Genomic DNA, 43,477 nt, shown 5'->3' with positions numbered 1-43,477 from the left:
GCGGGCGAACCAGATCGCCGATCAGGCGGGCGCCACCGACATGACCGTGCGGGCGCTCGCGGAGAAGACCGGCAAGGTCGATTCCGTGGTGGCGATGATCAAGTCGATCGCCGACCAGACCAATCTCTTGGCGCTGAACGCCACCATCGAGGCGGCGCGTGCGGGGGAGGCTGGCAAAGGCTTTGCCGTGGTGGCCGCCGAGGTAAAGGAATTGGCGGGCCAGACGGCGCGGGCCACCGACGAGATCACCCAGCAGATCCATGCCATCCAGTCGGCGACCGGCGAGGCCGTCTCGGCCATCAGCATGATCACCGGCGCCGTGGAGGAATTGTCACGGCTCACCCTCGCCATCGCGGGTGCGGTGGAGCAGCAGGCGGCCTCGACTCAAGAGATGACCGTGAATATCTCCGGCGTTTCGATGGCGGCTGGGGCGACGGGCAGCCTGGCTGAGAAGGTGCGGGAGATCTCCGAGCGCCTGGCCGTACAGTCCAGCGACCTTGCGACCAGCATGGAGAAATTCACGAAGGCGGCATGAGCTTGCGGCGTCGGAAGATCGCATCATCAGGCGTGGCCAGCTCCGCGCACCACCCTTTGTCGTGATTGGATCCTACCGCAGTCACCATGAAGCCCATTCGGGAGATTGCAGATCCCTACATGCAGTTCGAGGCATGGTGGCGTTACTTGCGGTCGCATGGCTCAGGCAAAGGGCCCCTGGTAGCCCACCGGCATGTCAGCCTCGCCCGCGCCTTCTCCCCGCCCCGATCCCGTCGCCCGCTGGCGGGACGCTCTCGACAACATGTCGCCGCACGCCTCGCTCCTGCAAAGTGGTCCGCGACCAGCGAAAACGATATCGAGTTCTGCGACCAGCTCGGCGCAGTATAATTGGGCATACTCACAGAAATAAGAGCACTCCGAGCAGTATCACTTGGAACGTGAGGAGAACGCTAATGAGCGCTTTAGCATCGCGGTCGACGAGCGCCCAATCCTCATTCCGGTTCCCGGTCACGTGCTAACCGCGTCCGTGCAGCCAGAATAAGTAAACAACAGGCGCCCCTTGGCATCAGTCACAGTAGCAACGCGAGGGCGGTCGAGCTTGCTGCGGTCAACCTCGTAAACAACGATAGCGAGGGCATCAGCCTCATCCGATGCTTCGTAGACTCGCGGTGCCCCAACCGGTACGCCAGCCCTGCCGATTCGGTTGATCCTGACAGTGTATGCCATTCCGCACTCTCAATCCGAGTTGCCCGCGCTGACCAATCGGGGGTTAGGGCCAGCGCGGGCGTTGTCGACGCTACCTGTCCGCAACGGCGACGCAGGAGGCTCGAAAATATATTTTATTTGAGATACTACTTATGTTGTAATTTCAAAAATATTTGTACGTTTTGGGCGTATTGTCTACATATGTAGTGAAATTGATATCGGTATGACTTTAACATCTCTATATCGTGACGACTTATTTCGTGTCGTGATGATTGCCGATGGGTGGTAGCTTGAGCTTAACCCGTTGGAGTTCCTCCCAAGCCTACTCTGCCCCGTCGCCCATTCGGTCGGCGGGGCACTTTTGATCCCGACATGCTTGAACCGCTCAGCACCAATCGTACCATCGAACGCGCCCGTTCTGATGCGCGCGCCTAATCGTAAGCGACCCCAGCGCCACCGTGTTGCGCCCTCTGCGGGGCAGGTCGAGGGGGCCGCGATCCGCGAGAACGGGATCTAGTTTTGCGACCCGTTCGGTGCCGAAGCTCACCGGCTCGGATGGACGGCGGCCGAGCTGTTCGCGATCCACCTGGAGCACGGCATGATCCGGCTCGATGCCTGCGGCTTGCCAATGATTGGAGGCGAGCCCGAGACTACAAGGTGCGATTACTTGCAGAAACCGTCTTATGACGTAACACCGATCTAACATCAGTCTATCGTAGCAACTGTTATCGATTGATGGGATACAGGCGCCGATGACTGGAAGAACCGTTCGCTTCCGCCTGGTATGCGAGGTGGAGCACCATGAGCACAGCTCGCAATCTGTACTCCTTGAGCATGCTTATCCGTAAGCTGGAGAGCATCGCCCCTCTTTCTGATGAGGAGCGCCGGGTTATCCAGCACCTACCGGTGACGACCTATAACCTCGATGCCCGGCAGGACATCGTGCGCGACGGCGACCAGCTTACGCACTGCTGCCTCATCGTCGACGGCTGGGCGTGCCGATACAAGCTGCTCAACGGGGGCAGGCGTCAGATCCTCTCGTTTCACATCCCCGGCGACATCCTGGATCTGCAGAGCCTTCACGTCCCTACGATGGATTGCAGCCTCACCACGTTGACCAAAGCGGTTATAGCCTTCATTCCCCACGAGAGCCTGCGGAAGTTAATGGCGGACTTCCCCAGCATCGCTGCTGTGCTCTGGCGCGACACGCTGATCGATGCTGGCATCTTCCGTGAATGGTTGGTGAGCTTGGGCCGCCGCTCAGCGTTTGAGCACGTCGCGCATCTGTTCTGCGAGCTATACCTGAAGCTACGGGCGGTGGGCTTGGCGGAGAATTACCGTTACCCGATGCCGATCACCCAGGCCGATCTCGCCGACGCGCTCGGGCTCACATCCATACATCTCAACCGTGTGCTGCAGGAGATGCGCGGTCAGACCCTGATCACGCTTCGGAAACGAATGCTCGTAATTGAGGCTTGGGATGAACTTCTTCGGATTTCGGAATTTGACCCGACATACCTGCAGCTGCAGAGGCCCGCAGCGGAAGAGGCGGCCGGCGATACGACCCTTCGCCTAGCCCTTAAGGCGCTGCCTCACCCAGCGCTTGGCGTCCTCAAGAGTGTCGAATAACGGGGCGCGCACGCCCGAAAGCCGACCAAACCCGACCTCCATGTACCAAGCCCCCGGCCGATCGTGATCCGGCGCATCCAGGCGGACCAGAACCGCCACGAGCTTGCCATTGATCATCACCAGCAAGCCAGTCTGATCCGGACTGTGCGTCTCGACGGAGATCGGTTGCAGAATGACCAGGCTCTCGACGTTGTCCCGGTCCACCACCGCTACCCACCCTGGACGCCACTTAGCCACGGCACCTGCCGGCGGCCACTCCAACGCGCGTTCCTGAGGTGGAGGTAATTCGGATTGAAGCCACAATACGCCTTGAGCCGCTCGACGTCGACGATCGTCAGGACCCGATGCTTGAGGTGGATCAGGCCCAGCGCACGCAGTTCCCGCAGGGAGCGGCTGACCTGCACATCCGATAGGCCCATCGTGTCGGCGACATCTGTCTGGGTGAATGGGAAGGCGTAGCTGTTGTCGGTGACTCGTCCCACCGCTTCCAGGCGCAGCAACAGCTCGCAGAACAGATGCGCGATGCGCTGGTTGGCCTGCCGACCCCCGATGTTGACCAGCCACTCCCGCAGCACCGCCCCGTCCACGAGGGCGCACCACATCAGGGCCCGCGTCACCCGCGGATGGTGCGTCGTGATCTCTTCGATGACTTGCCGCGGGATCTCGACCGTTTGGCAGGGCGATATCGTGCTGATGGCGTGGTCCATCTGATCGAGGATGAAGACGTTGAGGTCACAGAAGTCACCCGGCACAAAGAAGGCCATGATCTGACGCTGGCCGTCGGGGAGCATCTTGTAGCGACAGGCGTAGCCGTCGAGGATGAGATGCACGTTGTCGGGGACGTCGCCCTCCTGGATCAGGTCCGTCCGCGCTCCCACCTGCCGCACTCGTGGAACGAGCGTGCCCAACGCCTTGCGGTCGGCGTCGGTGAGTTCCTCGAAGCTCTCAAGCTTACGAATTAGCGCATCTTGCATCGGACCACGGTAGCGATGGGTAATCTCTCACCCTATGTCCGAGTCGGGACCAAATTCTCCGTCATAGGACGACATTTGACGGCTATCATATGGTAAGTTGATGTGGGCATCGCCACAGGTTGCGCCCAGCTTCATCAAGGCTCGCCCCCCTCTGGTATCACCACCACTACGTTCGGGAGAACTTTCGCGGCATTCATACGCCTGACGATCCTATGTCGATGCCAGCCGCCAATTTCCGTCATACGAAGGATCGCGCATCCCCGATGCGTGGCATCCGTTACACGACCGCGCCTTCTGGCTCGGCTTGCACGGCTGAGGGTATTAAGCCCCTGCTGTGAACCGGCGGAGACCTGCGTGCCGCGCTATCATTTCAACGTCTACGATGGAGTGACCCTGCTCGACAAAAAGGGGGTCGAGTTGCCGGAGATCATGTTCGCGCGCCGGGAAGCCATTCGGTACGCAGGCGTGCTTCTTGAGGAAGGCGCGCGGCTTGAGAGCCTTGGCTCCGAATGGCGCATGGAAGTCGCCGATGAGACAGGAGTGATCCTGTTCCGATTAGACTTTTTCGTCACGCCATCAGCGGCCGCAACGCCAGTAGCGGCAGCAAATGACTGACCTCAGGCAGTTGGCGGCTTAGCCTTAGCGATACGCTTCAACGCGGCATCGAAATCGACTTCATCCTCACTCGACCCGGCTCCTTGTGCGGTTTCGATAAACCGGCCGGACCCTAAGCCCGACGCGGTTCCAGGCTCGACGCGAGTTGCGGGAGACGGCTCCTAGCGCGCCCTCTGCCAACGCGAGGTGACCTCCCGAAAAGCAGCATCGCCGTTGGCCTCCGAAGCCCCCTCTGAGCCGAAGGAGCGAACCGACTGGCGCACCACGACGCCGTTGCAGGTGATCGACCAATCGAACCGGCCCGGCTCCTTAACCGATGGTGTGACCTGCAATTTGTGAGGGTTAGGATTGAAGGTGATCATCTCACTTATCTGGGGGGCGTCGGGCCCGTTCGTGAGAGGATAGGCAACCTTTCACCGTACAAATCGCCCTGCCGGTATCTCTCTCGGCTTAATGGGGCAGGTGATCCGCACTCCACTCACCAACAAGCGATAGCGCCACGCGGTAGATCACCGCGCCGGTCCCGTCGCGGACGAAGGCACAGAAGGTCCGCTCATCACCGTTCGGCATCTCGTCGCGAGCGATGTCGGGCAGCGCCGCTTGCGCAGCATCTCGGGCGGCTCCCGCATCGGGGAAATCATAGCCTTCATCGTCGTGCACGAAGGTGTCGCCGTCCGAGGTGTCGATGAAGTAGCGCGGCATGGGCGGGTCTCGATGTGTCTTCTCGACTCGCGCAACCTGGACGCCGGGATATTGTTCGCCCGCATCCAACCTAGGCGGACATCAGGCTACCGGAACATGATGCGGCAGGTGTGAGGCCTGCCGGTGTTGGAGTATGCCAAGAGTTGCGCAGGCCGGTAGCGAGGTCGCCGGGATGTCTGATCCAACCTTCCGCTACCGACCGAGCCCGTATAAAAATTCAGGCGCGTCCCAGAATTGTAGAATAATCTTCCGCAGTACCGCCCCCTCAGAGTCCCGGATGACCTCGGAGACGCCAGAAGGATGCCCTGGCGAGCGCTGCCCGAAACGGGCGAGAGTAGATCCTTCTACAGGTCCTGCGTTTTCACACAGCCTCGACCCGATGCGGTCGCTCTGCCCATAACTCATATTGCCTGAAAGCGGTCGCAGCAGCCCCGCAGCATGGCCACGCCTCAGTGCCCGGTCCGATTGAGCATCGCACCGATCTTCGGAGCGATGCGTTGCGCCACGAGAGCGTAGCCCTCGGCAGTGAGATGCTGTCCGTCTGGCTGTCTCGCCGTATCAGGAACGCCAGCGTAGAAATTCCCGAGAAAGACCGCATGGTGGTGGAAGGCAGCCTCACGCCCCGCTCCCCCGAGCCCGTTGAACACCGCAACCTCGATGCCACGCGCCTGCAGTTGGGTGATAATTGCATCGAGGTTGGCTGCCGATTGCGCTGGATCTACGATGCGGCCGCCCTGACGCCGACCGCCGCGACCGTCATTGCCTCCCGGCTGCAGGATGACCAGCTTCGTCCCATTCGGTACGCTTGCTCCGAGACGATTGAGCATGCCTTCGGAGGTATCCCCACTCACTCCGGCATTGACGACAGAAACATCGATACCCTTTGCGCGAAGAATTCTTTCGAGTTGTGCAGGGTATGCTTCAGCAGTAGTAAGTTTCATCCCCTCGGTGTTGCTGGCGCCAAGCGCGACAATCGTCGCTGACGCGGCCTGTGCGCTACCTGAAATAACTTGTAGTGCAACAAGCGTCGCAAGTATCAGCGAAATAGGGCGGTGACGGCTTCCGGAAATCGACATGTTGCGCTCCTCTGCCAGTAGAAGGCATCAACCGGAGCATCACCGTCAAGCCGATACCGACGCTTGATCGGAGTGCGCCGTCTGAATGCAGAGAGATAGGCTGCAAATTTCTGTGATTGCGATATCAGTTTTGTCCTAGTTGCCATTCGAAACCGGGCCTGCGGAGAACCACTCCTTCCTTAGACGATAGTGCAATCGCCGGGCGGCCCCATCATCGAGGCGCGCCCGGCGGCTTGCGCATCCCGGCCGTGCCACGGCGGATAGAGGCGTACATGCGGTTTGGCCCACGGTCCTGCAAGTGGTCTTGTGGGCCTGTGGGCATGTCCGCACGATGGCCGGGGCAGTTCGTCTTGCGACGATGCGGAGGCGCTACAGACAGGCGGTGTAAGCCGTGCTGAGAACATGCGGACGATTCGGCAAGCGGGCCTGTGGGCAGGCAGACAGTGCCACAGGACGGCCAGCCGACAAGCGGGAGTGCGGACGTGCGGACCATAGCCGTCATCAGCCAGAAAGGCGGCGTCGGGAAATCGACGGTCGCCGTGCATCTCGCCGTCGCCGGTACGCTGGCGGGCTTCCGCACCGCCCTGGTGGATCTCGACCCGCAGGCCACGGCGCGAAAGTGGGGCGACAAGCGTCAGGCGCCGGAGCCAGAAGTCGTGAGCGATCACGCCGAACGGCTCCCGCAGCTTGTCGAAGCGGCGCGGGAGAACGGCGCCGACCTTCTCATCATCGACACGGCGCCGAACGCGGATCGGGCTTCGCTTGCGGCGGCACGGGCGGCCGACCTTATCCTGATCCCCTGCCGGCCGGCGGCGTTCGACCTTGAGGCTATCGAGGCGACGCGGGATCTCGCCACTATCGCCAAGCGCCCCGCCTGGGTGGTCTTGTCCTCGGCGCCGACCCGCAGCGCGATTGTCGAGGAGGCCCGCCGAGGCCTTGAGGAGCAGGGGGCGAAGGTCGCGCCCCAGGTGATCCATCAGCGGGTGGCCTACAGCTACGCGGTAATCGACGGGCGTTCGGCATCCGAATATGAGCCGGATGGAAAAGCAGCCGAGGAAATCGCCTCCCTATTCGCGTGGGCACGCGGGGAGGTGGGCTTGCCCACAAGCACACAGAACGGCAAGAGGACGAGGGGGCAAGCGTGACGAAGCGGCCGAGCCTTTTTGGCGCCAAGGTGGCGCCTGCCAGCGTGGAGCCCGAACCGGTGCCCGTCGCACCGAGCCCGCCGCCGATCCGACCGGAGGAGCCTGCTGCGCCTCGATATCCGAAGGCGACGACGCGCGCCGGTAAGCGGGTGGTGACGGCCTACGTCTCGCCGGAGGCGTTCCGGCAACTCAAGCGCATCGCGGCCGACGAAGATGCCCAAGTGCAAGACCTGCTGACGGAAGGGCTCAACGCGGTCTTTGCCGCGCGCGGGCTCTCGCGGATCGCGTGAGCATCCCCCGTGCGGTTCCCGATGCCGAATTTCCCTTGTGACGTCGAAATCCCCGACGACTGGTGCGCGGGAGTAGCCTTCGAGCCTCGGCGCCCCGGCGAGATCTATCGAACGCCTTCGCCTGCCATTGCCGTTCCCCTGACCCTGATCCAGCCGCCCTACCGGACCCACGCGGTTCCGCATGATTGGCGCGGGTTCAGTCGGGATCGGTTTCTTCATGTGCTGACGCGGATGGCGGCCCGCAACGAGATCGACGCGCTGCGCATGATCGACGTGCCGCAACGAGAGTTCCCCGCCGCAGCCCTACCCGCTCCTTATCTGTGACGGTTTCCACCGCTTCTATGCTGCGGTCGTCCTTGGGTTCGATCATCTGCCGCGTGTGTCAGTGGGCTAGCCGGAGCGTGGGGCATTCGGCAGGTGGTCGCTCCTGCTTGTGGGCAGGTGGTCACGCAGGCTTGCCGTCGATGTTTCAGGCCCTCATGCCCGCTTGCCGTATTGGCCAAGATCCGGCATCTTCTCGAACGCAAGACAAGAGACATTATCTTGCGTCGGAGGTCGCCATGGATGTCGTCGTTACACCAACCGGCTCGGAAGGCACCTCCTGGAGCTTGAAGGATCGTCTCGGCCGACCTCTCGGCGACATCGAGAGATCGGGCCTCGCAACGGGTTTCGAAATCAAGCCAGGGGTAAGCAACAGCCTGCGAGCCGTCCCGGTTTTTCACGCCACGCTCGACGAAGCCATGACGGCTATCGCGCGGCATATGCAGGGTGAGTGTACGTTGGACAGCCAGGATTGGGACTAAGAGGCATGTCTGGGTTGCCGGCCGTCATCGAACCAGTTGCACCTTCGCTGCCATCCCAAGCGGACGACGACGCGCAGATGATCCGGCTGTGGCTGGCGCGGTCGTCCAGCCCGAACACGCGGCGGAACTACGAGCGCGAGGCGGCCCGCTTCCTCGCCCATGTCGGCAGGCCGCTCGGCGCGGTGCGGATGGGCGAGCTGCAGGAATACGTCGCCAGCCGGCCGGGGTCATCGGCAACGGTCGCCCTGACTGCCGCCGCGCTCAAGAGCCTGTTCGCCTTCGCCCAGGAGGTCGGCTTCCTGCGCTTCAACATCGGCGCGGCGGTGAAGGTGCCGCCGATTAAGAACACGCTGGCCGAACGCATCATGGCCGAGGCCGACGCGCTGCTGATGATCCGGCAGGAACCGGCTCTCCGAAACCGGGTGCTGCTGACCGTGCTCTATGGCGGCGGACTGCGCATCTCCGAAGTCTGCGGCCTGCGCTGGCGCGATCTCGCGCCGCGTGACGAGGCGGGGCAGGCTACGGTGTTCGGGAAGGGCGGCAAGACGCGGGTCGTGCTGCTCTCGGCCGCGACGTGGAAGGTGCTTGGCGCCCTGCGGGGCGAGGCGGGGGCTGACGCGCCCGTGTTCCTGTCGCGGAAGGGTGGAACGCTCGATCCGAGCGCAGTCCATCGGATCGTGAAGGCGGCGGCGGCTCGCGCTGGCCTGCCCGTCGAGGTCTCGGCGCATTGGCTCCGACACGCCCACGCCTCTCACGCCCTCGACCGTGGCGCACCCATCCACTTGGTGCAGGCGACCTTGGGGCACGCCTCGGTCGCGACGACAGGGCGGTATCTGCACGCCCGGCCGTCAGAGAGTTCGGCTAAGTTTCTAGGCGTGTAGCGCCGCATCACCGCAGAAGCATACGGGTCTACGTTACTATCAAACTACGGAACTGCGGATCCGGCGAGGGTTCATGGACCAATCGGGCCACCGCGACCCGCGAACCGTCGTCGGGTACATTCGCCGGGGCGAACGCCTTCAAGGGGCACAGAGGGAGCGGGTTTCTGTAGAGGGAGCGCACGCCATGCACGGACCCGATGTCGAGATGGCCGCGAAGGTCATTGCCGAGAACGTCGTCTCGGCCTTCGTGCACGAGCGGGAGGAACCGGGTGGCTTTACCGGGACCGGCAGGGACATGGCGGTCGCCGGCCTGATGCGCGAGCTGCTGGCGGTCATGCCGACCGACGACGGCGACGTGCTCGCGGCGGCCTGCAATCGCTTCCTCGACAGGCTGGCGGCGATGAACATGCCGGGGCCGCGCGTCGAGGCCGTCGATCCCGACGACGGGTCGGTGACGATGGGGCCGGCTTGATTGGCCTGCCAGTATACTGGCTGTTTTGGATCTGGGTGCGTTTGGTACTCAGATAGGCGTCGATAGGTCCCGCCCGAAACGACGAGGTGCCAATGCCGAACTTCTGGATGTACACGAGGCTGGTTTGTCTCGTTATCGCGCTCTTATGTGCGCTGGTGGCGGTCATCAACTGGCGGTTAGCTGCAGCGATCAAGCTCGATTGGCCCGGCGTGTTTGCCGCCCAACCCAAAAAGAGGCCGAGCAACGAAGCGACCTACCAAATGGCCTTCACGGCGCTCTACAAAATGGCAGAGCACAACCGTTATGCGGCAAGGGCTGCCGCAGCAGGCCTTGCATTCTACATCGTCGCCGAAGTGATGCCGGAAATATACTTTCGGCTTCCATAAATCTGGTTACTATAATGATAGCAAAATTAAATTATATCAAGCGTAGCCGACTGCCGTTTACCGTACTAGTAACGGGATCAGATGCAGAAATTGAATAATTGGCCCGTCGCTGCACACCTCTAGGGCCTATTCGTGGAATATTGAGCTGGAACTGGCAGTGGGCAGATAAAGCGCAATTCTATTTTGAAAACATGACACTTCGCGATGGTTTCATGTGTATTATAAATCTTGACCTTGACGAGACTATATGGTCCGAAATCATCAGCCCTCACCCCAACAATCCCTAATCGCCCGCAGGCCGGCGATATGCCGCCCGGCCTCGTCGCATTCTCGGCCGAACAGGTCCGCCCATCCGTCAGCTGCTTCGTCGCCCTCCGGCCCCGGATCGGCGCGCAGCACGTCCGCAAGAAGGGCGAGGCAGATGCGAGCGCGGTTAATGTGGTGGAGCGCGGCCAGCCGCGATGCCTCGGCCCGGTCGGTCAGGCCGGCATCGGCGTAGGGCTGGCGCTCGGTTTCGTCCTCCGGCGGGTCGAAGGTCGCGACAGCGACGAGATTAATCATTGCAGCGGCCCCACCGGGGGCACGTCGCCCGGCTTCACGAAGCGGACGATGATCGGCTGCACGCGGTCGCGGGCGGCCTCGGCTTCGCACTGGCGCTCCCAGGCCGCCACGTCGGGGCAGCCGGTCGGCGGGATGCAGATGCGGAGGGCGAGCCCGCCGACCATGCCGGATTTTGCCTCGACGGCGGCTAGGCGCTTCTCGAACTGTGTCACGGGGTGTTTCCTCCGGGTGCCATGTTCAACCTCGCCTCGACGGCCCGCAGGCGTTCGGCGTGGTCGTTCACCTTCACGGTGTCGAGGAACGAGGCGATCAAGCCGGCCACGGCCTGCCCTTCCTCGGGCGTGATCTCGCCATCCGCCACCGCCGCCAGGACACCGTGATCCACCCCCATTGAAGTGGTCCGCCCTTTGGTATGGCTTTTGAGCCTGGAGGACGGACGACATGGCCAAGCATCCGAAGCCCGAGGAGATCGTCGCCAAGCTACGGCAGGCGGATGTGCTGATCTCGCAGGGCCAGAGCGTCTCTGACGCGATCCGTGCCATCGGCGTGAGTTCAGTGACGTACTACCGGTGACGGCGTGAGTTCGGCGGCCTGAAGACCGATCAGGTGCGCCGAATGAAGGATCTGGAGACTGAGAACCAGCGGCTGCGTAAGGCGATCGCCGACCTCACGCTCGACAAGCTGATCCTGCAGGAGGCATCCCGGGGAAACTTCTGAGCCCCGCGCGCCGACGCGCCTGTGTCGAGCACATCATCGACGTCCTGCACGTCTCCGAGCGCCGCGCCTGTCGGGCCCTCGGTCAGCATCGCTCGACACAGCGCAAGGTCCCGCGGGGCCGTGATGACGAGGAAGCACTAACGGCTGACCTCGTGGCATTGGCCGAACGGTATGGGCGCTATGGCTACCGCAAGATCAGCGCGCTGCTGAAGGCGGCCGGGTGGCTCGTCAACGACAAGCGCGTCGAGCGGATCTGGCGGCGCGAGGGCCTGAAGGTCCCGGTCAAACAGCCCAAGCGGGGGCGGATCTGGGACAACGACGGCTCCTGCCTGCGTCTTCGCCCGGAGTGCCGCAACCACGTCTAGTCGTATGACTTCGTCGAGGCCCGCACGCATGACGGACGCAAGTTCCGGATGCTCAACGTCGTCGATGAGTTCACGCACGAATGCCTGGCCATCCGCGTCGCCCGTAGGCTGAAGGCGATCGACGTGATCGATGTGCTCTCCGACCTGTTCATCCTGCGTGCGGTGCCGGGGCATATTCGTTCGGACAATGGCCCGGAGTTCATCGCCAAGTCGGTGCAGGCTTGGATCACCGGGGTCGGTGCCAAGACGGCCTACATCAGCCCCGGTTCACCGTGGGAGAACGGTTATGTCGAGAGCTTCAACGCTCGCCTGCGGGACGAACTCCTGAATGGCGAGATTTTCTACACGCTCAAGGAGGCACAGATCGTGATCGAGAGCTGGAGACGGCACTACAACGCCGTCCGCCCCCACGCATCGCTCGGATACCGTCCGCCAGCCCCGGAGGTGTTCGTGCCAGCCTTCACCGCTTGGCCGGCTGCGCTCGCCCGACCGGCTGCGTCGACCAAGCTACCCATGGTGGAGCGGCCCACCGCACACTAACTTTACTTATGGACCACCTCGTGGGGGCCGATCAAATTCGCGATTAATCTTTCGTGCGTAAACGGTCAGCTTAGGTAGATCCGCTCGTGAGAACGCTGTGCCTTGGTCCCATCATAGATTGCGGTCACTCCGCTCGGCCAAGGTGTGGATCGCCCTGAGCGTCGTCGCACCCTTCGGCATGCTCGCCGTCTCGGGCTTCATGTTGTTCGATCTCAGGCAGGACGTCTGGGAGCGGGCCGAGCAGACATCCAAGAACCTTCTGCAAGTCTTGGAACGGGACATCGCCCGCAACGTCGAGATGTACGACCTTTCGCTCCAGGCCGCCGTGGATAATTCCAGGGCACCCGGAGTCGCCGAGATTGACCCACAATTGCGCCAACTCATCCTATTCGATCGCGCCGCTACCGCTCGCGACATGGGTGTGATGCTCGTCATCGATGAGCACGGCGATATCGTTGCCGATCTTGATGCCATGCCCCCGCGCAAGGGCAATTATGCGGATCGCGAGTACTTCCAGGTTCACAAAGCTCGCGCGGGGCTCGGCCTCTACGTCGGACGGCCTATCGTCTCGCGTTTGACCGGCGAGCAAATGCTGCCCTTCAGCCGTCGCATCAACAAGTCGGACGGCACCTTTGGCGGCGTTGTTCTAGGCAGCGTGAAACTCTCCTACTTTACCCACCTGTTCCAGCAGATCGACTTGGGTCAAGAAAGTGCGATCAACCTGTATCTTGATGATGGCACGCGCATCATGCGCCACCCCTTTAAAGAGGCGGACATTGGGGTAAACATCGCAGGTAGCTCGGTTTTCCGAGGGTTCCTTAGCGAACACAGCGGTAGCTTCGTTCGCACCTCGGTGCGGGACGGGGTAGAGCGACATTACACCTTCACGCGGATCGGTAGCTTGCCGCTGATCCTGAACGTCGCCATCGCCACGGACGAGATTGAGGCTGAGTGGCGGGTAAAGGCAATCGTGATCGGCAGCGTGGTGTTGGTGCTGGGTAGCCTGACTGTCGCGCTGTCCCTTCTGTTCGGACGTGAGCTTCGCCGTCGTGAAGCCGTCCAAAGCGAACTCGAACGCTTGTCTCAAACGGATGCCCTGACCGGGCTCTCGAATCGCCGGGCTTTCGAGAAGGCAGGTTCTCTCGCATGGGAGCGGGGGCGGCGCGACCATGGCCCTCTATCGTTGCTGATCGTCGATGCCGACCATTTCAAGCGGTTCAATGACCGGTACGGGCATCAGGTCGGAGACGAAGTGCTGAAAGGGCTCGCGCGATGCCTGTCGGCCAGCGTGCATAGACCTCATGATCTTGTTTGCAGGTTAGGGGGCGAGGAGTTCGCTATCCTCATGCCCGACACCGATCAGGCAGGTGCCCTGCGGATCGCAGAAAAAGCTCACGCTGAAATTGCTACACTGTCGATTGGCTCTGCGGGCATCGGCGCTGGCGCGATCACGGTGAGCATCGGACTCGCCGTCGTCATTCCAAGTGATGCAGACAACACGTCGATGATGGCCCTTTATCGCTTCGCGGACGCCGCGCTCTACGAAGCCAAAGCAGGTGGGCGCAATCAAACTCGCTGTGCGAGGTCACAGGGCGTGACAGCGGCCTCGCAGAAGCCTCTGCTGCAGGTCGTAGGGAACGCCTAGCCGGTCGGTATTCAGGTCAGCCTGGCAATTCGATGCGGATCGCTGGTACGACAGGCATCAGCGCTTGACACTCAGCACCGCACCATCCCGCCATGCCGATCCGGCGCGAGCATCGTTTCTTCTACCCCATCGACTGGCCGCAGCTGTCGGCGGTGATCCGCTTCCGGCGGGCCCAGGGTCGCTGCGAGGGCTGCGGTCGTCCGCATGGGCAGACCGTCTGGCACCTTGGGGATGGCCGCTGGTGGGACGCAAAGGCCGCATCCTGGCGCGACGGGAAAGGGCAGGCCGTCTGTCTCGCGGTTGAAGAGGACGACGTTCTTGGGACCGTCCGGACAACACGGGTGGTTCTAGCGGCGGCTCACCGCAACCACGACACGGCCGACAATCGGGACGTGAACCTCATGGCCGTCTGCCAGCGGTGCCACATGAACCACGACCGGCCAGAGCATAAGCGGCGGCGGTGGCGAACCCTGTTTCGGCGGAAGGCTTCAGGCGACCTGTTTAGCGGCCAGTATTGATTTCATCGGATGCGACATTTTGTACACGGACTTCTTCGTCTCTTTCCGCACACAACCATAAGGCGAATTTATTCGCTTTACAGTTTGAGATAGTTTTAATCATTGCTCGATACCTCTGAGGTCAATACGCAATTAAATTGTAGGGACATTATCAGGTGCGTCTCTTCGAGACAGACCTTCGCGCCCTGATGAGCGCGATCGACAGGTCGCGGGCCCGGATCGAGTTCACGCCGGACGGGATCGTCAGGACGGCCAACGCCAACTTCCTCGCCCTGATGGGCTACACCCTCGCGGAAGTGGCGGGCCGCCCCCACACCCTATTCGTGCCCCCCGCCGAGCGCGAGAGCGACGCCTACTGCGCCTTTTGGGACGCTCTGCGCCGGGGCGAGCCACAGACGCGGGAATTCAAGCGGATTGCCAAGGACGGCCGGTCGGTCTGGATCCAGGCCACTTACAATCCCGTGCTCGACAGGACCGGGCGCGTCACGCGCATCGTGAAGCTCGCTTCCGACGTGACCGCGCAGGTCCTGCGCGCCATTGATTATGAGGGCCAGCTCGAAGCCCTGCACCGATCCCAGGCGGTCATCGAGTTTGCCCTCGACGGCACGATCCTCACCGCCAACGGGAATTTCCTGGACGCGGTCGGCTATCGGCTCGACGAGATCCAAGGCCGCCACCACAGCCTGTTCGTGGACTCTACCGAGCAGGCCAGCGCGGAATATCGGAGCTTTTGGGAACGGCTCGGCCGGGGCGAATTCGCCTTCGGCGAGTTCCGGCGCATCGCCAAGGGTCGCCGGGAAATCTGGATCCAAGCGACCTACAACCCCATCCGCGACCGCGACGGCGTCCCGACCAAGGTGGTCAAGTTCGCCACCGATATCACCAATCAGAAGTTGCACGCTGCCGACGCCGCCGGCCAACTTGCCGCCGTCAACCGCTCCCAGGCAGTGATCGAGTTCGCCCCCGACGCCACGGTACTCGACGCCAATACCAATTTCCTCAAGACGGTCGGCTACGCGATCGAGGAGGTGCGCGGGCGCCCGCACGCGATGTTCGTCGAGCCCGGTTACGCGCAGTCCCGGGACTACGCGGCATTCTGGGACAGGCTGCGCGGCGGGGCCTTCGCCACCGGCATGTTCCAGCGCGTCGGCAAGGATGGACGCGCTGTCTGGATCCAGGCGAGCTACAACCCGATCTTCGATCCGGCCGGGCGACTGACCAAGGTCGTCAAGTACGCCACCGACGTCACCGCCAATATGGCGGCGCGCTCCAAGGCCATAGACGCGGCTGAGGAGACCCTAGCTCACGTCCATGCCATTACCGGTTCGGCCGAGAATATGGACGTGGCGGCCCACGCCATATCGGACAGCATGGGACGCTCGAAGGAGGTCGTGGACGACATCCAGGGCCGGGCAGGCGTGGCGGATAGGGCGACCGAGCGGCTGATGACAGCAGCGGGTGCCATGGGCGACGTCGCGACGATCATCGCGGGCATCGCCCAGCAGATCAATCTCCTAGCGCTCAACGCCACCATAGAGGCGGCGCGGGCCGGCGAGGCGGGCCGGGGCTTCGCCGTGGTCGCCACCGAGGTGAAGGCCTTGGCGGGGCAGGCCGCCGCCGCAACTGCCCGGATCGGCGCCGAGGTGGTGGGGATGCAGGCGGTCTCGGCGGAGGTCGCCCGGACCCTCGCCTCGATCACCGCTGCGATTGGCACAATCAGCGCCCATGTCGATGGCGTGAAGGCGTCGACGGATGAGCAGTCGCGCGCGACGGGGGATATTCTCGCCAGCATGCGGCAGGCGGCCCAGGGCGTCTTGACCATTGGCACCAGCCTAGACGACTGGACCGTGGGCATGGAGGAGCGCCGCGCTGAGCGCCGCTCCCGCGTGCTCCTCTCGGCCCATATCCACTTCCCTGGTAGCGCCGGCGTTACCTGTACGATCCGCGATTTGACGGAAGGCGGGGCACGCCTGCACGTGTCCTCCCAGGAGCAGGTTCCGGGCAGCTTCGATCTGGTCATCAAGGCTGACGGGCGTCGCTACGTGTGCGAGGTGCGCCACCGTTCCGGTTCAACGATCAACGTCCAATTTGTAGCCGTCCGAGGGCAGCGGCCGAGTGAGGCGGCGTGACGACGCCGCCGCGCTAGCCGCAGGCGAGCGGGGTGAACGCGGCGGCCGGCGTGCTCGCAGGCGGGAGCGTAGAAGGTCGCTCGACCGTTGCGAGGAGCACTGGACTCAATAACGTCGCTTTGGTTTTGACAATCCAGGGGCCGTGAGCCGGCGCTTGCGGTGTCCAATTCCCTCCGCGACCCCACATTCGACGTATATCAGCTAGGCTCTCTTCGAACCTTGAAACATAAGCGTCGTACGATGCTTCCGTAGCTCATGCCCTTCGACATGGGACGCACGTTGCAGCGCTGATTCCCTATGTCTCGCAAAGGTCTTGGCAACAGCACAAAAAATGCCCGGCACTAGGGCCGGGCAGTTTAGATCCCTTTGCACGGGGACATCGAGACAGGGGCTTTGGAGGATCCCTGTCTCAACCTGAATTAGAAGTCGCGCTGGACGCGGATACGGATCTGCTGGACGCCATCCGAGGTGGCGGTGCGGACCGGGCCACCGGCGTTGATCGACGCGACGCGGGCGGCGGTGTAGGCCGTCGGGTCCTTGTCCTGGTCGATGACGCGGCCGTTCTTCACGCCGTACTGGGTGTAGAAGCCCTCGACGCCGATATCGAGGTCCTTGACCGGCGACCAGATCACGTTGGCGCCGACCACGAACTGGTAGGTGTCGCGGAGAGCCTGGCTGAGCTGGTAGAACCGGGTGCCGGGGGCGCCGACGCCGTTCGTGCCGAAGGTGTTGCCGTTCAGGCCGCTGACGAACTGGGAGAGCTGACCCTGCGCCTGGCGGGCGCCGGCATTGAAGTTCTGCTCGCCGTAGCTGCCGAACACCGCCGAACGCCACTCAGGCGCCCAGTAGTGAAGGTAAGCGGCCGAAACCGTGAAGGCTTCCGAGGTCTGAAGCTGGCCGGTGAAGGGGTTGACTGTCGCGTCGTTGAAGTACTGAGCGAACTTCTGACCCTGCAAGGTGCCGGCGGTCTGCGCCGCGCAGCCCGTGTAGGCGCAGTAGCCGGTGTAGAGCTGAGCGCCTTCGCCGTACGCGCCCTGGAGGTAGAACGCATCGCCCGGAGCGATGAACGGCGCGTTGACCTTCAGGCCACCCTGCACAGCGTAACCGATCACGCTGTTGGTGTGGGCGACGAAGGATTGGCCGGCGACGGCACCGGCCGGCAGCGCGGCCGTGGTGTTGCCGACGTTCAGCTCGTGCGACGCGGCCGAGATCTGGGCCGAACCCCACGGGGCGTCGTAGCGGGCCACGCCGACGAAGTCGGGCAGGCGGTTGCGCTCGATCACGTCGATCGAGGTCGTGCCGGCGATCGCGCCGGCGGCGTTGAAGAAGAAGACCGGAGTCGGCAGGCTGGTGAGACCGAAGTTGCTGACCGAACCGTTGGCGACCGTCGCGGCGGTGCTGAACGGCGAGTAGATCGGCGTGCGGCGGAAGGTCGGATCTTCGATCGAGATCGTGGCCGAGAAGCCGTTGCCGATCGTGGCGGTGTAGGCCAACAGGTTGGTCGAGGCGACGTCCGAACCGCCGGTGGCGGCAGCGAACTCGAAGTCGTGGGCGTAGAAGTCGAAGAACGAGGAGGCGCGACCGGCGGTGAGGCCGGCGAACTGGATGAAGGCCTTGTCCGCGTTCACGTACTGCTGGGCGCGGCCGAACTGGTCGGTGCCGGTGCCCGGGAAGGCGTTGCCCCAACGCTGGTTGGTGCCGGAGGTGCCGCCGCCGTACGAACCGCCGGTGCGCGAGGCGACTTCGAGACGGGTGAAGGCGCGCAGGGTGCCGTAGCCGGTCTGGGTGCGGGCATCGAGGTTGATGCGGAGCAGGCCACGGTAGCCGGCGGTGTCGCCGAGGTTACCGCCGGACTGACGCGAGTACGTCGTCTCGTAGCCGCCCTCGAAACGGGCGCGGCCCGAGAGACGCAGGCAGGTATCGGTGCCCGGGATGTAGAAGAAGCCTGCGCCGTAGGCCGAGCAGACACGGACGTATTCGATCGGGGCGGCCTTCTTGACGGGCAGATCGGCCGCGTGGGCAGCGCCGACGGCGGCAAGGGCCGCAGCCGACCCGAGCAGAGAACTCTTCAGAAGCTTCATTGTTGACCCCAAAGCATCGAGACCCAGACGCGGGCAGTCCGGTTTTCCGGTTCATGCCGCTTCTTGTTCGGCCCACATCTTGTGATGGGCTCCGACGGGTCTCGCTTTGCGATGTCCCGATGCAGCTAGCATCAATGTTGTGAAACGTTTGAGCAATATGGTTCCGGCGGCGTTTCCGAGTTTGGCCACGCCTGTAACTTAACAGCCACGCTTCTGTCGTAGCCGTAATTCTGTTCGTTGTGCCGCCCTCAGATTCATCGAGTGCAGGCTCGGCTCCCATGCCGCCCGCCGGCTCCCGGCAGCCCTTCTCTTTCGTTCAGCGTGAGGCCGGCGCGTCGCCCTCCACAGCACAGCGACGGCCTCATGCGCCTGCCTTCCGCGACCTCACCCACGAAGGCGAAATCAGGACTGCAATCCCGCTTTTCGAGGTTTCCGCCGGTCTCATTTTCCCCGGATTTGAAACTTGAGTAGGCGTGCGGTTCGGGGATTTGCACCCTATGCCGCGACGGATGGGGGTATCCCCAAATTTGGGGGCACCCTTCCGCGCTAGGCGTAACCAGGCCGTCCACTCCGGCGAGGCGATCCGCAGGATGTTCGGCAGGTTGCGAAAGCCGGTGACGCGCCGCTCCTCGACGGTGAGTAGGCCGAGCTTGCGGGCCTCGCGGATCGCGTTCCGTACCGTCGTCTCTGCGATGCCAGCCAGGGCGGCGAGGTGCGGGACGGACAGCCGGCAGTCGCCTCGCCTCGTGGTCTCGGCGGCGATCAATGCGAGCGCGGCTTGCTCGGCCAGAGTGAAGCGCGAGGCCAGAGCGGGAGGAAGCCGGCCGGAGGCGGCCCAACGGCGGCGCCGTTCGAGGCTGGCATCCGTGCGCGGCCGGGAGCCGACGCCCGTCCTCGGCTTGTTCTGGCGATCCTGGGGGGGGCGATCTTGGGGGGTATCCCGGCCGGTATGGGGCTGGGCCGCGAAACCGACATCGGCCGTCACCTTGCGCGCCTCGATCATGGCGGCCAGCGCCTCGGCCTCGCCCTCGGTGATCTGGCCGGCGGCAAAGGCCGTCCAGAGCGCCTTTGCCACGGCCGGCAGCGCGGCGCGCGGCGCATCCTCCGCCTGTCGGCGGATCGCGTCGGCATAGGTGTTCATCCACGGTCCCTCACGGGCCGCGATCCGATCCAGGCACGACTTCCCTGTTGCCGGAATTGCCGTTCCGGCTTGACTCCCGAGGGGGAGCTATGGCTTGTGAGGGGAAGCAACTCCGGCCTCACAGGCCCCAGGTTTTCGACAGCCTCGACCTTGCCGGGTCGGGGCTGTTGTCGTTTCAGGGTCTATCTCGCGGCGATCTCTCCTGATTGGCCGGCGACTCGCCGCAGGGGCGCGGGCCGGACTGCGCATGTCGGCTGGGCGGGACGGTTAAGTCAATCTGAACAGGTGCGGCCGGGCGCTGGCGCGAGGGGTCCAAGCCACGCCATGCCCGGCCGCTTTCCGCCCTGCCAGGGGCGGAACTGAAATCAGGTGTGCTCAGTCAGGAAGCCCAACACAACGCGGACCTGCCGGACATGGGGCGGCTCGGGGATGCCGGGCAGTAGAGCCCCGATCCGCTCATGCACGGCCAGCCAGCGCCGCACGAGGCGCAACAGGGTCGGCCCGTGCGGCTCGCGGCCTCGGCGCTCGGCGCCGCTGTAGAGAGCGGACAAGCGCATATCCAGAAAGCGGACCTCGGCCACGAGGAACAGGAACCGGACGGTCTCGCCCAACGACAGGCGGTGCACGGGGCGGGCGGTAGTGGTGGCGGGGAGCGTCGTCGGCATCACGCCCTCGCTACGAGCGCGAGGATGGCGCAGCCGGCGGCGGCCACGACATTGCCAGCGCCGCCCCACGGCAGGGGCGGGAACACGGCGCGGATCTCCGGCGCCGCGACGGGCTCTGGTTCGGGCGCCGGGATCTCGGGCTCAGGATCCGGCAGGACTGGCGCGGGGGCTTCCTCGCGCGCCTGCGTGCGCGTCCGCGCGATACTGGTTGCGAAACTCCCCAGGTCGCCCAGGCGCACAACCTGTGCGGGTGGCATCGGGGCGGTCCCGGCGTCGTCCGCGCCCTCGATCCGATCCAGGGCGGCGATGATGCGGTCTGCGGCGTCGAGGGCGGTTTGCGCCGCCTCTTCAAGATGAGCGCGCAGGGCGAGGCCGGCGAGCGGCGCCAGGGCCTTCGGTTCGGGCGGGCGCTGGCGGGGCCGGAAGGTGATCACGTTGTCCAAGGTCACGCCTCCACCATCGCCAGAAGCTCGCGGGCGAACGCAACGGTCTCGGCCGGGTCGTCGTTGTCGATGACGCTTACGGCCAGCATGGAGAGGCGGGTTTCGCGGTCGTCGCTACTCTCCGGCGAGCGCCGCCGGGCCTCGTCCTGAGCAGCCGTCGCGACATGGCACATGGCATCGCTCACCCATCGCATGAGCTTGCCCGCCTCGTTGTGTACGGCGGCGCCGGAGGGGTGATCGGACAGGCGGTTGCAGCCCTGCCAAGTCTTGGCGTTTGAGACTTCGCATATGAGGTTCGCGGCCTCACGGATGGCCCATAGTTCCCTCATGGTTGCCCCGGCGAAATCGACCATAGGCACAAGCGCGTTCAGTGGCAGCTTGGCAGGGCCTGGATTGCTCTGCACGGCCTCTGGTTTCGACCCGCGCGCCATGATCGCGGCATGAAGGTCGTAGACGAGCCGGCCGTCCAAGTCATAGGCGTCGCGGGGCTGGCCGGGGCGCTCGGTGCTCACCCAATCCCTCCAAGCGTAGGCGAGAGCCTTAGCCGCGATGTTCTCAGCGGTTGCGGGTAGCTCTGCGGCAGACCTGACGAGGCGGTTCATCGGCGCCACAGCCGCATTGGCTTCCTCGTCGGAATAATCATCACCCATCTTGTCGAGGGTATCGGTCTGGCGGCGAAAGGGGTTGCGCATGGGGATGGCCTCACTGTGTCGGGAATGACGGGGAGGCGCGGCGGGTCTCTCGCCGCGCGGGTGGCGGCGTCAGAGCGTCGGCAGGTAGCCGTAGGCGAACACGCCCCCGGCGATGAGGACGAGGGCGGTCAGGGCCTCGCCCGTGGCGTTGAGGAAGCGCAGGGCGCGGCTGTGCGCGGTGTCGGGACGGACGGCGGCGACCGCCTCCCACGGCTCGATGCTGCCGGGCAGGGTCTCGGCGGGCAGGTTCAGGTAGCGGCCGTCTGCGGCCTGCCGGCGGGCTCCGGTGCGGGCGCTGTCGCTGCGCGGCGGGAGCGGGCGGCTGAAATCGGGAATACGGGCGTGCGTCATCGTTCGGGCTCCTGTCTGGGCTCGTGGGGTGGGGCGGTGGTGAAGGGGATGGCGCCGGTCAGGCCGGCGTTGGGCTCAGCGCGACGGCGCCTTGACGAAGGCGCGGGTGACGGGATCGCGCCAGCGGCGGGTGCGCTCGCACCAGACCGGTGCGGGCTGCGCGGGGGCGAGCGCGCGACGCGGGGCGAGCAGGCCGGCGAGGTCGAACGGCAAGCCGTTCTCGGCGGCGTAGGAGGCGAGGAAGGCGGTCGCGGTGGCGATACCGGCGAGGCCGAAGGCGGCGGCGAGGGCGATCACGCGATCTCTCCCGAGAGGCGGTGCGAGTAAGCTCCGGCGCGCCCTAGAGGCTGCGGGCGTCGAGTTCACCAACGGCGGCGAGCCGGGTGTGAAGCTCCGGCGGAAGGCCGAAGGGTGAACGCCGCTGACGATCCTGCCTGCAAGCTGGTCGCGAATGAGCGGGCGAAGCTGACGGCCACATACCTTAACGGCGTCGCCGTGGCGGTGCTGGCCGTTGGTGGTCTCGCGCCCCTTTTCGCCGCTAGGCCCGTCAATGCGCCGGTCTCGGTCGCAACCGTTGTTGCCACCCTGATTTGTACGACTGTCAGCGGCGTCCTACATCTGTCGGCGCGAACCGTGCTCGGGAGGCTGCGGCCATGAACGCACCGGATCTGTACGTCATCCTATGGGCGCTCTCGGCGCTTGGGCTGGGCCTCGGTGTGATGTGGTTCACCCGGCGCACGAGCCCGTGACAGGGCCGAAGCGAGCGCCATGAACGACGGGTTATTCTGGCTACAGCTTGCGGCGCCCGTGGCCGTGCTCGCGGCCGGTGGCTTCGTCTATTGGTTCACGGCGCGCCAGGACCGGCACGACGCCGCGAACCGGGGGCGGTAAACCTTTGACGGACGTTCAACGCTTGGCTTTGGTCATTGTGCCGGCCGTCCCCGTGGCGTTCGGCTTGAGCCTTGCGTTCTAGGGTCCGTCGAGCAGCCTAACCCTGTCGCGGGTTCTCTTGATCCGCCTGCATACGATGAATTAACGTCCAACCATTGCCGCTTCTTGAGCAATCAGCCGCTTGCCGATTTTAACTGCTAAATACGTTTCATTATTAGAAATCGCGCTCTCGATCTGGTTTACAAGATCGAACATGGTAGGAAGGCTTGCCTTCACATGATTAGCTGCATTGTAAAATTCATTTAGAAGAACATCTTCGTCACCCGACAGATGTATATCTTGGACAATGAGACATAGTTTTCTGCATACAGTGTCAGCGTAATTTTCATCAACGAAATCGGTTTCGCGCAAAAAGCGGCATTGATTTTCGACGAGAATGTAGGAGCTGCGATCTCCTGCGCGGATCATCGCACCATTTATGATAACGCGTTCGTGAGGTTTGAGTGTAATTCGCAGTGCCATCAGGCTTTTCCATTTGAGACGATCTTAAAATTCATAATATCAGTATGTTAACTATCTCCGAATGACCTATGAACTTCGCAGAACGCTTTAAGAATTTTGAAGGTGGCTAGGGCGGACTGATGGATGCCCACCAAGAATGGTGGTCGTCAGATCTAGCAAGGATCGATTATCATGTCCGGCATCACCCTCACCGCCGCCACCCGCCAGAACCTGCTCTCCTTGCAGGATACCGCGTCGCTGACGGCCACGACCCAGAACCGCCTCGCCACCGGCAAGAAGGTCTCCTCGGCCCTCGACAACCCGGTGACGTTCTTCACCTCGCAGTCCCTCGACCAGCGGTCGGGCGATCTGTCGAGCCTGCTCGACGGCATCTCCAACGGCGTGCAGGCGATCCAGGCGGCCAACCAGGGCATCACCTCGATCCAGAAGCTGGTGGACCAGGCCAAGTCGGTCGCCAACCAGGCGCTCTCGACCCAGATCACCACCACCGGTACGGCTACCTCAACCTTCACGACTCCCACCGCTTCAACCACCGTCAACCTGTTCGTGAACGGCTCTGCGACTACCGCCACGATCCCGGCCAACGCCACGATCGACCAGGCGGTCTCGGCGCTCAACACCGCCGTCGGCGCCGGAAGCTTCTCGAAGGACACCACCGGCACCAAGCTCGTCGTAAACGCGAGTTCGGACGTAGAGTTCGCCACCACCACCGACCAGACAGCCCTTGGCTTCACCACGGGCTCCGGTAGCACCACGGCCTACGGCTCCACCAGCGCCGTGGCGCAGAGCAGCGACCTGACGGTTTCCGGCGTCTCGGCTCGTTCCTCTCTGGCGTCGCAGTTCAACAGCCTGCTGACTCAGATCGACCAGCTCGCCGGTGACTCCAGCTACAACGGCACCAACCTGATCGGCGGCAAGGGCACGAACAACAACCTGACGATCAACTTCAACGCTAAGGGTAACTCGAACCTCCAGGTCACGGCGACCGACGAGACATCGAGCGGCCTCGGCCTGAACGCGATCACCAGCAGCTCCATCGCCGGCACCGTCGGCCGGGGCAGCTTCCTGCTCAACGGCGACATCAACACCACGCTGAGCAAGCTGACCACGGCCTCCAACCAGCTGCGGTCGGACTCTTCGAACTTCGGTTCGAACCTGTCGGTTGTGCAGAACCGTCAGGACTTCACCAAGAACCTCGTCAATGTGCTCGACACCGGCTCCGCGAACCTGACGAACGCCGACCTCAACGCCGAGGCGGCCAACTCCCAGGCCCTCTCGACCCGCCAGTCGCTCGGCATCTCGGCCCTCTCGCTGGCGAACACCGCCCAGCAGGGTATCCTCCAGCTCCTGCGCTAATCGCGCTAAGCTCTGGAAACGCGGAAGGGGCCGGGGGAAACCCTGGCCCCTCCTGTTTTAAATGGGCTACGCAGTCCCGCTAAGCTTTTGCAGCCTATCGTGGCGGCCACACGGGTTCGGTCTCCGGCCCCTTCCGCCCGCAGGCCGTGCATCGCAGGTAGAGCCCCACGTCTGGAACCGCCATCGTCAGCGGGAAGCGGTCTAGGGCCACCTGCCCCTCGTGGCGGCATGGCGGGGGACAGATCGCCCGGATGAACCGAACACCGTTCTCGGCCGCGTTCGTCAGATCCATCGGAGGCACCTCGCGCCCCTCCCGGTCGTAGGCCCGGCGCGGATTGCGACGGTAGCGCGGGACGGGATCGCCGTGGCCGCTCGAATAAGCTTGGGCCGGGTAGCGGGGCTCGGTCATCAACGGATCATTAACTCGGCCAGTCCCTACTTCGTCCAGCGACCGGGCTTTCACCCCCACCCGAGCGCCTTCAGAGCAGCGCAGGGCAACCGCGCGGCCTCGATGGCGCAGTCGTTACGAGCTTGAACGACGCCTACATGCCATGACGACGCGCGATAAAGACGGTTGCGAGGTACGGATCGCAGGCGCTTGGACGCTCTTATCTCCGGCCGAAGCCCACTTGAACCACCGTAATGCAGACAAGCGATGCCCGTCCTGCCATGGACGGGTCCGCACCAGCGGAACCTACGGCGTGCTGCGCAACATCTCCGCGTCCCATCATCGGGGACATGATGGTTGCCCAAGAATGCCGAAGTGGTTTGACGGAACGCCAAGCCCGCATCCGAACGCGCTGATCTGACAACGTTTTGCTCGCCCGGTTCGTGGCGTGCTTCGGTGCCGACGCGATCCGAAGCGAGTGCCTCCTCAACGAGCGGATCTACAGATCCGCTCCACCTGGCCCCAGCCGGCGAGGAAAGCCTCGACGCAGAGCGGGTCGAAATGCGAGCCCGCCTGCTCGGCGACGAAGGCACGCGCCCGCTCCAATGGCCAGGCCTTCTTGTAGGGCCGCTCCGAGACCAGGGCGTCGAACACGTCCGCGACAGCCACGATCCGGCCGGAGAGCGGGATCGCATCGCCCCTGAGGCCTTGCGGGTAGCCAGTCCCGTCCCAGCGTTCGTGGTGGCTCTCGGCGATCTCGGCGGCCAGCCGCACAAGATCGGAATTGCTGCCCTCCAGAATGCGGCGCCCGCGCTCGGCATGTTTCTGCATCTCGGCGCGCTCCTCGCCGGAGAGCGGACCATCCTTCAACAGGATCGAATCCGGCACGCCGATCTTGCCGACATCGTGCATGGTGGAGGCGAGCTTCAGCATCCGCAGCGTGGCCGGATCGAAGCCGAGGTTTCCGGCGATGATGCCGACATAGGATGCGACACGGGCGATGTGGTTGCCCGTGTCGGTGTCGCGATGCTCGGCGGCGCGCATGAGGAGGGCGATGATCTCGCGCTCGCGGTCCTCGATCACCGCGACCGCTGCCGCCACCTCGCGCGCGAGCCAGGCGGCACGGTCCTGCTCCTGGCGATGGGCGGCGCTGATCTTCATCAGGTTGGTGATGCGCGCCTGGATCTCCACCGGATCGCAGGGCTTGCCGAGGAAGTCGGTCGCGCCCGCGCGTAGGGCCTGGTGGCGCAGGCTGCGCTGGTCCATGCTCGTCACCATGACGATGGGCACATGCGCGAAGCCCGGCACCGCCCGCGCGGCGGCGATGACGTCGAGGCCGGTCATTTCCGGCATCTCGTAGTCCGTGACGACGACGCCGATCTCTTCGACATTCTCCCGCAGGAAGGCAAGCCCCGCCTTCGGACAGGTGAAGGAGATCGGCTCGCATTCGGCCACGGGCTTCAGCGCCTGCACCATCAGCAGGTTGTTCATCTCGGAGTCGTCGAGGATCAGAGCGAGCATGACCGCACTCCGGTCGAGAGAAGCCGGGTCATTGCGACAGTACCACCCGGCCTCCGATAGGTCCGACGCCTTTAGGCACCGGCACACTGGTGCCATCGTAGTTTGCGTTAAGATAGAGGTTCGGCCCCTCGTACAGGTTGACCTGCTGCGCCACTATGACGGTGTAGGCGGACTGATCCGCTACGAGCTTCTTGGCATCGATCACGACCCGTCCGGAGGGGAGGTAGATCGTGCCCAGCATGGTGCGGGCATTGTCACTGATGATACGGTAGATCCGCATCGGCTTCGTCGCACCGAGCGGTGGAGGCGTCAGTGTGATCGTCGTTCCCAGGTCCAGCGATACTGCACCGGTCGGATCCACCGGTGTGGTGACCCCATGTTCTTCGGTCATCAAAAGGCCGGCCATCATTCCCGTGGTAGGGGCCGCTAGGCTGATGGTGGTCTGTTGATCGAAGACGAGGCCACCCTTGTCGCCCGTGAAGTAGAAGGCGACATCTGTGCCACTCATTGTAGCCTTCTTGTCTACGATCAGCGGACCATCTTTCATCACGTAAGTGCCGGCGCGGAGCGTGACGATAGCTTTTTTCGTGATGTGCAGCCCACCACAATAGGTGCCGGGGTCCAGGGTAGCGTCCTGATCGACCTCGTTCTTGCTGGTATCGCCCTTCTTGTTCGCGGAGATGGGAATGGAGGCGCAGGCGCCGGCGACCGGCATTGGCCTGCTTCCCAAGGGGTCAGCGATGACCGGGCATTCCGTCTGCGGTGGAGGTGAGAAGTTCGCGCGCAGGCCGATATATCCGCCGCTCGAACAGATCGTGTCCGCCTTCGCCATGGAATTGTCGCCGCCGACCATCCCACTGGGGCTAGCCGAGTTCGAGTAGAGCGAGCATCCCAGCGCGGTGACCTGCGCGTTCTTCTGCAGGTTGAAGGCGCCGGGCGCGCCCGGATCAAGGGTGAGCATGCACAGGCGCATCTTGCCGACGACGGTGACCTTGGCCTGGGCGGCCACGGTCTGCGTCCTCAGACCGAAGAGCCGTCCAAAGGTGAGCGACACCCGATCCTCGGCGCGGGCGAACACACTGGTCTTGTCGTCCGCCACGGTGACGGTGATCGCCAGCGGATTGGTCGGTGGTGTGGGTGCATTGGTAAGGATGATCTGCTCGACCGCGCCCCGTACTGATGCAGCGTTGGAGGAAGCGAGCTTCAGCGCGTTGCCGCCGGCCAAGGCGCCCGCATCAACCGCGCCCTGCAACTGTGAGCGACGGGCGACAAGGCGAGCATAGTCGATGCCGCCGCCGACAAGGCCAAAAAGAACGGGCGACGTAAGGGCGAAGATCAGCGCGACGCCACCCCGGCGGTTCTTAGCGAAAGCGAATTTGCCTCCATTCCGCTCACTGATTGGCGCCTGCTCGCAAGTTCCGTCTGCTTTGCTGCTATGCGCCATCTTGCTTCAATCGTGAAGGTGGATCTCAAACACACCTACCGAACAAAGTTATCTGAAATGTTAAGTAAAATCTACAGAAGCTAAGGCACTTCACTTGGCACATGCTGTAAAGTTAAAACGCATTCATAGTATCATACTGTGCTTATTCAGCTGGGAAAAACCTTCGAGCGCAGAGTGCTTTCGGGCATTTCGCATCGGCGGATAAAGCCTAGCCGGATGAGCGACGAGTGCGGTTCGCCGGGCTTCGAGGCGGCCGCGTCGGGCCGACTGAAGCCGCTCACCGGCGGCCACACGCCTCGCGCTGCGGCTACCACCCTCCGGCACGGTGGACGCCAAGGGGGAAAACCGCCCTCGGCTTCGGCAACTGGCTCTGACCTCTTAAGCCTGGCCGCTGCCAGGCACACGCTCGGCCCGCTGCGGCAGAAGCAGGATGCAAGCGAGGATAAAAACGGCGAGCGCCGCAGACGCGGAGAAGCGACTGAGGGCAAGACCGCCGTCCGCAAGCGGCTTGTCCAGGAAGTCGCCAGCTGTCGCCCCGAGTGGCCGGGTCAAGATAAAGGCGGCCCAGAACAGCATCACGCGTGAGGTGTTGGTCGCGTAATAAAGCACCACCGTGACGAGAAGAAGCGTTCCGAACACCAGCGCACCGCCACCATAACCGAGGCCGCCATCATCGGCGAGGAAGTCACCGAGCGCAGTGCCGAGCGTTTGGGAGAAAAGGATCGTCGCCCAATAGAACATTTCGGCCTTCGGCGTCGTCACTGTGCTGGTCGCCACCGAGCCGAGGCTCCAATGCCAGATGCCGAGCGAAGCCATCAGGCAGCAGAACAGCACCATCGACCCTCCCACGTAGCCGATGCCGAGAGACCGGTCTGCAAAATCGGCGAGTGTGGTTCCAACCGTCGTAGTTGCTACGATCACGGCCCAGAACAGGAAAGCATGAAAGCGTTTTGCTTTGATCTGTGCTGCGACCAAAAGGATGAAGATGGCAGCGAAAATCAGCGTGCCGATCAAGTAGCCAAGATTGAGCGACATCGTAACGGCGTCGCCACCTGTCTCGCCTAGGGTCGTGGCCGCGATTTTGATGATCCAGAACCCGAGCGTCACTTCCGGCACCTTGCCGAAGATGGCACCTTTGGTCTCGGGCGCCCTCGCCTTTCCCGCGCTCTGAGGCGTATTCTTGGCGCTATCGATGTGAGATCCAGCCCACGCGATCATGATGTTCTCCGGTTTAGGATCACTACGACATCGCTACACGTATCACGTCGAGCTTGTCGATTGGGGCGGACGGTGCCGAAGTTATTCGCGGTCCACCCAGAGCATGGGACGCTGCGCATCGACTACTGCGGCGTGCTGATGGTGGCAGGGCTCGATCCGCAGTCGGTCGAGGCCACGCGGATCGTGACTACGCGCGGGTCCGCTTACCGGAACAAGGCCGGGCAGGTGTGGGGCGTGCCAGTGTGGGAGTACGCTAGGAGCGGCAAAGGGAAATAGAAGCCGAGGCGAGGCTATGGACGGGGTGCGAACGACGGAGCCACTGATCCCCTTGGCCTACAGGCCGAAGGAAATCGCTATGATGCTCGGCATCAGCCGATCCACGGTCTTCCAACTGATAGCAGACGGGCGTCTGCCCGCCCGCAAATTTGGGGCCGCGACCGTTATTCGCCGCTGCGACTTGGAAGCCTTCCTCGATGAGGCACCGCTCTCGGCCGCGACTGAGGCGGCTCGGAAAGCAGGGATTGGGGGGACGAAGTAGGGCGGCCCCATTGCAGAACCTTGCTAGAATGGGCTCGCAAGGAGGTCACCCCTAAGGCCATTTGCGACAATGGGTTGGGCCCGAAACAGGTTCTAAAGGAAATCACCCCATCCGCTGCCGGGCGGCCCCATCATTGAGGCTCGCCCGGCTCTGCGCATCCCGGTCGTGACCACGGCGGGCGCCGAGTGGATATGTCGGAGCTTACTCACGATCAAGCAAGCTAGTTTACTTGCTATCTCGTATGCTCGCGGTCTCGCTCCCGAGCCTGCCCTATCGCTGGATAGCAAGCTCTCTCGTAAACTCGTTGACAGGATCGCTCGCGGGCCCGATTGCTGCCTAGCTTGATCACTCAACGAGGGGGCAGACGTGCAGGTGATCGCCATCACGGCCAGGAAAGGCGGCGTCGGCAAAACGACGCTCTCCATGCACCTTTCGGTTCTGGCCTCCTCGCCGGAGAGCCCTGCCCTGCTGATCGACACGGACCCGCAACGGTCGTTGGCATGGTGGCACCGCTTGCGGGGGCCCGATGAGCCCCGCCTGATTGAGGCCGACGCGCGCGAACTGCCGGACCTGATCGCGGCGGCCAAGGCCGAAGGGTTCGGCCGGGTCATCGTGGACACGCCCCCGCACGCTGAAGACTCGATCTTGAGCGCAATGCGGTCGGCCGACCTCGTGCTGGTGCCGACGCGGCCCGGCCCCCTCGATCTAGCTGCGGTGGCCTCGACGCTTGATCTGGCACAGCGCGTCGGAAAGGCGCCGCTCGCCGTCATCAATCATGCGCCGGCTAGGACAGGCGCCGCCGAGCCCGCCATCGTGACGGAGGCCCGCGCTGCTCTCGAACACATGGGCGCGACGGTGGCCGTATCGGTGCTGGCGAACCGGGTCGCGATGTCTCACGCGATCCTGACCGGCTCGACGGTCAACGAGCATGAGCCGGACGGGAAGGCTGCGGCCGAGGTCGCTGCGCTCTGGCAGGAAATCGAAACGGCGCTGGCCACCCGAAAGACGACACGATGAGCAAGCCGCCTCGCCCAACCCTCGACAGCCTCGCCAACCGGTTCGCCCGTAAGGACCCGCCCGCGACGCCGACACCTCCTGCGTCTCCCGAGCCGAGCGCCCCGGCGCCGGTTGCTTCAGTTGCGACGGAGACGAGCGCCAAGCCGGCGAGGATGAAGGCGGACCCTCGCGTTCAGATCCTCACCCGGATTGATCCGGCGACGCGCAAGCGGCTCAAGGTCATTGCGGCCGAGCAAGAGCGGACCATTCAGGAAATCTGCGAGGAAGCTATCCGCGATTTCGTGGCGAGGCATAGCAAGTGAACAAGATATCAAGTTAGCTTGATTGGGAGTGTTCTGAATGGCAGGCCAGCCCATGCCGGAGAGCCGCGAGGAAGCTGAATTTCGGATCGCGGAGGCAGTCCGTGCGCATGAACGCGCTCATCGAGCCGAAGCCGGCATGTTCGCGGCAACCTCGACTTTCGCAGTTGAAGCCATCAAGGCGCCCGCTTTGGTGAACGGCGGCTCGGCAGCTGCGATGCTGGCCTTCATCGGGACCGGACGCCAGCCGGTGACGGCCGACACTATCTTTGGTCTCAAACTTTTCGGCGCTGGGCTCTTAGCAGCGGCGCTTGCGACCGGGGCAACCTGGGCCTCACAACGACTGTATTTCAATCAGGTCAGCAAGGCCACGCGGACTTGGCAACATCCTTTTGTGGTTTGGCACGAACCCTCCGGTCGTTGGGCTGGGCGGATACGAGCTATCTCGCTCGCCCTCGTCCTGGCGTCCTACGGGTCCGCCTGTGCTGGTATGTGGTTTGTCTCGTCCGGCCTCGTGCCTCTGTCCGCTAGGTAATCGCATCGCAAGCCGGCGAGATCAGAAGACCGCTTGATTGCCTGCTATCAAATTATCTGGCTTTCTTGCTCCCTAGCCATCACTGACATAACTTACGATAAGTGACATTCTCGAAAGTTTGGACATGTCGGGGCGCGGTAGCAGGGCACCACATCGAGCGAGCGCCGATCCGGTCCCCGCCGTGATCGAGGCGAGCGGCGACGCGCTCCCGGCCGAGGCCGCCGCCATCGTCCGCGCTTATCAGCGGGCCAGCAAGGCGGACGCGACGGTGCGCGCCTACACGGGCGACGCGCGGGTGTTCCAAGATTGGTGCGCCCGGTTCGGGTTCCGGTCGCTGCCGGCCAGCGCGGAGGCGGTCGCCGGCTTCCTCGTCCACGAGGCCGAAGCGGGGCGCTCGGCGTCCACCATCGGCCGGCGGCTCGCGGCAATCCGCTACGCGCACAAGCTGGCGAAGGCGCCCGATCCGACCGACGACGAGGAAGTCCGCGCCACCATGAAGGGCATCCGGCGCCGGGTGGGCGTGGCGCCTCGCCAGAAAGCCGCCGTGACCGCCGACGTGCTGGCCGCGCTGCTCATGCGGACGCCCGACACCCTCACCGGCAAGCGGGACCGCGCCTTGCTCGCGCTCGGCTTTGCGGGCGCCTTCCGCCGGAGCGAGCTTGTCGCCCTCGACGTGGCCGACCTGCACGAGGATCCCGAAGGACTCCGGGTCATGGTTCGCCGGTCGAAAGTCGATCAGGAAGGGAAGGGGTTCGAGAAGGCCATTCCGCATGGCCGGTTTATCCAGCCGGTGAAGCTCGTGCGGGAATGGCTCGATGCGGCGGGCATCACGGATGGGCCGGTGTTCCGGCCGGTCTCGCGCTCGGGACGGGTGCGCCAGGGCGAAGGCGTGCGCCTCACCACCCAAGCGGTTGCGGACATCATCAAGCGGTATTGCACCGCTGCCGGTCTCGATGCCTCGACGTTCGGGGCACACAGCCTGCGGGCCGGGTACATCACGACGGCCGCCGAGCGGGGCGCGGATCTCGCCAGGATCATGGACCAGAGCGGCCACCGGGATCCTCGAACCGTCGTCGGGTACATTCGACGTGCGAACGCATTCAAGGGACACAGCGGGAGCGGGTTCCTATGAAGCTTGGACGAGAGGCTCAATCATGAGCAGTCGCGGCAACTTTTTCGCGGTTGATCGGCGTGCTTGGGCCGCCGTGTGCGGGCTCGGTAGCATCAATGCCGCCGTGTCCTACCTCGTGCTAGCCCGCGGCACTCTCGGCGACATGCGCACCACGGCTTGGTCTGTAAAAGCCATTGAGACACACACGGGTGTGCCCCGGCATCTCGCTCAGGCTGCGATCAAGCGGCTCCTCGGTGCTGGCCTTATCCGTCAGACACGAGGGGGAACGAAACCGCTCTACTACCTCGTGGCGCCGCACGAATTTCCGGTGGCGACGCCGGTCGGGATCACGGGTGACGAGCAGACGCTGCTGCAGATTATCGAGGATGCTGGACGATCTACCTTCGTGCCGAAAACCGCAAAGTATGACAGCGACTGGCCCAACACGACGCCGTTCGAAACCGCATGCAGCCTCATGCGCAAAGGCTACCTGACGCATGACGGCGGGCAGCACTTCGGATTAGCACTTGGTCCAGAACCAATCGCCGAGGATGCAGATTGGATCTGGTTGCCGTCTGCTATCGTGACCGGCGCAGCTGACGAGACGGCCCCCGTCGAGCTGCTGCGGCAGTCGCAGGATCTCTCAGCCCTGCGCCTCTTCGTCGACCTCTACCACGCTCAAAGCCTGCCCCGAAACGGCGGGGTCCACTGGCGCACCATTCGGAAGTCCTACACGCGCGAGAAGGTCGGCAGCTATGGCGCGCATACCGTCTGGGGCTTCTCAGCAGATACGCTTGCGGCTTGGTCCCACGTCCCTCTCTTCGAACCCTTTGTGGATCGGAAGAATAGGGAGAGGCCGCTTGAAGCCTTTTGGCCAGCCCTAAACTTGCTGTTGCGGACGGGGCTTGTAGCCTATGCACTGCACATCATCGAGGCAGACACTGACGAAGCCGCAGTGCTGTACCCAATCGGCGGGCCGCTGGCGTTGAGCGAGGAACAAGCAGTTGGCGATGCGGCTCATGCTGCTGGGCTCGCGATGCTTACCGAGTGGCAGGAGAAGGTATCGGACGGCATGCACGAACATCTCGTGCCACTGCTGCCGCATCAGGATCGTGCGGTCATGGTTGGTCTGCTGCGGCTTCGGTATCGGGCCGCGACGGAGGCCAACACGGAATGGTTGGCGCTCCGGCCACGATGGGCTGAGCAAGCCCTGCAGTTCCAGGAACTGGCCGAAAAAGCGCAAGGCTCTCAGAGCTTTGCAACATCAATTCGCTATCAATTCTAAATCAACTAAACTTCAAATCGGGATCAACGACAAGGTAGTTCCCATAACTATCACCACCGCCTCCCTTTGGTCGGCGGCGCGCTCGCAGGGGCAGATGATGGCAGGAGACGACGCGCAGAATGCCGAGCTTCAGGCCGTTCGGAAGCGTGCTCGCTGGGTCATGCCGCTTGAGCATTACTATCCGCTCGAAGCCCTCGCGGACGCTTTTCCTGTCCGGTACGGGCATCTCGCCGGCCAGACAGAACCGTCGCAAGGGGCTGCCGGAACAGTGCATACGGCACCCACCAAGCCTCTCCCCTACACCGTCCAGTCCGTCGCTGGCGGCTGCGACGTGATCTATCCGCAGTTCGGCAGCGCCGGGATCCGGCTTTGGGCCCAGGCTCTAACAATCGCAGGATCATTACGATGAAGAAGCAGGTGACGACGGTGCAGATTGACGACCCCGCGGACCGGGTAGGCCACCTCAAAGCCATCGGCGGCTCTGCCTCTGATGCCTTCAACAACACGCTCGCCAACACGGTCCTCGGCACCCTCTGGCTCAAGAACGCTACCTTAGATGAGAGAGACCGGCAGGTCACTGCCATGGCTGCTGCCCTCACCGGCATCGCGCCGCAGGACGAGCTGGAGGGCATGCTCGCCGGGCAGCTCGTCGCCGCCAACGCAGCTGCCATGGAGTGCTACCGCCGCGCCATGATCCCAGAGCAGTCCTTCGAGGGCCGCAAGGAGAACCTTTCACAGGCCAACAAGCTCTCCAGGACGTATGTCACCCTCTTGGAGGCGCTCGACCGCCATCGCGGCAAGGGCACCCAGCAGAAGGTCACCGTCGAGCACGTCCACGTCCATGCCGGCGCTCAGGCCGTCGTCGGAGCCGTGCAGGCGCCGGCAAGTGGGGGTGGGGCCTCGCGATGAAAGTATCGGCCAACCCCATGCAACGGATTTCTTCTATGCATCTGTCACCCCGTTGCGGGGCCCAGACGCGCAGCGGGAGCCCTTGCTGCGCACCGGCGATGACCAATGGTCGCTGCCGCATGCACGGGGGCGCCTCGCCTGGCGCGCCAAGGGGTCAGAGGAACGGCAGCTACCGCCATGGCCGATATACAAACGAAGCGGTTGAGCGCCGGCGCGAGCTGAACAGCTGGATCAGGGCCATGCGCGAGCTGGTCGAGGAGATCACCTGACACGCGCTGCGATCTCAGCGTGCTACGCGGCGAAAGGCGGGCCCTGACCTCGTTCCTGACGGAGCAACAATGCGCTGGGCTCGGGCGGCCGCAGAGCGCCGTGGCCTAGGCGGAAGCGGCGGGGCTGCCGGTGCCGACCTAGGCGGCCGATCTCGAACGCAGCGAGTTCGACCCGAACGCGGTCTCGCGCAGCATCTCCGGCGGATCCAACGGCTCTTGGGTCCAAGCCGAGCGCGGCGGCAGAGGCGCAGGCCGCGAAAGCCTTCCTCGGCGGCGACAGCCAGGAATGGGCGGGCCCCCGGCAAGCTGCCGTGCATCGCCTCCTCGACACGGAAGCCCCGGCGGCCAAGACAGTCGCGGCCCTGCGCGACTTCATCAAACCGGCTCGCTGCGCTGGTGCGCAAGTCACTGACCGCCATCGGCGCATCGCTTGGCGCGGCCTCCTCTCATTCGCTGATTGGCTCTGGCATCGGCGCCCTTGTTGGCCGTAGCGCGGAGGGGCTAGGGGGCGCCTACAATGCTGGGCAGGCTCGACAGCTTTTCGCGGGACAGGCTCCCGTCACGATTGGGGAGCGCCTTCAACAGGTCGGCCGCCCCGTCGTCACGGCAGGGCAGCGGCGGGCGGCGCCTATCGTGCGGCAGTACATCCCTGTTCAGGATCAGTCCGCTCAGTAGTCCCGTGTTGCGTCGGGGGAGATCCCGGAGAGGGCGAGCAGACCACCGATGCCGAGCAGGAAAGCCCCGACGATGAGCACACGGGGTACGCCCTGCATCATGAGGAAGGCCCCCGACAGGGCGATGGGCGTGCCGGCAAGAATGCAGAGTAGCCGACGCCACCAAGGCATGTGCCCGCCTCCTCCTGTCGTTCAGGTGATCAGCATGAGGGATGATTGACCCAGCGTCGATAGCCCCTCAGATCGCCAGAATTGGCTCAGGACGGCGATAGATCCGACCTAGCAGAGGAAGGATTCCTTACTCTTCCAGGCGTGCAGGAAAGCCCCTTGCACGATCCATCGACCACCCGGCGTTCCACCAGCGGCTCTATACCTCTCGGCGGCAGGAGACGCGTTGCACTTCAGCGAGATTTAAAGGCGGTCGTGCAACGCGTTGCACGGATCTTGAGCGCCGGATGAAGACCCGACATGGCCTCAGCAGGGTTTATATCGAGTATCCTAACTCGACGCCTTCTTAACCACTGTGTGGCAGGGTCGCGACAAAATGTCTTGGAAACGCGCGATGATCGGTCTTTCGTTCCGCTCAGCTACTAAGCCTGTATCCCTGTCGGATACCGGCAACGTAGAGCGACTTCGGCGCGATGAAGAGCAGCGAATGCTCAATGCTGTGGAGCGGTTGATCACAAGCGCGGACTTGGCCGTCGATGAGTTGCCAGAGGGCCCTTTACGTGAAGGGGTTGCGCGACTGATCCGCAAGAGGCGCGGCGAGCGGCACTCTGACCTGGGCATCCTTGCCACGGTGGCTAAGGAAGCCTCCGAGGCGGCGATCAACGTCGGCTGGACCACTCACGACGTGGGCCAAGTTGCAGAGTCCGCCCAGACCATCGCCAGTGCCACCGAGGAGATGGTCGCCTCCATCGCTCAGGTTTCCGATACATCCGCGGCTGCGGGTGGATCCTCGGAGATCGCACGAACGGCCATGTTCGCCTGCCTCCGTGAGTTGCAGCAGGTCCGACAGGCGATGCAGGCCATCGACGCGCGCACGACGCAGATCGATGAGCGAATGAGTGTTCTGCAAGGGGCTGTCGCGCAGATTGGAACGATGGCAGGGACCATCGCCAGCATCTCCGGTCAGACCAACCTGCTGGCCTTGAACGCCACTATCGAAGCCGCGCGCGCTGGGCAGGCCGGCAAGGGCTTTGCGGTCGTCGCCTCAGAAGTCAAGGCACTCTCCGCACAGACCGCCAAGTCGACGGACGAGATCCGTACCTGGCTCGGGACACTGCAGGCCGAGATGGGGCAGATCACGACCGCCGTAAGCGAGAGCCGCACTGCGGTGATCGCTGGGTCAGCGACGGTCGAGAAGCTTGGCACCTGCGTTGAAGAGGCCGATGCCAGTATCCAGCAGACCAGCGACCTGAACCGTGCGCTGGCTGACATGCTAGCCCAGCAGCGGCAAGCCACCCAGGAGATCGCACAGAACGTGCAGGGTATCGCCGAAAAGGCGACAAAGACGCGGAGTGAGATCGCAAGCATCACCGAGCGGCTGGTCAAGGCCGAGGGCACGGCTCAGATGGCCCTCGATGCAGTCGAGGACACCACGCCGGTCTATTCGCTCGTACGACTGCCCGTCGACGTGGGGGCTTGGAAGCGCCGGCTCGCGAGCATGTTGCTAGGCCAGATCGCTCCGGACAGACGACACGCATTCATGCAGGATGAAGCCTCACCCTCACTGGCCGCACAGCTACAAGGAACGGCGTGCTCGAAGCATCCTGCCTTGACCCGTTTTGCCAAGGCAGAGCAGGAGGCTCAGGCAGAGGCTGCGCGGATGGTGTCAGCTCTATGGAAGCAAGACTGGGATACTGGCACGCCGGCCTTCAGCGCCGCATCTGAGGCAATGACGATTATGCTGGCTGCAGCAGATGAAATGGTCACCCGCCCAGCCTGACAGAAGCATAATGGAGCGTCGTCCAGTCAGCTGCTTAAGGTCTGCGGCTACGCTTCTTCGCTTGCGCATGGCATGGTGCCCCCATGCCGATCCGGCGCGAGCACCGCTTCTTCTACCCCATCGACTGGCCGCAACTGTCGGCGGTAAGCGGCCCCGAAGCTTGCGGGCCTGCCCGAGCGCCCAGGCGTGGCGGTCGCGCATCGAGGCGTCGCCCGTGGCGAGCTTGGCGCGATACCAAGCCGCGAGCCGGAGGCAGCGGGCGTGATCCTGCCGGGCGTCGAGAAGCTGGCGGGCAGGGGTGCGGATGAGGGGGTGCTGCACGGCCATCCCCTCAGTGAACGATGCCGTTGCGGGCGAGCTTCGCGGACTGCCAAGCGGCCTTGAGGCAGACGGCCATGGCAGCGGCCCAGGTGCCGCCGTGGCGCTTCTGGTGATCGCGGGCGGCCATGGTCGCGACAGTCATGATCGCGGCGCGGTCGAAGGTGTGAGAGACGGTGAAGGTCTCGCCACGGCCGGAGCGGGTGGTGATGTTGAGGGGAAGGTTGCGCGACCGGGCGTAGGCCGAGGCGAGGCCGCGAGCGGCGAGCAGGCCGGGGACGACCGGGGCGCGGTCGGAGCGGATCCCGCGAAGGGCGCTGTTCCAAGAGAAGGAGCGGGAGCGGCTGGCGTGGGACATTGCAAACCCGGTTGACTAGTGGTAATTCCTAGTCAGGTATGAGCCCTTCCGCTCATCCCGTCAATAGTCTACTATGAAAAAATCCTAGTCAGGCGGGAATTTGAGACGCAATGTTGACCACGGGTAACCAGCTTAGGGCGGCGCGCGCGCTCGTCGGCATGGATCAAGGCACGCTGGCGGATCGGGCGGGCGTGAACATCAACACTATTGGAGCGATGGAAAAGCGCGGCCCGTCAGGTCTCGTGAGCGGCTTGGATAAGGTGCAGGCGGTCATGCGTGTGCTTGAGGCCGAGGGTGTCGAGTTCCTGAACCACGGTGAGCCGGGCGTGAAGCTCCGGCGGAAGGCCGAAGGGTGACAGCCCGCGAGCGCGCCACAGAGCGCAAGGTCGCGGCGAAGCGGTTCAACGAGCGGGTGAAGCTGTTCGCCACCACCGCGAACACCATCGGGCTCGGGATCCTGGCGGCGGCCACCATCGTCCCGAATTTCGGCCAGCCACCCGCTGCCGTCTCGCCGTCCCCATCGCCGCATCCGTGGTGGACTGGCCCGGCGGCGTTCCTCGTCCTATTCTTGGTGGCTCTCACAACCTACCGCTTCCTGCGGAGTGAGGAATGACGGCCATGGGCTCGGATTTCTGGATCGGCTACGGACTGCCCGCTTTCGGGGTCGCCTTCGGGCTGGCTGGGCTCGCAGCTGTGTGGATCGCGGCTCGCCGGTTCGATGCTCGCTTCGCGTCAGTGGATGTGCCGGAAGTGCAGCCCCGTCCGACGCGCTCGACGCCTTACCGCAAGCCCGGCAAGCGGCCTCGGCGCGGATCGCCGGATCGCCCAGCTGTTCGCGCCTGAGACCACCCCGGAAGCCGCTGTGAAAGACAGCTTCCACTGGCTACAGCTTACGGCGCCGCTCGCCGTGTTCTCGCGGTCGGCGCCCTCGCCTATTGGGTCGTGACGCGCCAGGGCGATCTATAGGCCCCCCTCCCCTTCACGACCCCGCCCCATCGGCCTACCCTGCGCCTGTCCTCACGAGAGGACGCGCCGGCCCGGTCCAAATGGCCCCCCGCCGTTCACCGGATCGGGTCGGCGGCTTCCTGTTGCGGCGGCCATACGGATCCGGTTTCTGACCATTTCGCGAGCAATCGCAGAGGCGCGATCAACGTCTCACGAGGCCGCCCGCAACCTAGGAAGGTGATTTCGAACTATCTGATCCTGACGGCTTGAATACCCTCAGCTCACCGCGAGCGGTCAAGCCAAGGAACAGAGCTAAGCCGGTGAGTTCATCCAGGCTCAGATCGCTCTCGTTCTCACCAATCTCGACAGCGATCAAATTCATGACTGATAGGCCGGTTAGGTCGCTCACGGATGTCAAAGTCATGGCCAGACGTCCGCGTGCCGCTTGTGCGTGTTTGGCGAGGTTGCCCATCAATACGTGGCGAGCTTGGTCCATATGAGTAAAAGGCGGTTCGGGCGTCTAAGACGGAGCGCGTGATCTAAAACCCTATACATGCGGCCATAATAAAAGTTGGATAGCATACAAATCACACCAGTACATAAAATTTATGCACTAGTAATATATTCTACTTAAAGATGTAATCTTGCTTCGCTTATTCCGATAGCAACGACCGTGAGTGAAACCACAAGTTGAATTCCGCCAAGCGAGGGATAATGTGGCCTTATCTCCGCGCGGCCAAACCGGCTCGGTCCCCTGTCCCTTCCGCCCGCAGGCGGTGCATCGTAGGTAGAGCCCTACATCAGGTACGGCCATCCTCAACGGGAAGGCGGTGAGGGGCACTTGTCCCTCATGCCGACACGGGGGCGAGCAGATCACCCGAATGAACCGGACGCCGTTCTGAGAGGCGTTCGCTAGATCCATCGGACGCACCTCGCGCCCCTCGCGGTCATAGGCTCGACGCGGATTGCGGCAGTGACGCGGGACGGGATCGCCTTACCCTGACGAATAGGCGGCGGTCGGGTTGCGCGGCTCAGTCATTAACGGATCATTAACCTAGGCGATCCCTACTCCGTCCAGCGATCGTGCTCCCCCTCACCCCGAGCGCCATCAGAGCAGCGCAGGGCGCCCGCGCGGCCTCGTTGGTGCAGTCGCATCAATCCTTCCCCTTGCGCGAATATCATACAGCGTCATGTTGATTTTGATGATCGAGCGGGGGGACGATGACTGAGGAAGCAATCAAGCCGACGCCAGCCCTTCTAGCAGCAACTTCTGAGATTGCCGCTGCCTACGTCTCAAATAACCATGTAGCCCCCGCTGATCTGCCGGCTCTGGTCACGAGTATCTACGCCTCGATCACCGGCTTGGCTTCCTCGCCAACGGAGCATGAAGTCGCGCCCAAGCCCAAGTCTGCGCCTGCTCAGACACAGATCCGTAAGAGCATCACACCTGATGCTTTGATCAGCTTCATCGACGGCAAGTCATACAAGACGCTCAAGCGGCATATTACTAAGCATGGTCTCACACCTGACAGCTACCGTGCCAGCTTCGGCTTGCCGGTTGATTATCCGATGGTTGCCCCGAGCTACTCGGTACGTCGTTCGGCGCTTGCCAAGCAAATAGGCTTCGGTATCGGAATGGGGCGAGGTGCGAAGCACCGGACAAAATGAGCCATTCGCTCATAGTTTGACTGAACCATCAAAATTGGCAGAGGATCATGCGGCCCGCTGCCAGGTGTTTGCGGTTGAGGCAGCGGCTTTCGCGGATCGACCCATGCCCTAGGGGCTTCCTCGATCCGACCTCGCTATGAAATATTCAACACAACGCGGTTCTAGCATCCAGTGATGTTACAGAACGGTTGCGGCTGAAACAGCCACTGCTTCTGGATTGAAGTAAACGTGCCCATCGGCTTGATAAGCCTCGTCCATCCCGTAGGCTCGGACGGTCTCGCGCGCCTGCGGCGTGAGAAACCACGCTCTGCCCTGCGGGTGAACGCCTCGCGAGGCATTGCGCTCAATCATGAGGCCCATATCTGCCAGCAAGGGAAGCGCGGTCGGATAGGCGCCGAGGCGGAGGCCGCCGGGCGTTGAAGCCACGGCGCGCAGGGCCGCCAGTTGCTTGCCACGTATCGGCATGGGCTTCGGGGCAGCGTAAGCCTTCGCGCTCATTGGCCGTTTTCGAAGGCTTCCACACCCGTCCCCATCGCCTTGCCACGCATCCGGCCGGAGCTGTTGAACCAGGGCCGCCGGTCGGGTTTGTTCGCTGGATGTTCCAAATTGGATCGGATCGCAACCAGCCCCACTGGGCTTATTCACACCGGGCCTGACCCGTGGCCTTCCCGAAGACGCTGGCAGACTTCCCGTTCGTCGTGGTGCGGCTGAGTTGCGACCTGTGCCCCCGGCGAGGCCGCTACAGGCTAGCCCGGCTCGTGGCGCGCTTCGGCGCCGAGGCAGACTTGGATCATGTACGGCGCGAGCTGGCGAAGCCGTGCCATCGCCCTGCGAAGACCAGCGAGCCCATCTCATAAATCGATTTTTTCGTCTCCAAGATCAAACAGTAAATCTCGAAAATCAATTGCTACCATGAGTAACGTATCGATGCACTCGCTGCGGGAGTCCGATATTAAAATTCTGTGTTGGCCATACATCGTCTTAATCTCACATATGTGCTTAACACCGCCTACGCATCGCGCGATGACGATAAGGTTATACTTTTGGGCAATATGGTAGTCGATAGGAGTTTGTCCTCCTCAATTTGGTCGGAAAAGCGCTCTTTCATGTCAATAAATATAAATTCACAGAACGACTATTAAATGATTTGGCAGAGTGCAGTGGTATGAAGCCTCAATCAATGAGGCTTCTGAGCATGTTTGAAAACGCGCAACATAGAGATGCTGTAAATACCCTTGGGGCCTTTCAGCAATCTCTAGCGATGATCGAGTTTGCAACTGACGGAACAATTCTGTCAGCTAATGCCAGATTTTTGGCTGTGGTAGGCTACGAACTCTATGAGATCAAAGGCAAGAGCCATCGTATCTTCCTGGAAGACAGTGCCGCAGATAAGAATGAGTATGAAGATTTTTGGCATCACCTCAGATCTGGCGAGGCTAAGACCGGTGAGTTCACCAGAAAAGACAAGTTTGGTAGGCGTATATGGCTCGATGCAAGATATACTCCCGTAGCCGATAAGAACGGCAAGATCTACAAAGTGGTCAAAATCGCATTTGATGTTACACGGAAAAAAAGCGAGATCCTTCGCCTTCTGACCATGATCGACGACATGCCGGTGGCGGTGATGACCGCCGACCCCAAGGACGATTTCAAGATCAATTACCTCAATCGAACATCTACGAAGACCCTGAGCACTATCGAGCAGCATCTGCCCGTGAAGGTCGCCGATATGGTCGGCCGGTCCTTCGACATCTTCCACAAGAACCCGCACCACCAGCGCAGTATGCTGGCCGATGCGAGCCGCCTGCCGCACCGGACGCGGATCCGGGTCGGCCCGGAGACGCTCGACCTGCAGGTCTCGGCGATCAAGGATCCAGAGGGCGGCTATCTTGGCCCGATGCTAACGTGGTCGGTGATCACGGCGCAGGTCGCCATGGCGGCCGAGGTGATGCAGGTAGTTGCGGGACTAAGCGCCGCGATTGAGGAGATGCGCCAATCTGCGGAAGGCTTGAATAGCTCGGCTGATGATGCAAGTGGCCTCGCGGCGTCGGTTGCCGCTGGCTCGGAGGAGATGGCCAGCACCGTCAAGGAGATTTCCAGCCAGGTTGGCGGGATCTCCGAGCGGGCGAACCAGATCGCCGATCAGGCGGGCGCCACCGACATGACCGTGCGGGCGCTCGCGGAGAAGACCGGCAAGGTCGATTCCGTGGTGGCGATGATCAAGTCGATCGCCGACCAGACC

Annotated in this window: 50 protein-coding genes and 1 pseudogene; 29 read left to right on the top strand and 22 right to left on the bottom strand. The window is 63.3% G+C overall.

Annotated features, from left to right (window positions below; translation table 11 throughout):
* Both ACS5Q7_RS23870 and ACS5Q7_RS23865 read left to right on the top strand, forming a co-directional pair.
* A partial coding sequence (locus tag ACS5Q7_RS23870) for a methyl-accepting chemotaxis protein (RefSeq protein ID WP_478341754.1) occupies nt 1-535 on the top strand: 535 nt, incomplete at its 5' end.
* 1,466 nt (nt 536-2,001) lie between these two features.
* On the top strand, nt 2,002-2,829 hold the full coding sequence (locus tag ACS5Q7_RS23865; protein ID WP_478341753.1) for a Crp/Fnr family transcriptional regulator: 828 nt from the start codon (nt 2,002-2,004) through the stop codon (nt 2,827-2,829).
* A gap of 209 nt (nt 2,830-3,038) precedes the next feature.
* Here the strand turns inward: ACS5Q7_RS23865 and ACS5Q7_RS23860 are convergent, their stop codons facing one another.
* Entirely contained in the window at nt 3,039-3,803 is a 765-nt protein-coding gene (locus ACS5Q7_RS23860; RefSeq protein ID WP_478341752.1) for a Crp/Fnr family transcriptional regulator, read from the bottom strand.
* A gap of 354 nt (nt 3,804-4,157) precedes the next feature.
* On the opposite strand from ACS5Q7_RS23860, the gene ACS5Q7_RS23855 reads away from it, so the two are divergent.
* Nucleotides 4,158-4,418: a DUF6894 family protein gene (locus ACS5Q7_RS23855; RefSeq protein WP_478341751.1), complete on the top strand. Its 261-nt coding sequence runs from the start codon at nt 4,158-4,160 to the stop codon at nt 4,416-4,418.
* A gap of 161 nt (nt 4,419-4,579) precedes the next feature.
* Here the strand turns inward: ACS5Q7_RS23855 and ACS5Q7_RS23850 are convergent, their stop codons facing one another.
* The 3 genes from ACS5Q7_RS23850 to ACS5Q7_RS23840 form a co-directional block, all read right to left on the bottom strand.
* Nucleotides 4,580-4,780: a hypothetical protein gene (locus ACS5Q7_RS23850; protein ID WP_478341750.1), complete on the bottom strand. Its 201-nt coding sequence runs from the start codon at nt 4,778-4,780 to the stop codon at nt 4,580-4,582.
* An 88-nt stretch (nt 4,781-4,868) separates the two neighbouring features.
* The gene (locus tag ACS5Q7_RS23845; protein WP_478341749.1) at nt 4,869-5,120 is read right to left on the bottom strand and encodes a DUF6894 family protein; all 252 of its coding nucleotides are present in this window, start codon (nt 5,118-5,120) and stop codon (nt 4,869-4,871) included.
* A gap of 449 nt (nt 5,121-5,569) precedes the next feature.
* Complete coding sequence (locus ACS5Q7_RS23840) at nt 5,570-6,196, bottom strand: GDSL-type esterase/lipase family protein (RefSeq protein ID WP_478341748.1); 627 nt, start codon at nt 6,194-6,196, stop codon at nt 5,570-5,572.
* A gap of 428 nt (nt 6,197-6,624) precedes the next feature.
* Between ACS5Q7_RS23840 and parA the strand changes: the two genes are divergently transcribed.
* The 7 genes from parA (at nt 6,625) to ACS5Q7_RS23805 (ending at nt 10,173) form a co-directional block, all read left to right on the top strand.
* Nucleotides 6,625-7,341, top strand: a complete 717-nt coding sequence (gene parA, locus ACS5Q7_RS23835; RefSeq protein ID WP_478341747.1) for a ParA family partition ATPase — start codon at nt 6,625-6,627, stop codon at nt 7,339-7,341.
* Nucleotides 7,338-7,631, top strand: a complete 294-nt coding sequence (locus tag ACS5Q7_RS23830) for a ribbon-helix-helix domain-containing protein (protein ID WP_478341746.1) — start codon at nt 7,338-7,340, stop codon at nt 7,629-7,631. The genes parA and ACS5Q7_RS23830 overlap by 4 nt, the downstream gene beginning before the upstream one ends.
* Before the next feature lie 9 nt (nt 7,632-7,640).
* The gene (locus ACS5Q7_RS23825; RefSeq protein WP_478341745.1) at nt 7,641-7,955 is read left to right on the top strand and encodes a hypothetical protein; all 315 of its coding nucleotides are present in this window, start codon (nt 7,641-7,643) and stop codon (nt 7,953-7,955) included.
* A 236-nt stretch (nt 7,956-8,191) separates the two neighbouring features.
* Nucleotides 8,192-8,434: a hypothetical protein gene (locus tag ACS5Q7_RS23820; RefSeq protein WP_478341744.1), complete on the top strand. Its 243-nt coding sequence runs from the start codon at nt 8,192-8,194 to the stop codon at nt 8,432-8,434.
* A 5-nt stretch (nt 8,435-8,439) separates the two neighbouring features.
* Entirely contained in the window at nt 8,440-9,315 is an 876-nt protein-coding gene (locus ACS5Q7_RS23815; protein ID WP_478341743.1) for a tyrosine-type recombinase/integrase, read from the top strand.
* 184 nt (nt 9,316-9,499) lie between these two features.
* Nucleotides 9,500-9,787 carry a hypothetical protein gene (locus ACS5Q7_RS23810; RefSeq protein ID WP_478341742.1) on the top strand — a complete coding sequence of 96 codons (288 nt, stop codon included), beginning with the start codon at nt 9,500-9,502 and terminating at the stop codon, nt 9,785-9,787.
* A 92-nt stretch (nt 9,788-9,879) separates the two neighbouring features.
* The gene (locus ACS5Q7_RS23805; RefSeq protein WP_478341741.1) at nt 9,880-10,173 is read left to right on the top strand and encodes a hypothetical protein; all 294 of its coding nucleotides are present in this window, start codon (nt 9,880-9,882) and stop codon (nt 10,171-10,173) included.
* Between the two features lie 261 nt (nt 10,174-10,434).
* On the opposite strand, the gene ACS5Q7_RS23800 is transcribed toward ACS5Q7_RS23805, so the two are convergent.
* The 3 genes from ACS5Q7_RS23800 to ACS5Q7_RS23790 are packed head-to-tail and all read right to left on the bottom strand — an operon-like array spanning nt 10,435 to nt 11,125.
* Nucleotides 10,435-10,734 (bottom strand): hypothetical protein, encoded by a 300-nt coding sequence (locus tag ACS5Q7_RS23800; protein ID WP_478341740.1) that lies wholly within the window; start codon nt 10,732-10,734, stop codon nt 10,435-10,437.
* The gene (locus ACS5Q7_RS23795; protein WP_478341739.1) at nt 10,731-10,946 is read right to left on the bottom strand and encodes a hypothetical protein; all 216 of its coding nucleotides are present in this window, start codon (nt 10,944-10,946) and stop codon (nt 10,731-10,733) included. The genes ACS5Q7_RS23800 and ACS5Q7_RS23795 overlap by 4 nt, the downstream gene beginning before the upstream one ends.
* Complete coding sequence (locus ACS5Q7_RS23790) at nt 10,943-11,125, bottom strand: hypothetical protein (protein ID WP_478341738.1); 183 nt, start codon at nt 11,123-11,125, stop codon at nt 10,943-10,945. The genes ACS5Q7_RS23795 and ACS5Q7_RS23790 overlap by 4 nt, the downstream gene beginning before the upstream one ends.
* Nucleotides 11,126-11,175: 50 nt before the next feature.
* Between ACS5Q7_RS23790 and ACS5Q7_RS23785 the strand changes: the two are divergent.
* The 4 genes and pseudogenes from ACS5Q7_RS23785 (at nt 11,176) to ACS5Q7_RS23770 (ending at nt 16,648) form a co-directional block, all read left to right on the top strand.
* Nucleotides 11,176-12,356: pseudogene (locus ACS5Q7_RS23785) on the top strand (IS3 family transposase).
* 178 nt (nt 12,357-12,534) lie between these two features.
* Nucleotides 12,535-14,001, top strand: coding sequence for a sensor domain-containing diguanylate cyclase (locus ACS5Q7_RS23780; RefSeq protein ID WP_478341756.1), 1,467 nt, complete (start codon nt 12,535-12,537; stop codon nt 13,999-14,001).
* A gap of 92 nt (nt 14,002-14,093) precedes the next feature.
* On the top strand, nt 14,094-14,519 hold the full coding sequence (locus tag ACS5Q7_RS23775; protein ID WP_478341737.1) for a hypothetical protein: 426 nt from the start codon (nt 14,094-14,096) through the stop codon (nt 14,517-14,519).
* A 188-nt stretch (nt 14,520-14,707) separates the two neighbouring features.
* A complete protein-coding gene (locus ACS5Q7_RS23770; RefSeq protein ID WP_478341736.1) occupies nt 14,708-16,648 on the top strand; it encodes a methyl-accepting chemotaxis protein in 1,941 nt (646 codons plus the stop codon).
* A 419-nt stretch (nt 16,649-17,067) separates the two neighbouring features.
* Here ACS5Q7_RS23770 and ACS5Q7_RS23765 read toward each other — a convergent pair whose 3' ends face one another.
* The 7 genes from ACS5Q7_RS23765 to ACS5Q7_RS23735 form a co-directional block, all read right to left on the bottom strand.
* Nucleotides 17,068-18,729, bottom strand: coding sequence for a porin (locus tag ACS5Q7_RS23765; RefSeq protein WP_478341735.1), 1,662 nt, complete (start codon nt 18,727-18,729; stop codon nt 17,068-17,070).
* 361 nt (nt 18,730-19,090) lie between these two features.
* Entirely contained in the window at nt 19,091-19,870 is a 780-nt protein-coding gene (locus ACS5Q7_RS23760) for a helix-turn-helix domain-containing protein (protein ID WP_478341734.1), read from the bottom strand.
* A gap of 365 nt (nt 19,871-20,235) precedes the next feature.
* On the bottom strand, nt 20,236-20,535 hold the full coding sequence (locus ACS5Q7_RS23755; RefSeq protein WP_478341733.1) for a hypothetical protein: 300 nt from the start codon (nt 20,533-20,535) through the stop codon (nt 20,236-20,238).
* The gene (locus ACS5Q7_RS23750) at nt 20,535-20,978 is read right to left on the bottom strand and encodes a hypothetical protein (protein WP_478341732.1); all 444 of its coding nucleotides are present in this window, start codon (nt 20,976-20,978) and stop codon (nt 20,535-20,537) included. Before ACS5Q7_RS23750 ends, ACS5Q7_RS23755 begins: the two co-directional genes overlap by 1 nt.
* 2 nt (nt 20,979-20,980) lie before the next feature.
* On the bottom strand, nt 20,981-21,670 hold the full coding sequence (locus ACS5Q7_RS23745) for a hypothetical protein (protein ID WP_478341731.1): 690 nt from the start codon (nt 21,668-21,670) through the stop codon (nt 20,981-20,983).
* 69 nt (nt 21,671-21,739) lie between these two features.
* Nucleotides 21,740-22,021, bottom strand: coding sequence for a hypothetical protein (locus ACS5Q7_RS23740; RefSeq protein WP_478341730.1), 282 nt, complete (start codon nt 22,019-22,021; stop codon nt 21,740-21,742).
* A gap of 75 nt (nt 22,022-22,096) precedes the next feature.
* The gene (locus ACS5Q7_RS23735; protein WP_478341729.1) at nt 22,097-22,318 is read right to left on the bottom strand and encodes a hypothetical protein; all 222 of its coding nucleotides are present in this window, start codon (nt 22,316-22,318) and stop codon (nt 22,097-22,099) included.
* 471 nt (nt 22,319-22,789) lie between these two features.
* Between ACS5Q7_RS23735 and ACS5Q7_RS23730 the strand changes: the two genes are divergently transcribed.
* Nucleotides 22,790-22,912, top strand: a complete 123-nt coding sequence (locus ACS5Q7_RS23730) for a hypothetical protein (protein WP_478341728.1) — start codon at nt 22,790-22,792, stop codon at nt 22,910-22,912.
* Between the two features lie 141 nt (nt 22,913-23,053).
* Here the strand turns inward: ACS5Q7_RS23730 and ACS5Q7_RS23725 are convergent, their stop codons facing one another.
* On the bottom strand, nt 23,054-23,434 hold the full coding sequence (locus tag ACS5Q7_RS23725) for a flagellar biosynthesis repressor FlbT (protein WP_478341727.1): 381 nt from the start codon (nt 23,432-23,434) through the stop codon (nt 23,054-23,056).
* Nucleotides 23,435-23,602: 168 nt separating this feature from the next.
* Between ACS5Q7_RS23725 and ACS5Q7_RS23720 the strand changes: the two genes are divergently transcribed.
* Nucleotides 23,603-24,790 (top strand): flagellin N-terminal helical domain-containing protein, encoded by a 1,188-nt coding sequence (locus ACS5Q7_RS23720; RefSeq protein WP_478341755.1) that lies wholly within the window; start codon nt 23,603-23,605, stop codon nt 24,788-24,790.
* A gap of 94 nt (nt 24,791-24,884) precedes the next feature.
* On the opposite strand, the gene ACS5Q7_RS23715 is transcribed toward ACS5Q7_RS23720, so the two are convergent.
* From ACS5Q7_RS23715 to ACS5Q7_RS23700, 4 genes are all read right to left on the bottom strand, one after another.
* Nucleotides 24,885-25,199 (bottom strand): hypothetical protein, encoded by a 315-nt coding sequence (locus tag ACS5Q7_RS23715; RefSeq protein ID WP_478341726.1) that lies wholly within the window; start codon nt 25,197-25,199, stop codon nt 24,885-24,887.
* A gap of 465 nt (nt 25,200-25,664) precedes the next feature.
* Nucleotides 25,665-26,699 carry an HD-GYP domain-containing protein gene (locus tag ACS5Q7_RS23710; protein WP_478341725.1) on the bottom strand — a complete coding sequence of 345 codons (1,035 nt, stop codon included), beginning with the start codon at nt 26,697-26,699 and terminating at the stop codon, nt 25,665-25,667.
* A 28-nt stretch (nt 26,700-26,727) separates the two neighbouring features.
* Nucleotides 26,728-28,143: a TadE/TadG family type IV pilus assembly protein gene (locus tag ACS5Q7_RS23705; RefSeq protein WP_478341724.1), complete on the bottom strand. Its 1,416-nt coding sequence runs from the start codon at nt 28,141-28,143 to the stop codon at nt 26,728-26,730.
* Nucleotides 28,144-28,521: 378 nt separating this feature from the next.
* The gene (locus ACS5Q7_RS23700) at nt 28,522-29,361 is read right to left on the bottom strand and encodes a COG4705 family protein (RefSeq protein ID WP_478341723.1); all 840 of its coding nucleotides are present in this window, start codon (nt 29,359-29,361) and stop codon (nt 28,522-28,524) included.
* A 292-nt stretch (nt 29,362-29,653) separates the two neighbouring features.
* Here ACS5Q7_RS23700 and ACS5Q7_RS23695 point away from each other — a divergent pair, with 292 nt between their 5' ends.
* From ACS5Q7_RS23695 to ACS5Q7_RS23660, 8 genes are all read left to right on the top strand, one after another.
* Nucleotides 29,654-29,899, top strand: coding sequence for a helix-turn-helix domain-containing protein (locus ACS5Q7_RS23695; RefSeq protein ID WP_478341722.1), 246 nt, complete (start codon nt 29,654-29,656; stop codon nt 29,897-29,899).
* A gap of 366 nt (nt 29,900-30,265) precedes the next feature.
* The gene (locus tag ACS5Q7_RS23690) at nt 30,266-30,916 is read left to right on the top strand and encodes an AAA family ATPase (RefSeq protein WP_478341721.1); all 651 of its coding nucleotides are present in this window, start codon (nt 30,266-30,268) and stop codon (nt 30,914-30,916) included.
* A complete protein-coding gene (locus tag ACS5Q7_RS23685; protein ID WP_478341720.1) occupies nt 30,913-31,218 on the top strand; it encodes a ribbon-helix-helix domain-containing protein in 306 nt (101 codons plus the stop codon). Before ACS5Q7_RS23690 ends, ACS5Q7_RS23685 begins: the two co-directional genes overlap by 4 nt.
* 37 nt (nt 31,219-31,255) lie before the next feature.
* Nucleotides 31,256-31,750: a hypothetical protein gene (locus ACS5Q7_RS23680; RefSeq protein ID WP_478341719.1), complete on the top strand. Its 495-nt coding sequence runs from the start codon at nt 31,256-31,258 to the stop codon at nt 31,748-31,750.
* Nucleotides 31,751-31,931: 181 nt separating this feature from the next.
* The gene (locus ACS5Q7_RS23675) at nt 31,932-32,882 is read left to right on the top strand and encodes a site-specific integrase (protein WP_478341718.1); all 951 of its coding nucleotides are present in this window, start codon (nt 31,932-31,934) and stop codon (nt 32,880-32,882) included.
* Nucleotides 32,883-32,904: 22 nt separating this feature from the next.
* The gene (locus tag ACS5Q7_RS23670) at nt 32,905-34,146 is read left to right on the top strand and encodes a MarR family transcriptional regulator (protein ID WP_478341717.1); all 1,242 of its coding nucleotides are present in this window, start codon (nt 32,905-32,907) and stop codon (nt 34,144-34,146) included.
* Between the two features lie 405 nt (nt 34,147-34,551).
* The gene (locus ACS5Q7_RS23665) at nt 34,552-35,055 is read left to right on the top strand and encodes a hypothetical protein (protein WP_478341716.1); all 504 of its coding nucleotides are present in this window, start codon (nt 34,552-34,554) and stop codon (nt 35,053-35,055) included.
* Nucleotides 35,052-35,324 carry an HGGxSTG domain-containing protein gene (locus tag ACS5Q7_RS23660; protein WP_478341715.1) on the top strand — a complete coding sequence of 91 codons (273 nt, stop codon included), beginning with the start codon at nt 35,052-35,054 and terminating at the stop codon, nt 35,322-35,324. Before ACS5Q7_RS23665 ends, ACS5Q7_RS23660 begins: the two co-directional genes overlap by 4 nt.
* A gap of 668 nt (nt 35,325-35,992) precedes the next feature.
* Here ACS5Q7_RS23660 and ACS5Q7_RS23655 read toward each other — a convergent pair.
* On the bottom strand, nt 35,993-36,169 hold the full coding sequence (locus tag ACS5Q7_RS23655) for a hypothetical protein (RefSeq protein ID WP_478341714.1): 177 nt from the start codon (nt 36,167-36,169) through the stop codon (nt 35,993-35,995).
* Between the two features lie 391 nt (nt 36,170-36,560).
* Here ACS5Q7_RS23655 and ACS5Q7_RS23650 point away from each other — a divergent pair, with 391 nt between their 5' ends.
* A complete protein-coding gene (locus tag ACS5Q7_RS23650) occupies nt 36,561-37,946 on the top strand; it encodes a methyl-accepting chemotaxis protein (protein WP_478341713.1) in 1,386 nt (461 codons plus the stop codon).
* Between the two features lie 331 nt (nt 37,947-38,277).
* Here ACS5Q7_RS23650 and ACS5Q7_RS23645 read toward each other — a convergent pair whose 3' ends face one another.
* Complete coding sequence (locus ACS5Q7_RS23645) at nt 38,278-38,622, bottom strand: hypothetical protein (protein WP_478341712.1); 345 nt, start codon at nt 38,620-38,622, stop codon at nt 38,278-38,280.
* A gap of 110 nt (nt 38,623-38,732) precedes the next feature.
* On the opposite strand from ACS5Q7_RS23645, the gene ACS5Q7_RS23640 reads away from it, so the two are divergent.
* From ACS5Q7_RS23640 to ACS5Q7_RS23630, 3 genes are all read left to right on the top strand, one after another.
* Complete coding sequence (locus ACS5Q7_RS23640) at nt 38,733-38,978, top strand: helix-turn-helix domain-containing protein (protein WP_478341711.1); 246 nt, start codon at nt 38,733-38,735, stop codon at nt 38,976-38,978.
* Nucleotides 38,975-39,235: a hypothetical protein gene (locus ACS5Q7_RS23635; RefSeq protein WP_478341710.1), complete on the top strand. Its 261-nt coding sequence runs from the start codon at nt 38,975-38,977 to the stop codon at nt 39,233-39,235. Before ACS5Q7_RS23640 ends, ACS5Q7_RS23635 begins: the two co-directional genes overlap by 4 nt.
* 1,553 nt (nt 39,236-40,788) lie before the next feature.
* Nucleotides 40,789-41,235, top strand: coding sequence for a Ros/MucR family transcriptional regulator (locus tag ACS5Q7_RS23630; protein WP_478341709.1), 447 nt, complete (start codon nt 40,789-40,791; stop codon nt 41,233-41,235).
* 177 nt (nt 41,236-41,412) lie between these two features.
* Here the strand turns inward: ACS5Q7_RS23630 and ACS5Q7_RS23625 are convergent, their stop codons facing one another.
* The gene (locus ACS5Q7_RS23625) at nt 41,413-41,733 is read right to left on the bottom strand and encodes a hypothetical protein (protein WP_478341708.1); all 321 of its coding nucleotides are present in this window, start codon (nt 41,731-41,733) and stop codon (nt 41,413-41,415) included.
* A 682-nt stretch (nt 41,734-42,415) separates the two neighbouring features.
* Here ACS5Q7_RS23625 and ACS5Q7_RS23620 point away from each other — a divergent pair.
* A partial coding sequence (locus ACS5Q7_RS23620; RefSeq protein WP_478341707.1) for a PAS domain-containing protein occupies nt 42,416-43,477 on the top strand: 1,062 nt, incomplete at its 3' end.

The organism is Methylobacterium sp. Gmos3, assembly GCF_056430985.1.
The sequence above is the reverse complement of the archived record's forward strand: the minus strand, read 5'-3'. Positions and strand labels throughout refer to the sequence as shown.

Coding starts and splice junctions, on each gene's coding strand:
- ACS5Q7_RS23810 (WP_478341742.1), top strand. CDS start 9,500: ATGCACGGACCCGATGTCGAGATGGCCGCGAAGGTCATTGCCGAGAAC.
- ACS5Q7_RS23805 (WP_478341741.1), top strand. CDS start 9,880: ATGCCGAACTTCTGGATGTACACGAGGCTGGTTTGTCTCGTTATCGCG.
- ACS5Q7_RS23700 (WP_478341723.1), bottom strand. CDS start 29,361: ATGATCGCGTGGGCTGGATCTCACATCGATAGCGCCAAGAATACGCCT.
- ACS5Q7_RS23665 (WP_478341716.1), top strand. CDS start 34,552: ATGAAGAAGCAGGTGACGACGGTGCAGATTGACGACCCCGCGGACCGG.
- ACS5Q7_RS23740 (WP_478341730.1), bottom strand. CDS start 22,021: ATGACGCACGCCCGTATTCCCGATTTCAGCCGCCCGCTCCCGCCGCGC.
- ACS5Q7_RS23865 (WP_478341753.1), top strand. CDS start 2,002: ATGAGCACAGCTCGCAATCTGTACTCCTTGAGCATGCTTATCCGTAAG.
- ACS5Q7_RS23645 (WP_478341712.1), bottom strand. CDS start 38,622: ATGTCCCACGCCAGCCGCTCCCGCTCCTTCTCTTGGAACAGCGCCCTT.
- ACS5Q7_RS23780 (WP_478341756.1), top strand. CDS start 12,535: ATGCTCGCCGTCTCGGGCTTCATGTTGTTCGATCTCAGGCAGGACGTC.
- ACS5Q7_RS23745 (WP_478341731.1), bottom strand. CDS start 21,670: ATGCGCAACCCCTTTCGCCGCCAGACCGATACCCTCGACAAGATGGGT.
- ACS5Q7_RS23770 (WP_478341736.1), top strand. CDS start 14,708: ATGAGCGCGATCGACAGGTCGCGGGCCCGGATCGAGTTCACGCCGGAC.
- ACS5Q7_RS23755 (WP_478341733.1), bottom strand. CDS start 20,535: ATGCCGACGACGCTCCCCGCCACCACTACCGCCCGCCCCGTGCACCGC.
- ACS5Q7_RS23710 (WP_478341725.1), bottom strand. CDS start 26,699: ATGCTCGCTCTGATCCTCGACGACTCCGAGATGAACAACCTGCTGATG.
- ACS5Q7_RS23815 (WP_478341743.1), top strand. CDS start 8,440: ATGTCTGGGTTGCCGGCCGTCATCGAACCAGTTGCACCTTCGCTGCCA.
- ACS5Q7_RS23650 (WP_478341713.1), top strand. CDS start 36,561: ATGATCGGTCTTTCGTTCCGCTCAGCTACTAAGCCTGTATCCCTGTCG.
- ACS5Q7_RS23840 (WP_478341748.1), bottom strand. CDS start 6,196: ATGTCGATTTCCGGAAGCCGTCACCGCCCTATTTCGCTGATACTTGCG.
- ACS5Q7_RS23695 (WP_478341722.1), top strand. CDS start 29,654: ATGGACGGGGTGCGAACGACGGAGCCACTGATCCCCTTGGCCTACAGG.
- ACS5Q7_RS23655 (WP_478341714.1), bottom strand. CDS start 36,169: ATGCCTTGGTGGCGTCGGCTACTCTGCATTCTTGCCGGCACGCCCATC.
- ACS5Q7_RS23680 (WP_478341719.1), top strand. CDS start 31,256: ATGGCAGGCCAGCCCATGCCGGAGAGCCGCGAGGAAGCTGAATTTCGG.
- ACS5Q7_RS23705 (WP_478341724.1), bottom strand. CDS start 28,143: ATGGCGCATAGCAGCAAAGCAGACGGAACTTGCGAGCAGGCGCCAATC.
- ACS5Q7_RS23630 (WP_478341709.1), top strand. CDS start 40,789: ATGACTGAGGAAGCAATCAAGCCGACGCCAGCCCTTCTAGCAGCAACT.
- ACS5Q7_RS23640 (WP_478341711.1), top strand. CDS start 38,733: ATGTTGACCACGGGTAACCAGCTTAGGGCGGCGCGCGCGCTCGTCGGC.
- ACS5Q7_RS23685 (WP_478341720.1), top strand. CDS start 30,913: ATGAGCAAGCCGCCTCGCCCAACCCTCGACAGCCTCGCCAACCGGTTC.
- ACS5Q7_RS23790 (WP_478341738.1), bottom strand. CDS start 11,125: ATGGGGGTGGATCACGGTGTCCTGGCGGCGGTGGCGGATGGCGAGATC.
- ACS5Q7_RS23725 (WP_478341727.1), bottom strand. CDS start 23,434: ATGGCACTGCGAATTACACTCAAACCTCACGAACGCGTTATCATAAAT.
- ACS5Q7_RS23800 (WP_478341740.1), bottom strand. CDS start 10,734: ATGATTAATCTCGTCGCTGTCGCGACCTTCGACCCGCCGGAGGACGAA.
- ACS5Q7_RS23715 (WP_478341726.1), bottom strand. CDS start 25,199: ATGACCGAGCCCCGCTACCCGGCCCAAGCTTATTCGAGCGGCCACGGC.
- ACS5Q7_RS23845 (WP_478341749.1), bottom strand. CDS start 5,120: ATGCCGCGCTACTTCATCGACACCTCGGACGGCGACACCTTCGTGCAC.
- ACS5Q7_RS23760 (WP_478341734.1), bottom strand. CDS start 19,870: ATGAACACCTATGCCGACGCGATCCGCCGACAGGCGGAGGATGCGCCG.
- ACS5Q7_RS23765 (WP_478341735.1), bottom strand. CDS start 18,729: ATGAAGCTTCTGAAGAGTTCTCTGCTCGGGTCGGCTGCGGCCCTTGCC.
- ACS5Q7_RS23850 (WP_478341750.1), bottom strand. CDS start 4,780: ATGATCACCTTCAATCCTAACCCTCACAAATTGCAGGTCACACCATCG.
- ACS5Q7_RS23820 (WP_478341744.1), top strand. CDS start 8,192: ATGGATGTCGTCGTTACACCAACCGGCTCGGAAGGCACCTCCTGGAGC.
- ACS5Q7_RS23670 (WP_478341717.1), top strand. CDS start 32,905: ATGAGCAGTCGCGGCAACTTTTTCGCGGTTGATCGGCGTGCTTGGGCC.
- ACS5Q7_RS23730 (WP_478341728.1), top strand. CDS start 22,790: ATGAACGACGGGTTATTCTGGCTACAGCTTGCGGCGCCCGTGGCCGTG.
- ACS5Q7_RS23775 (WP_478341737.1), top strand. CDS start 14,094: ATGCCGATCCGGCGCGAGCATCGTTTCTTCTACCCCATCGACTGGCCG.
- ACS5Q7_RS23660 (WP_478341715.1), top strand. CDS start 35,052: ATGAAAGTATCGGCCAACCCCATGCAACGGATTTCTTCTATGCATCTG.
- ACS5Q7_RS23625 (WP_478341708.1), bottom strand. CDS start 41,733: ATGAGCGCGAAGGCTTACGCTGCCCCGAAGCCCATGCCGATACGTGGC.
- ACS5Q7_RS23860 (WP_478341752.1), bottom strand. CDS start 3,803: ATGCAAGATGCGCTAATTCGTAAGCTTGAGAGCTTCGAGGAACTCACC.